Raw genomic sequence first — 57,307 nt, forward strand, 5'->3', positions numbered from 1 at the left:
TCGCCCCCCTGATCCACGCCCACCCGACCCAGAGCGAGGCACTCGGCGAAGCCTTCCTTGCACTGGCCGGCAAGCCCCTGCACGCCCTCTGAGCACCAACCGGTGCCCGAGTCACTAAGCTAGACAAGCGTCATACAACTTCTTGAAGGAGACTCAGTCATGAGCACATCCGTCGTCCTCCCCGCTCTCGGCGAGAGCGTCACAGAGGGTACGGTCACCCGCTGGCTCAAGCAGGTGGGAGACACCGTGCAGGCGGATGAGGGCCTGCTCGAGATCTCGACCGACAAGGTCGATACCGAGATCCCCTCCCCTGTTTCCGGCGTGATCGAGGAGATCCTCGTGGCCGAAGACGAGACCGTCGAGGTCGGTGCGCTTCTCGCGCGAATCGGTGATGGCAGCGAATCGGCCCCTGCGGGAGACGCTCCTGCTGCCGCCGAGGCTGCACCCGCTGAGGCCGCGCCCGCCGAGGCCGCGCCCGCGGAATCCGCACCTGCTGCGGCCACACCTGCCGCGGAGGCCCCCGCACCCGCCGCGGAGGCGCCGGCTGCAGAATCCGCTCCCGCCGGAGACGCGACCGACATCGTGCTGCCCGAGCTCGGCGAGAGCGTCACCGAAGGCACCGTGACCCGTTGGCTCAAGCAGGTCGGCGACACCATCGCCGTCGACGAGGCACTCCTGGAGATCTCGACCGACAAGGTCGACACCGAGATCCCGTCGCCGGTCGCCGGTGTATTGCAGGAGATCGTCGCCGGCGAAGATGAGACCGTGGCTGTCGGCGCTGTCCTCGCTCGTGTCGGTTCCGGCGCTGCGCCGGCCGCTGAGGCACCCGCTGCCGAGGCACCGGCTGCCGAGGCACCGGCACCCGCCGCCGCACCGGCCGCCGCTCCGGCACCTGCCGCCGCTCCGGCACCCGCCGCCGCTCCGGCACCCGCCGCCGCTCCGGCACCTGCCGCTGCTCCTGCTGCGCAGAAGCTCGCGCTGCCCACCGAGAACGACAACCTGTACGTGACGCCCCTGGTGCGTCGCCTTGCCGCACAGCAGGGCGTGGACCTCGCATCCGTCACCGGAACCGGTGTGGGTGGCCGCATCCGAAAGGAAGACGTCCTCAAGGCCGCGGAGACCGCCACGGCACCCGCTGCAGCAGCCGCATCGGCGCCGGCTCCGGCACCGCTCGAGGTGTCTCCGCTGCGCGGCACCACGCAGCCGATGTCGCGCCTGCGCAAGGTTCTGGCCAAGCGCGCGGTCGAGTCCATGCAGCAGACCGCGCAGCTGACCACGGTGGTCGAGGTCGATGTCACGGCGCTGGCCGACTACCGCGACAGTGTGAAGGCCTCGTTCCTCGAGAAGACCGGCGACAAGCTGTCGTTCCTGCCGTTCTTCGCGCTCGCGACCGCCGAGGCACTGCAGGCGTTCCCGATCGTGAACGCGACGGTCGACGGCGAGAACATCGTGTACCCGGCCAGCGAGAACGTGTCGATCGCGGTAGACACCGAGCGCGGTCTGCTCACGCCGGTGCTCCGCGACGCGGCCTCGAAGAACATCGCACAGATCGCGCACGAGATCGCCGATCTGGCCGCCCGCACGCGCGACAACAAGCTGAAGCCTGACGAGCTTGCCGGAGGCACGTTCACGCTGACCAACACCGGTTCGCGAGGCGCGCTGTTCGACACTCCTGTCGTCTTCCTTCCGCAGTCCGCGATCCTCGGCACCGGCACGGTCGTCAAGCGTCCCGGTCTCGTGAAGGTCGGCGGTGCGGATGCGATCGCGATCCGTTCGTACGTGTACCTCGCGCTCTCGTATGACCACCGGATCATCGACGGTGCGGATGCCGCACGGTTCCTGGGTGCGGTGAAGGCCCGCCTCGAGTCGGCGCAGTTCGCCGCTCAGCTCGGCGCCTGAACCGAGAGAGCATCTCATGGCTGGTCCGCGACGTCATAGACGTCGCGGACCAGCCATTTCTCTTGAACACGGATGAGCACGACCATCACGTGCGCCGGTTCTCGCGGCTCGCCCCCTCCCGTCTCCTCCTTCGCATGATCGACCTGGAGCCGCACCACGGCGACGTCCCCGTATTCGTCGACCAGCTCGACGGCGGTCCCCTCCGCCGCCCCGAGCTCATTCACCACACCGTCAGACCCTGGAGCCACGGCCTCGGGACACACGGAGTCGGACCGCGTGCGGCATGCCGTGATCGTGGTGAGCAAAGCAGCCGCTGCAGCCACGGGATCGTCTCCCCCCGACGAGCTGCTCCTGTTCGGATCTTCGGCCGCCCTGGTCTCATCCGCGGCCGCCTTCTCTTCGGACCCCTCGGTTTCCTCGCCCTCGCCGGCATCCTCCGACGCGGGCGACGCCGATGGCCTACCCCCTGAAGCAGCAGAAGTCGGTTCCTCCGCACTCCGCTCTCGAGCATCAGCAGCCTCGCCCGGATCGCCACCCTCCGGCCAGAGCAACCCCGCGGCGAGCACGACGGCGGCCAGGGCTGCCGCCAGGATGAACGGACGTCGCCGCGAGTGCGACCGCGTTCCGGCATCCCCTGCCGCACCCGTGCTTTGCCCTCGTCGCCGCCGGCCCCCCGCCGTAATGCGCGCGAGCGCGATCCTGGAGGACTCCTTCGAGGCGCCGGCGAGCGTCACGACCGTCGTCACTATCCCCCGGCTCGGGCGCCGACGATCCGCCCGCAGTCGCTGACGGTTCCGCGGAAGGATCGACTCAGGAGACGTGACCGCGCGCGCGATCTCCCTCGCCCGTTCCGGAGCATGCGACCCGCGATCGAGAGGTTGAGGAGCTGCGACGTTCAGGAGTTCCTGCTCCCACACGTCGAGGAGTCGGGGCGGGATACGCGGCTGCGCGGAGGCCTTCTCCAGCCCCTTCTCAATCGCGGTGAGCGTCCGCGTGAGTACCTTGTCGGTACTGTCTTCGCTCAATCTCCGGACGATCTGCTCCGCTCCCGCTCGCGCATCGGTCCCTGCTCCTCCCCGCACTTCGAAGACGAACACGGGCCGACCACCGTCGGTCACCCACCATGCACCGGTGCGCGGCCCCTCCGCACCATCGCCGATCTCGTCGAGACCGCGCAGCAGGCTGATCACGAGGGTGCAGCACTCCCCCGGTTTCAGCACTGCCCCCGTGGCCGATCGGCGGATCAGGAACCCCAGCACCTGATCCGTGCACCACGGGAGCAGCACATCATGGCCTCCGCCGCGTCGGATGACGTCGATCGGCGCGGCCACATGCTCCGCTCCCGCACACCGCCATCCGATCCACCCCTCGAGCGCCGAGGCGTCCACTCGCACAGCCACTCCGTCCCCCGAAGTGACCAGCGCACCCTCGAACGGCCCCTCATCGGCGTCGAGAACCCGCACCACCCGATGTGCGGCCGGAACGAGGGCCGTCCCCCGGACGTCACGGGTACCGATGTCTGTCATTCCTCCATCACAGCCGAGCGCACACCCGAATCTGCGCGATCGGGACCATGGTGAACAGGTTCCGGCCGATGGCGAGAATGTGCAGGAAGAGTGCCGTCACATCCGACTCCGCTTCGCGCGAACGGCGACATCACGAGGGCTGCGGACTCGGTAGGCTGGTCTCCATGGCAAAGAGTGCTCCTGAACCCGAAAAGCGTCCTGGGTTCTTCTCCCAGATCAAGTCCCTCTTCCGGTTCACCCGCGAGGCATACGCGTGGCTTCCCTGGGCACAGCTCGCGATCCTCGTCGGCGGCGTCCTCATCGGCCTCCTCGCCGGATACCTGATCCCGCCGTTCCAGATCTGGACGCTCATCCTCTGGGGCATCACCGGCCTCATGCTGGGTGTCCTCGGCGCCCTCTTCCTCATGACGCGCCTGTCGACGTCGGCCATGTACACGAAGATCGACGGCATGCCCGGCGCCACCGGCCACGTGCTCAGCACCAGCCTCGGACGCAGCTGGCAGGCCTCGGAGACCCCCGTCGGCATCAACCCGAAGACGCAGGAGGCGGTGTACCGCACCATCGGTCGCGGGGGGATCGTCGTCGTGGGCGAAGGCGCGCGTGGTCGCCTGACCCGCCTCGTCAACGAGGAGCGCAGCAAGGCCCAGCGTGTCGCGCACGGTGTGCCGGTCACGGTCCTCTACGTCGGACACGGCGAGGACGAGGTCGCGATCGCGGACCTGGCGAAGACGATCAAGAAGCTTCCGAAGGCCATCGACAAGACCACCATGGCAGCGGTCATCCGCCGCGTGGACTCGGTCTCGCAGTCGCTGTCCTCGCTGCCGATCCCCAAGGGGATCGACCCGACGAAGGTGCGCTCACAGCGACCTCGTTGAGTTCAGCACACTGATACGAAGAGCGCGGCCGTCCTCCTCCGGGGGCGGCCGCGCTCTCGTTCATTCGGAGAGCGGCTGCCGGGGCAGGCGACGGACCTTCGCACGCCGACGACGACGCTCGGGAACCATCGACCGCATCTCGTCGAGCTTGCCGAAGCAGAACAGTCGGTCGTCGGCCTCGAGGACAACGTGCTTGCGCGGGTTCGGGATCACGCTCACGCCGCGGTGGAGCGTGAGGACCGTGATGTCTCGTTCCCAGAGGCCCGCCTCGCCCAGCGTCTTGCCGACCAGGTCGACGGCGCCATGCACCATCAGTTCCGCGACGCCGTATCCCGTCGAGACTGTGAGCCGCTGGCGCACATCGATCTCGGGGAACGCGACCTGACCGGCGATGTAGTCGATGATGGCGCCGGCGACGTCGAGCTTCGTCGCCGTCTCGATGCCCTGCAGCCCCGGCGAGGAGTTGACCTCCATGACCAGCGGTCCGTCGTCGCCCTCGAGCATGTCGACGCCAGCGACCCGCAGCCCCATGATCTGCGCGGAACGGACGGCGGCACGCTCGTACACGGGGTCGAGCTCGACGGCCTCGACCGATCCGCCGCGATGCACGTTCGAGCGGAATTCGTCTCCGGCGGCCGAACGCCGCATCGCGGCCACGACCCGGTCGCCGACGACGAGCGCCCGGATGTCGCGCCCACGACTCTCCGAGATGAACTTCTGGATCAGCACGTTCTGCTTGGTGGAGTGCAGCGTCTCGATGATCGCCTCGGCCACCTTGACCTGGGGAGCGAGGATGACGCCGATGCCCTGGGTCCCCTCCAGGAGCTTGATCACGACCGGTGCCCCACCGACGCGCTCGATCGCCGGGCGCACGTCGGCGCGGTTGCGCACGAACGCCGTCGGCGGCATCGCGATGTTGTGCCGTGACAGGATCTGGTTCGCGCGAAGCTTGTCGCGTGCACTGGAGATCCCGTTCGCGGTGTTCGGCGTGTAGACGTCCATCTGCTCGAACTGCCGGACCACGGCCGTGCCGAAGTAGGTGATCGAGTTGCCGATGCGGGGCAGGATCGCGTCGTAGTCGCTGAGCTGACGACCTCGATAGTGGAGGTCGGGTTCATCGGCGGTGAGATCGATCGCGAAGCGCAGCGTGTTGAGCACCTTGACGTTGTGTCCGCGCTGAAGCGCAGCTGCGCGTAGTCGCTGGGTGGAGTACGCCTGCGGCGCACGGGAGAGCACTGCGATCTTCACGGGGGATTTTTCCTGCCAGGATGTATCAGGTGAGTAGGACTACCCCCCATTCAAACACCCTTACGGGGTGGCGAGAATGGGTGAGCCTGCCCGATCTCGGAGTCGACTGGTTGAAAGCCAAGATCGACACGGGTGCGCGCACCTCCTCACTGCACGCGTTCGACATCGTCGAGTTCGAACAGGACGACCAGCCCTGGGTCCGTTTCAAGGTCAAACCCTGGCAAGACAGTCAAGAGGACGCCGTGGTCGTCGAATGCCCGGTCCACGACCGGCGCGCCGTGCGCAGCTCGTCGGGGCACGCGCAGCAGCGCCTCGTGGTGGAGCTGCTGATCCGCCTCGTCGACCGCGAAGTGCTCGCCGAGGTGACGCTGAGCAATCGCGACGAGATGGGCTTCCGGATGCTCATCGGAAGAGAAGCACTGCGGCAGGGATTCTCGGTCGACCCGGCTCGATCGTTCCTCGGAGGGCGAGCGCCCCGCGAGGCACGTCGCCGCAACCGCGGCAAGATCTGAACGCGGCGCTCAGGCGCGGATGAGCACGGTGCCGACGGCCTTGTCGTGGAGGCCGCGCTGATCGGCGTCCCAGATCACCGCCGGTACGACGACGACGAGCAGCAGGGTGCGGACGATCGGCCGCCACAGGCCGACCCAGGCGCCGTCGCGGCGCACGAGCCGCATTCCGAGGATCCGGTGGCCCGGGCTGCCTCCCGCGGTCGGGATGAAGAGGATCTGCAGCACGGCGAACACGAGCATCGGCGCGAACTGCGTGAGCCCGGCTTCGGTGGGAAGCGCGAACTGGTCGTAGCCGAGGAATGCGGTGGCGATGATGGTCGCGGCGAGGTAATCGATGAGCAGGGCCCCGATGCGGCGGCCCGGCCTGGCGATGCTGCCGGGACCCGACTCCGGGAGTCCGAGTCGCTCACCGGGGTACGTGTTCACAGCATCCGTCACTCCCCCAGCCTACCGAGCGCCAAATGCCGCTTTCGTCGCCCGGGCTCCTGTAACACGCCCGAAACAAAGCGGATACCGTAGAGAAATCCCCCGTCCGTACTCTGCAGAGTGGCCGTGAAGCCATCGATCCGCATTACAGGAGTCGTACATGTTCAAAGATTCGTCCGAGGTACTGACCTACATCAAGGAGAACGACGTCAAGTTCCTTGACATCCGTTTCACCGATCTCCCTGGTGTGCAGCAGCACTTCAACATTCCTGCATCGACGGTCGACGAGGCTTTCTTCACCGACGGTCAGCTGTTCGACGGCTCCTCGATCCGCGGTTTCGCGAGCATCCACGAGTCGGACATGCAGCTCATCCCCGACGTCACCACCGCGTACGTCGACCCCTTCCGCGAGGCGAGCACCCTCGTCATGCTGTTCGACATCTACAACCCCCGCACCGGCGAGATCTACTCGAAGGACCCGCGTCAGGTCGCCAAGAAGGCGGAGAAGTACCTCACCTCGACCGGCATCGCCGACACGGCGTTCTTCGCCCCCGAGGCCGAGTTCTACATCTTCGACGACGTCCGCTACAACGTCACTTCGAACTCCAGCTTCTACAGCGTCGACTCCGAAGAGGGCGCCTGGAACACCGGCCGCGAAGAAGAGGGCGGCAACCTCGGTAACAAGACCCCGTACAAGGGCGGCTACTTCCCGGTGAGCCCGGTCGACAAGACCGCTGACCTCCGCGACGACATCACCCTCAAGCTGATCGACGCCGGCTTCATCCTCGAGCGCTCGCACCACGAGGTCGGCACCGGTGGACAGCAGGAGATCAACTACCGCTTCGACACGATGGTCCACGCGGCGGACGACATCCTCAAGTTCAAGTACATCGTCAAGAACACCGCCGAGGAGTGGGGCAAGGTCGCGACCTTCATGCCCAAGCCCCTGTACGGCGACAACGGCTCGGGCATGCACACCCACCAGTCGCTGTGGGCCGACGGCAAGCCGCTCTTCTACGACGAGGCCGGCTACGGCCAGCTCAGCGACATCGCACGCTGGTACATCGGCGGCATCCTGGCACACGCGCCGGCCCTGCTCGCCTTCACCAACCCGACGCTGAACAGCTACCACCGTCTGGTGAAGGGCTTCGAGGCTCCGGTCAACCTGGTCTACTCGGCCGGAAACCGCTCCGCCGCGATCCGCATCCCGATCACGGGCTCCAACCCGAAGGCCAAGCGCATCGAGTTCCGCGCGCCCGACGCCTCCGGCAACCCGTACCTCGCCTTCGCCGCGCAGCTGATGGCGGGCCTCGACGGCATCAAGAACCGCATCGAGCCGCACGAGCCGGTCGACAAGGACCTCTACGAGCTTCCGCCCGAGGAGGCCAAGGACATCCCCCAGGTGCCGAACTCGCTGCTCGACTCGCTCGACGCCCTGGCGGCCGACCACCAGTTCCTCCTCGAGGGCGGCGTGTTCACCAAGGAGCTCATCGAGACCTGGATCTCGTACAAGTACGAGAACGAGATCCTGCCGATGGCCCAGCGCCCGCACCCGTTCGAGTACGAGCTGTACTTCGGCGTCTGACGACCGCAGGAATTTCGAAGAGCCCGCCTCAGCTTCTGCTGGGGCGGGCTCTTCCGCGTACGGGTCACTTCACGCGACGCGGTACCGGGAGTGGATCACGACGTCGCCGAGGAACGGAAGCCCACCTAGCGCGATGAGCGCCTTGTGCTGCTGACCGCTTGCTCCGAGACCGCCCGGTCCCCAGAGAAGTGTGAAGAGCTGCTTGCCGGTGCGGGCTTCGACAGAGACCGGGATGTCGGGGTAAGCCACGAGCAGCTGGTTGTTCTCCAGCGTCTTGACCCCCGGGTACCTCGTGCCGTTCACAGATAGGGGCACGGCCGTCACCACCGGGAGCGTCCAGAGCGGCAGGCGCGACGAGACCTGCGCGTCGTACGGCGCCTCGGTGGTGTTGCCGATGAAGATCGACGTTGTGCCTCCCGGTGACCCATCGCCGCCGGGCGTTACCGCAGCCCAGAGGTGCTGATACGGAGACGTGATCTCCATGCTCCCGGTGTCGGTGATCGTTCCTCGTTCGGGGTCGGTCGCGACGGTGAGGGGCTGTGTTTCCGGGGTCAGCGGGAAGGGGCCGGGCCAGGTGAGGGCCAGTGTGACGGTCTCGCCGACCGGAACCGAGATCGAAGGGACGGTCCACATGTCTTCGTCGGCGCTGCGACTGTGCACAGCACCGCCGAGCAGGAATGGGGCTGCAACGTTCATGCCCGGCATCCGGAAAGTGAGTGGCCCGGTGAAGCCGGCCGGGCCGGAGTTCGAGATGCGCACGGAGCGGGTGCCGTAGGGAGCGTCCGCATCAGAGAACGGACTGACCTCGACGGTGAGTACCGGCTGCTGCGTCGAAGCGGCAGCGAGCGGCGTCGCGACCGCTATGGCTACGACCGGCGCACTCCACGCCGCAGCTCGGATTACGGTTCGCCGGTCGACCCCCGCCCGGCGATTGGTGAGCGGGGCATTCGAGTTCGTCAACTCTGTTCCTTTCGGTTGCGCGCTGCAGGCTCGCTGCGCGTCGTGATCTTCGTGTTTTCATCTGGTTCCTTCGTGGCGACACCCGCACCCGCCAGGAACGAGCGCACCACCGCCGTCCGGCTCACCAACCAGAGCAACGGGAGCGCGACGGCTGCGGCGATCGTGACGCCCCAAGCCGAGGTCGAGGTGGCCGCGATCACAGAGCCGAGTGTGCTCACGCCCCAGACTCCTGCGAGCACCCAGCGCCATTCCGGCGCGAGAGGCAGGCAAACGGCTCGCACCACGCCCAGCGCTGTTGCGGAAACCAACGCGAGAAGCAGACTGACTGCACCGATCGCGACGAGGGTCTGGGCGGCATTCGGCTCCACGACCTCGGACGGGAATGCCGGCAGGATCGAGAACACCGTGACTGTCTCCTGTGTGGGGACGCGCATGAGACGACCTTTCGTTTCGGACCGCCAGCTCATCGGGAGAGGAAGAATGCGTACACGCACAGCAGTGAACTGATCACAAGGAACAGAATCAGGGCGGTTCGCTTCACCCGAGCGACCCAGCGTCTCTCCGACCGATGAGCGCGATACACGCGGCGGAGACGTCGCTTCTGGCGGCGGCGACGACGACGATCCCGGCGCGACCCGACCAGCGCCGGACGCTGGGGCGGCACGTAGGTGCTCCGCTTCAGACCGGTGCCGTCCTTCGCGAGGCGTGCGCCGTTCTTGGTGAAGCGGAAGGCATCGTCGAAGCCGTCTGCACCGTTCACGGATCTCCCCTCCGTCGCTGTCGTACCTTCCGGCACGCGGACCCCCGCGACCGCGAGGACCTCCAGGAACGAGTCCGGCTGGGGGCCGAACATCGTTCCCGAAGGTCCTCGCTGCTCTAGCCGGTCATTCGGGACCGGCGAGCATCACCACGCACAGGCTGGGGCGACCACGTACGGGGTGAAGGTGTCGTTCCCCGAGGCCAGGGACGGAAGGCCCACGGAGGTGACGTTGGAAGCGATAAGTGTGTTCCCGACGTAGACGTCGCCGTTAGGCGCGAGGAACGTTGTGTCCGAGATCGGAGTTGACCCGAGAGGGATCGACGGGAACGTGTAGCTCTGACCGTTGGTCCGACTGTAGATACTCGCAATTCCAGTCGATGATATGTACGGCGTCCAGGAGTTGTTGCTGGTGTCGAGCGAAGGGACGCCGACAGAGGTGACGCCGGAAGCAGCGAGCGAGTTTCCGACGTAGAGGTCACCGTTCGGGGCAAGGAACGTCGCATCCCCGATTGCCGTCGAACCGACAGGTACCGCCGGGAACGTGAATGTCTGGCCGTCATCGCGGCTGTAGACGCCAGCCACACCAGCGGACGACACGTAAGGAGTCCAGGAGTTGTTGCCGGAATCGAGAGAAGGGACGCCTGCCGAAGTAACTCCGGTTGAAACGAGCACGTTCCCCACGTAGAGATCACCGTTGGGTGCCAAGAATGCGGTGTCACCCAACGGCTTCGAGTCTGCAGGGACGGAGAGGAAGGTGTAGGTCTGGCCAGCATCGCGACTGTAGATGCTGGCCACACCCGACGAAGACATGTAGGGAGTCCACGAGTTGTTGCTGTTGTCGAGCGAAGGGGCACCGACGGAACTGACACCGGAGGCGATGAGCACATTTCCGACGTACAAGTCGCCGTCGGAAGCCAAGAACGTCGTGTCGCCGATCGCCGTTGACCCGGCAGGAACCGTCGGGAACGTGTAGGTCTGGCCAGTGCTGCGATCGTAAATGTGCGCCTCGCCCACCTTGGGTGCAGTGCCAGGTGCTGATGCTGTGAGGGCTGCAGACGACGCCAAGAACGTCGTGGCACCTCCTGTCGCCGGCACCCGAACAGCGGGCAACGTGACCTTGCCGCTCGCGTTGGTCGTTCCGGTGTAGGTCGTGGAGCCGTCGGCGAACGTGTAGCCATCGGAGAGGGTGACCGTGACCGGCTTGCCGGCATCCGGTGCGCCGGACGAGTTCGTGAGGGTGGCCTGGACGTTCGTGATCTCCGTGCAGGCGGTGCCGGCATAGGCGCGAAGGGTGAAGCTCAGGGCGCCGTCTCCCGAGGCTGCAGCGAGTGGTGTGGCAACGGCGGCCGCGATCACGGGGATGCTCCACGCGGCACCCTGGACAACGACGCGACGGGAGAGTCCCGCTTTCGTCGTCGCCTGAGTGACGTCGCTCGTGGACTCGGAGGGTGATTCGTTCACAGCGCTGGTTGCCTTTCGTCACGGATTCGGGTGCTGCTCCATCCCGGCTTTCCAACGACAGGTGGTGAAGCAGTGTCAGTTTCTCGACAAGACGTTCCCGGTTGAAGAGCGGGGGCGGCATCTGCGACAAAGAGGTTCGTCGTGACAGAAAATGTTCCGTCGAGGCTTGCCTTCGGGCACGCCGAGCCCGCGAGACAGCGACGAGCGTGGGAGCGGTCAGTTCCCGCGGGGCGCGCGATGTCCCGCCCTCGTGAGCGCACGTCGCATCGTGACGACGGAGGTGAATCCGGACTCGGCGGCGATGTCCGCCATCGAGGGACCGTGCTTCCCGTCGTCGGATGCGAGCCGGCGCAGACCCTCCGCGACGCGATGACGCTCGATCTCTCTCCGCGGGCTCATGCCCATCGGCTGATAGGCGCGATGCAGTGAACTGGCACTCACGGCGAGATCTCGGCACAGCACCTCGACGGTCAGGGCGGGGTCGCGAAACCGCTCGGAGATGAGCGTCTGCGCGGCGAGGAACAGGCCATCTCGGTGAACAGGATCAGTTCGGGACCGGGACGAATGCTCATAGGCCGCAGCGGCGGCCAGATGCTCCATCGCGATCCGAGAGTGGATGGAGGGCTTCACCCCGGCCCGGTTCGCATCGAGCGATGTGTTGGCCACAGAGGTCATGGCGAGGAGGGACTCTCGCGTGATCGACCGCGGCTCTCCCATCAGGCGGCGATACTCCCGCCCCCGCAGGATGCTGTCGCGGAAGAACCAGCCGTAGCGCGCCCACGGTTTCGGCGAGTGGGCGTGGAGTGCGGAGTCGCCGTCGAGCAGGATGATCTGCCCCGCCTCGATCTGCACTTTGCTGCCGTCCACCGTCACCTCGGCGGTTCCCTCCACGATCGCCGCCACATGGACGATCCCCTCGCGGCTCAGGAGCGCAGTACTCATCCCCCCGCTCCACAGCCGCGCGAACCCGAAGTCATCGGTGGCCGTCTCGTCGTACTCGTAGACCTGCGGTCGAGCGTCGTAACTCCACCCGTGCCTGAGGCTCTGCTTCAGCACCTCCACCTCGACCGCCGGTGTCAGCTCGTATAGATCACGTCGACCGCGTGGATCTCACCGGTGAAGGCGAACGGCGCACGGTCGAAGTAGTCGAGCGAGACGGAACCGCCCAGGCAGACGCCGATGTCGAGGCAGTCGTTGGCGGTGAACAGCAGCGGGACGCTGACGGGCACGGTCCCGGTCGCGATCTGCCGTCCGTCGAGCGAGATGTCGATGCGCAGCGGTCCGGCCGGCCGCGCTTCGAGATAGCTCGTCTCCACGACAATCTCGGCGCGCCCCGCAGGCAACCGCTCTACGGACCGGATCTTGGTGCGGTGCACGATGAACGTGTTGTACTCGTAGCAGAGGTAGCCGTCGTCGAGGTAGCACGTGAGGCCTCCCCCGGCGCCTCCCAGCGCGTAGAGCACTCCCTCGGCTTTCTCCGGCAGCGATGCGTCGATCGTCACCCTGTTCGCGCGGTTCCCCAGCGCCGGTGCGATGAACTCCGGCATCCGTCGAAGGCTGCCGGTGAAGTTCCAGCTCCGGTATGGCGTCGATATGCGGAACTCGGGGTGATAGATCGGCACCCAGAGGCCGCCTCCGACGGGATAGACACTGTTCTTCGCCGCCTCGATGGCGAACAGCTCCTTGAGCTGGGCGAGCTTTTCGGGATGCTCGTCGGCGAGGTCGTGCGCCTGCGTCCAGTCCTCGTCGAGGTGATACAGCTCCCACGCATCCTGGTCGGGGCTCCAGTCAGCGATCCCCTCCGGCAGTCCGGGAACCCAGGGGGCACGGGGACCGAAGGCCGACGCCATCCACCCGTCGTGATAGATGGCCCGGCTGCCCAGGATCTCGAAGTACTGGGTGACGTGGGTCTCCTCGGCCTCCGGGTCCGTGAGCGCCGCGGCGAAGCTGGATCCGTCGATCGGATCCTGGTGCACGCCGCGGACCTCGCGAGGCGGAGTGATCCCGATCACGTCGTAGAGGGTGGGAACGACGTCCGTGCAGTGCACGAACTGAGACCGCGGTGTGGGGTCCGGGGCGATCCGCGCCGGCCAGCGCACCGCCAACGGGTTGCGAGTGCCCCCGAGGTGGGAGGCGAGCAGCTTCATCCCCTTGTACGGGGTGCTTCCCGCCCAGGCCCATCCCGCGTGGTACATGTTGTCGGCCTTGGCGGTGCCGAGAGCATCCAGACCGCCCATCTCGTTCATCGCCTGGATGTGCATCTGCACGGTCGACGGGATGCCGTTCTGTGCGAGCAGTTCGCTGATCGTGCCGTTCTGCCCCTCTCCTGACGATCCGTTGTCGCCCCAGATGTACATGATCAGGGTGTTGTCTCCGTATCCGAGCGCCTCGATCTCGTCGATGACTCGACCCGCCTGCACGTCGGCGTGCTCTCCGAAGCCTGCGGCGATCTCCATCAACCGGGTCTGGAACTCCCGTTCGTCCTCGGGGATGTCATCCCACGCGGGCATCCGCGCGTCCCGCTCGGTCAGCTCCGCCGATTCGGGGATCCAGTTCTTCTCCTTGGCACGCGCGAAGACCCGCTCGCGGTATTCGTCCCAGCCACCGTCGAATCGTCCCGAGTACTTGTCCGCCCACTCCTTCATGATGTGATGCGGGCCGTGCATCGCGCCGGAGGCCCAGTAGAGGAAGAACGGCTTGTCCGGAGCCAGCGCCTTGTGGTCGCGGAGCCAGCCGATGGCATCGTCGGCGAGGTCCTCACTGAGGTGGTACCCCTCGGCAGCGGTCTTCGGCGGCAGGACGCTCGTGGTGTTGCGCACCAGGTGAGGCTCATACTGCGAGGCTTCACCCGCGAGGAAGCCGTAGAAGTACTCGAACCCGATGCTGGAGGGCCAGTTGTGGAACGGCCCGGTGGCTCCGGTCTCGATGGCGGGCGTGTTGTGCCATTTACCGAATGCGGCGGTCGAGTACCCGTAGTCCTTCAGCACCTCGGCGCCGAGGGCGCTGGAACGCGGTATCTCGCCCGCGTACCCATCCCAGTCGTTCGCCAGCTCGGCGATCTGTCCGTTCCCGATCCGATGGTGATTGCGACCGGAGAGCAGAGACGCCCGCGTCGGCGAACACATCGCCGTCGTGTGGAACCTGTTGAAGCCGATTCCCTCGTCGATGACGCGGGACAGCGTGTCGGTGCGCACCTCACCACCGAAGGTGTCGGGAAGACCGGGCCCGGCGTCGTCGATCAGGACGATGAGGATGTTCGGAGCGTCATCGGGCAGCCGAGACGGAGCAGCCCGCTGGCCGTACACAGATTCCTGCATCGTGCGGCCCGCAACGCTCGCGGACGGGGTCGGCGGGAACGGGAGGACGTCTTGCGGATTCACCAGGAGCGCCTTTCATCGGTCGACAGCGGCGCGTCGTCGTCATGCAGGATGAGCCGTCGACGCAGCGCGGCGAGATCTGCGAGATCGAGACCGAGCCCCTCCACGGCATACCCCTCGATTCCTCCGAACCTCGTCCGTGCCTCGTCGATGGCCGCATCGAGATACTCGGCGCGCACGCCGAGGACGGGAAGGAGCAGTCTCGTGTCGACACCCCTCCCTGCGGCAGCGGCGAGAAGCGGCTGCAGAGCGGGCAGCAGGTCGGTGTTGGTCTCGAGGTAGTCGGCGCGGACGTCACCCTCGTTCACCCCGAGCAGCAGAAGCAGCGAGGCCGCCGCCCACCCCGTGCGGTCCTTGCCGGTCGTGCAGTGGAACAGCGCCGCACCACGACGAGCCGGATCGATGAGGTCGAGATAGAACGCCCGGTAGGCCGCGAGGGCGGACGGGAGGCTCACGATGTTCCGGTAGGAATCTCGCATCAGCTCGACGCCGCGCCCGTCTCCGAGCGTCGCGGCGAGCCCGGCGGGGTCACTGGCGAGCTGACCGACGCCCGCTGCGACATCCGTGGTGCTGTCGGCCAGCACGTCCAGGCCGACGAGCCGCACCCCGTCGGGCAACTGATCCGGTGACGCGCTGCGCTCGCCGACCGTACGGAGGTCATAGACGGTCGTGATGCCCAGCCCGAGGAAGGCCTCGATGTCATCGCCTTCCAGCCGAGCGAGTGTGGCCGAGCGATAGACGGCACCGGTCCGGACGACTCCCCCGGCCGCGCGCAGCCCGCCGAGGTCACGCAGGTTCGGGGCGCTGCGCAACGGAACGCGGCGGGTGATCGGATTGGTCATCGACTCTTCTCCTTCTGTTCTTCGGCCGTCGTCATCGTGCGTCAGTCGGTACCGGCTCGGGGCGCGGCGGAACCCAGCTCCCGTCGAGGACCGACTGCTGCGGACGATAGAGCCGCAGCGTGTAGTTCCAGCCCGGCATGATCGGCAGCGCGTTCGGGAGGTCGACCGGGTCAGGACCGAAGTGGATGGTCACTCCCCCGTCGTCGTCTGCGACCGCCGTGAGACTGTTGATGCTGTTCACGCCGAGGGTGTTCAGCTCGAAGTAGCCGGCGGCGTTGTAGAGCGACACCGACCAGAAGGCATCGACGGGCACGTCTTCCAGCCGCAACCGGTAGTCGGCCACGGGCAGACCCTCGTCGACGCTGGTGTAGGTGGCCTCATACTCGGGAAGACCGCCCCAGCCGCCGGCGGTGCCGAGCAGATGCATGACCGGGTCGACCTCCGCCCTCGTGCCGAACGCGTGGTCGTAGGCGGCGACGCCGCGTCCCAAGGTGAGGAGCGCGTCGCGCGTCTCTGCGTGGGAAGCTTCGTCGTACGCGGGTATCGGGAATTCCCCCGCGCCCCCGCCTTCCAGGACGATCGCATCCTGGAGGCGGTTCACTTCGTCGACGTCGGCGGCATCGTTCGGATCGACCAGGATGCGTACCAGGATCACCGCGTAGTCGGTCCCGACCGCGTCACGGGTGAGCACGTGGGCACCGGCGTCCCGCAGCAGCAGCGGACCGTAGTGATCCTGGTTCACGACGAAGGCGGAGATGTAGCGTCCCGCGGTGTCCGGCAGCGTGAGAGTCACGTCCTCGCGCACATCGATGACGGCGCTGCTGTAGAGCGTGTCGCGGTTCTGCCGGATGATGGGCTGATCATCGAGAGACTTCAGGCCGCGGCTGTGATTCCACGCGCCGAGTCCGACTCCGGCCGCCAACCGGGAGAACATGAGGTCGGACTCGGCGCGGGCGAAGTCGCGCACGGTCACTTTCGTTGCGGACATGAGATTCCCTGCTGTCGGTGTCGACGGCCTCAGGCGAGAGCCTTGGCCTTGAGCCGGTCGAACTCCTCGGAGCTGATCGCGCCGGCATCGCGGAGTCGGGCCGCGGCCTCGATCTCCTCGGTGGCGGTCTTGCCGGCGACCTGGCGGATGTAGGACTCGGTCGCCTCCGTCGATTCGCGCGCTGCCCTGCTGCTCCGCTCGGCCATGCCCTGGCCGCGAGCGATGAGGTAGACCAGCACCGTCAGGAACGGCAGGAAGATGAGGAAGACGACCCACACGGCCTTCCACCACCCGTTCAGGCCACGGTCACGGAACAGATCCGCGATGATGGCGAAGAGGGCGAACAGGTAGCCGATGAAGACGGTCGCCCACAGCATCCAGCCGAGCGTTTCCCAGAAGAGCATGTCTGTTGATTCCGTTCTCCCGCCGGAGCGCATTCGCGTCCCGCGAGGATGAAGAGCAGTGTCGGGTGCTCGTCCTGCGGTCTGGCCGAAGACACGAGCGTCGCTGAAATTCTGGCCAGTCCCGCACCCTCGGAATGCGCTTCTCATCCTCGCCGGATGAGAGCCGGAGCCATCCGCCGCCCTCGGTCCGCCCTCGCCTGTCTCGGCGCCGATATCGTTGACGCGTGATCGACGCCGTCCGCGAGGACATCTCCCCCACTGATCCGGCGCTCGCCCGTACGGCGCTGCGCCGGAATTGGCTCCGCTTCATCCTCGAGTCCCGGACCCGCGAACTCGAGCAGCTCTGTCTCGCTCAACCAGACCCGCACGACGCGCACGTCCTCCTCATCCGCGCGTGCTGCCGCGACCTGCTCGGCGACTCCCACGGCGCGTCATTCCTTCGAGGTCAGGGGTTGAGCGTCGCCGCAGAGGACTTCGTCGTCTGCTTCACCGAGCTCCTTCTCGCCACGGATGCTTCCGCGAAGGCCGCCGCGGCCGACCGTGCCCGCGAGGCCCTGACCCGATGCGGCCCGGAGGATGACTATCCCTCCGCGCTCTTCCTGCTGGGGTGGACCGAGGTTCGACTCCGGCGGGACCTCGGCGAGGCCATCGCACTGCTCCGCTCCGCGGCGGCCGAGGCGCGCCTGCACGACAGAACGGAAACCTTCCGGCTCGCCCAGTCGAACCTCGCCTTCGCGCTGACCCACGCCGGGCTCTTCGCCGAGGCCGAGCAGACTCTCGACGCGCTCCCGGTCGCGCCGGCGCCGTCCGATTGGGATGTCTTCGAAGGCGGCCTCCCCGAGGTGAATCGCGGAACCATCGCCTACTGGCGTGGCGACTTCGACGAGGCGATCCGCCACCTGGATCCTGCGGTCGCCGATACCGCTCCCGGCCACAACTTCGAGGCCCTCGCCCGCCTCTACTTGGTGATGAGCCTCGTCGCGCTGCGGCGCGATGACCGCTACTACGCGGCATCCGAGCTGATCCGTGGGGTGAGCAGGGCCGACAAGCATGGCATTCCGTGGGACACCCTGCGACGGGTGGTCTCCGCCCTGCTCGCGCATGCGGAGGGGCATGATCAGCGTGCGCGAACCATCGCGGCCCCCGCGCTGACACGACCCGGTGCCGCCGTCGCGCACGCGGTGCTGGCCGAGCTCTACCGGGTCCTCGACGAGCCTGCGCTCGCCGCTCAGGCGCTGCGGTTGGCGTCTGCCGGTGCTCTGCCGCGGTACGCGCGCGTGAGCACGCTGATCACCTCCGCCGCGCTGCGCTCTGCGGCCGGTCGGGGGCCGGAAGCTCACGAGCTCCTGGACCGAGCGCTGGAGGCAGCCGCCTCCGAGCGGATACTTGCCCCGTTCCTGTCGGATGATCCGTTGATCGGCGACCTCCTCAGCGCACACGCGCATCGGGGATCACGTCATGATCCCTTCCTCGCCGTCGTCCTGGAGCGACGAGGAAAGCTGTCGCGACGCCTCGCCGGCGTGCTCACACCGCGTGAGAGCGAGGTACTCGGGTGCCTGCGCACGACGATGACGGCCGACGAGATCGCCACGCACCTCGGCATGGCCTACCCGACCGTGAAGACGCACATCCGCTCGGTCTACCGGAAGCTCGGTGTGACCACCCGACGTGAGGCCGTCCGCTCGCCCATCGGCCGGTGATGCGCACGCGCCGTGGGAGAAGACGCGCACGACGACGAAGCGCCCGCCGGTCATCCCGGCGGGCGCTTCTGCGATCACAACGTCGATACGCGGTGGTTACGGCACCTTCGAGCCGGAGGTCTTCTCGCTGAGGAAGTCCGACGAGAGCGTGGTGGTGACGTACGTGTCGACGAGCGCACCCCCCGCGGAGGGCAGCAGCCAGAGCACCGGCAGCTGGACGAGGTTCTCCGCGCCGTTCAGCACGCCGCTGTAGGTGTAGGTCACGCTCCCAGAGGTGCCGTCAGCCGGCAGCGATCCGACGCGGGTCCATCCGTGGAGGTCCTGCTCCTGGAGGCGGTAGCTGCCCGGGCTGGTCACGCCGTTACCGGCACCCCACGCGACGGTGACGGTGGCGGTCCCCGCCGTGAACTTGCCCGCCGGCTCCATGTTGCCGGTGGTGCCGTCGAAGGCGTTGAAGCCGAGGGTCTGTCCCGTGTTCACCTGGACGCGGTTCGGCTGTGTGGCCGTCCAGGTCTGGACGGAGGTGCCGCCCTGCCAGGACGAGAGGCCTCCGCCGGGGGCCGGCTGCGGCTGGGGGTCGGGCGTGTTCTCGCTCGCGGCGGCGAGCGGGGTGGCGACGGCTGCAGCGATGACCGGTGCAGACCAGGCCGCCGCCTTGATCACGGTGCGGCGGTCGAAGCCGGTACCGCGCTGGTTCTCGTTCTCGTTCATCTCGATGTTCTCCTCGGGGGTCGGCGCTGCCCACACGGAAGCACGGTGGCGCGACGTGGCGACGCGTGGCGCTGACCGCGCGGAACATCGACGACATCGGCACACCCGCTGGAGCCGTGTGGATCGCGCGGCGGGTTCCGCGCTCTTCTTGCGGCGGCCGCGAATGGGAGTTCGGCCGGCCACCGTCATGCTCGCATTGGGAACGACCGGCACCTCCCGTCCAGCAGGCACCTGTCGCTTTCTCAACCAGGGATGTCGCGCTCGGTATGACACGCGCCCACAGGCGGGGTGTCAGCCCTGTCGTCGCTTTCGGACCTCTGACGGGGCACGCCGCCCCTCCTGCGCCATCGCCCGCGCCAGGCTCGACCCGCCGGAGAGGCCCGAGTACCGGCCGATCTCCTCGATGCTCAGGCGGTCGTACGCGGGATCCGTGAGCAGACCGATCGCGTGCTCGACCCGCGATCGGCGGATCTCCCGTTCCACCGTCGTGCCGTGTGCCCGGAAGGCACGCTGCAGCTGACGCAGGGAGAGGCGGAGCTGCTCGGCGATGCCGCGCGGTGACAGCACAGGATCGGACGCCTGTGCGGCGATCAGGTTCAGGGCATCCCGATGGTGATCGGGCGGAAGACCGGCCGCCACCCCACGGGTGGCCTCGACCGCCACTCCCAGCACCATCTCCTGGAGCAGGCGTTCGAGGTAGTAGTTCCCGAAGGCGCTCACCGGATCCGCATCCGCGACTGCTGCTCGTTCGGCGAACGCGACCGCCGGGTCGAGCAACGAAGTCGAGCGTGACACGGGGCGGACCTCGCCAGGCGCCGGCGCCGTGAACCCGGCGAGCACCTCTGCGGGCAGAACGATCGAAAGAAGCCGCAGTCGCTTCGGCGGCGATGTCGGAGGGGCGGCATCGTGGCGGAGCAGAAACGCATCGTCCTCCGCCAGTCGCAGCGTGCCGGACGGGGAGCCGACGTCGATGCTCCCGGAGCGGACACTGTGCAGCCCGATCAGTCCCGGTACACGGTCGAGCCTCGAACGCGCGTCATCGCGCCCCGACACGAACTCGCGGATGCGAACGCTCCCGAACATGGCGAGCGTGCGCGCCCTCATCACGGGCACGGCGCGGCTCCCGATCGCAGTCGATCGACGCCCCGCGCCGCAGAAGGCGTGGGGCGGTTCTCGCGGGCCACCTCAGCGGCGTCGGGAGAGCGTCAGAGCGTGTTCCCCCATCCGCGCGCACGGCGCGTTCGGTTCGAACGTCGACGATCGGTCGACTTCTCTCGATGGACCGCGTCCCCACAGCATCATGAAACCCTCCCCATGCGGTTCCCCACCGCAGTCCGGCCCCCCGGGTACGGGGCCCTCGATCCCACCATATCGGTCCGGCACCGGCGCCGAAGCGACCGACTCCGCGCCGCGCGGGCGCTGTGCTTGACCGCCGGTCACGCGAATGGTCAACTTGTGAGTCTGACCATCGACCGGGGGAACCATGCGCCGTAGAAGAGTGATCGCGAAAGCCGATCGGCACACACCTGTGGAAGCCGCGCCGTCACAGCCGTCGAACGCGGTGGCCGCATACGCACGCACGAACCCCTTCATGTTCGGTCTGCTCGGTGCGCTCGGGGTGCTGGTCGCGTTGGCGGTCGGCAGCATCGTCGGCCAGCTCGCGACGGTACTCGTCTACATCGGCGTGGCGATCTTCCTCGCCCTCGGGCTGGATCCGATCGTCACCTTCATCGAGAAGAAGCTCCCCCGCCCTGCCGCCGTCACCATCGTCGTCGCCGGTGTGGTGCTCGCCTTCGCGGGCATCATCCTCGCCATCGTCCCGATCCTCGTGGAGCAGATCAGCAACCTGATCAAGGACGGCCCGCAGATGGTCGAGGACTTCATGGCCAGCGCCTGGTACAAAGACGTCAGCGGCCAGTTCGGCTCGAGCATCAAGGATGCCGTTCAGGGCATCCTCGACTTCGTCGGCGACCCGGACAACTTCCTCGACATCGGCGGTGGCGTGTTCGCGGTCGGCGCGGGTATCGCCGGCGGATTCACCGGCATCACGATCGTCCTGATCCTGACCCTCTATTTCATGGCCTCGCTGCGGAGCATGAAGCACGTGGCTGCGCGGTTCGTCCCCGCCTACCAGCGGGGTACCTTCAGCGGACTGCTCGAAGACGTCTCAGGCGCGGTCGGCCGCTACGTGATCGGGCAAGCCAGCCTGGCGCTCATCAACGGCATCCTGAGCCTGATCTTCCTCAGCATCATCGGGGCACCGGTCCCCGCGCTGCTCGCGCTCATCGCCTTCATCGGATCCATGATCCCGTTGGTGGGCACGCTGACGGCATCGATCATCAACTCGCTGATCTGCCTCTTCGTCTCGCCGCTGACCGCACTGATCGCGATCATCTACTACCTGATCTACATGCAGATCGAGGCATATGTGCTCTCGCCGCGCATCATGAGCAAGGCCGTCGCCGTTCCCGGGGCGCTCGTGGTCATCGCCGCGGTCGCTGGCGGTGCACTGGGCGGCATCCTCGGCGCTCTCGTCGCGATCCCGGTCGCCGCGAGCATCATCATCATCGTGCAGAAGGTGACGTTCCCCGCTCAGGACCGGAAGATCGTGCCCCCGGTCAACGCCGGCTGACCCGCGCACGCAGGCCGAACACCTCTCAGCGCACCAGCAGCGCGCCGGCTTCCACGCGCACGTCGAATGCGGAGATCTCGCCCATCTCCTCGCCGTCGATCTCGAACATGAGGGGCGTCTTCAACTGCACCGAGATGTTCTCCACGGGCAGGTGGCGCGCAGACTCGGTGCTCACGGCCTCATCCGTCGCTCCGAAGATCCGTCGGATGCCGTTGTCCCAGACGAAGGAGCGCAGGGTGTCCAGCCACTGCAGCGCGCCGTCGGCGCTGATCATGAGCACATCGAGCTTGCCGTCATCGAGAACCGCATCGGGAAGCAGACGGATGCCGCCCTGCACCATTCCGCAGTTGCCGATGAGCATGGTGTGGCCGCGCACGGCGACAGCTTTCTCGCCGTCGATGGCGAGCGTGATGTCGGTCATCTCGGTACCGGCCAGGGCGCGGCCCATCGCCTCGACGTACGCCAGCCATCCGGCCTTCGACTTGAGGTCGTCGTCGGTCTCGACCAGCATCTGCGCGTCGATCCCGAATCCGACCATGACAGCGAAGGCGTGCTCGGTTCCGTCGTACGACACCCAGCCGAGATCGATGCGACGCGGTTCCGCATCCCGAACCCTCTGGAGCGCCGCGGCGACGTTGTTCAGCGGCACCTCGAGATTGCGGGCGAGGAGGTTGCCGGTGCCCTGCGGGACGATCCCGAGAGCGATATCCGAACCCGCCAGAGACTCCGCGACCGCGCGAACCGTACCGTCGCCGCCGACGGCGATCACGATGCCGCGGTCGTCTTCGCGGGCCTCCCGTGCCATCCCGCGACCCGGGTCCTCCGGCGTCGTCTCCCACCAACGGATGTCATACTGGTCGTCGAACACATCGTTCACCGCGTCCTGCAGGGCCTCCTGCGCGACCTTCGAGGGATTCCAGACGATGCCGATGCGCGTAAGGGTCATATCGTCAGCTTGGGACACGCCACCCGATACTGCAAACTCACCCGTTTCGGCTAGCCGTAGAACAGGTCCTCGAAGGTCTTGCGCGCGCGTCGGGTGACGCCGAGGTAGTCCTCCTCGAGCTCGGTCGCCGAACGGTCGGGGTATCCCAGCAGGCTGCCGATCGCATCCAACTGTCGCCGATCCGCAGGAAGCAGGTCACTCGTCTGCCCGGTGAGCAGAGTGATCGCCGAGCGCAGTCTGCTCGACAGGCGCCACGCCTCCCGCAACCGCTCGGCGTCGTCCTCCTCCACGAGATCGGCGGCGACCGCGGCATCCAGCGCACCGAGTGTCGCCGTGGTCCGCAGCCCGGCGATCTCGTGCGCGTGCTGCAGCTGCAGCAGCTGCACCAGCCACTCGACATCGCTGAGCGTGCCGGGACCGAGTTTCAGGTGTCGCCGCGGATCTGCGCCCTGCGGCAGCCGCTCCCCCTCGACCCGGGCCTTGATGCGCTTGATCTCGCGCGTGCCCTGAAGGTCGACGGATTCCGGGTATCGGATCGAGTCTGCGAGGGCCGTGAACCGCTCGATGAGCTTCGCGCTCCCCGCCACCCCCCGCGCACGAAGCAGGGCCTGCGCCTCCCAGGAGAGGGACCAGCGCCGGTAGTACTCGGCATACGCCGCGATCGATCGCACGACCGGTCCGTTGCGCCCCTCGGGCCGGAGATCGGCGTCGAGATCGAGCGGGACCCGGTGGTCGGTCAGGTGCTCGCGGAGCCCTGCCACGATCTGCGTGGCGAGCTTCTGCGCCCGCTGCGAGTCGACTCCGTTCGCGTCGTACACGTAGAGGATGTCGGCGTCGGACCCGAAGCCGAGTTCGGCGCCGCCGAAGCGCCCCATGGCGATGACGGCGAAGTCGAGCCCTGCCGCGTCTTCGGGAACCACCTCGCGGATGACGGCGCGCAGGGCCGCCTGGATGGTCGCCTCGGTGATCTCGGTGAGCGCAACGGCCACCTCCTCGATCGTCAGCACGCCGAGCACGGCGCCCATCGCTGTGCGCAGCAACTCCCGACGGCGCAGAGCTCGCACTGCTCGAAGGGCATCGCCGATGGTCTCGTGACGTGTCTGGATGGCCCGCGCCTCTTCGTCGAGCGCGTGCGCTCCGCGTGGACGCAGTCGGTCGGTGCTGTCGAGCCAGGCGACGGACTCGGGAATCCACTCCAGGAGCTCCCCGACGTAGCGCGAAGAGGACAGCAGCCGCGTGAGACTCTCGGCAGCACCCGATGAGTCTCGCAGCATCCGAAGGAACCACGGGGTGTCGCCGAGGCGTTCGCTGATCCGACGGAACGCGAGAAGCGCGTAGTCGGGGTCGCTTCCGTCGGCGAACCACCGCACCATGATCGGCATCAGCGCCCGCTGGATCGTCACCTTGCGGCTGAGCCCGGTCGTGAGCGCACCGATGTGCCGCAGGGCCCCCGCGGGATCGCGGAACCCGATGGCCGCCAGGCGGTCGCGCGCCTGCGCTGTGGAGAGCGTGCGCTCCTCCTCGGGGAGACTGGCCACGGCGCTGAGAAGCGGACGGTAGAAAAGCCGAGTGTGGATCTCGCGCACTTCGCGGCGCACAGCCTCCCACCGCGTCCAGACACCGTCGCCGCTTTCGGCCAACCCGGTGCCGCGCGCGAGGACCCGGAGCCCGGCCGGAGTTCTGGGCATGAGATGCGTGCGGCTGAGCTCGCGTAGCTGCAGGCGATGCTCCATCAGGCGCAGCAGGCGGTAGTCGTCGGCGAAAGCGGCGGCATCCACGCGGCCGATATAGCCGCCCTCCACGAGTGCATCGAGGCTCTCGAGGGTTCCTCTCGTGCGGAGTGACTCATCGGTCAGACCGTGGACGAGCTGCAGGAGCTGCACCGTGAACTCGATGTCGCGAAGACCGCCCGCGCCGAGCTTCAGCTGGTATGGCGCATCCTCCGGATCGATGTGCTCCATCACGCGCTCGCGCATTCGCTGGACACTCTCTACGAAGTCCTGTCTCGCGGCGCTGGACCAGATCTTCGGCTGCACGGCCGCGATGTACTCGGCGCCGAGCGCCGGATCCCCGGCGAGCGGACGCGCCTTGAGCAACGCCTGGAACTCCCAGCTCTTGGCCCACCGGTCGTAGTATGCCAGGTGCGAGGCGAGCGAGCGCACGAGTGCTCCCTGTTTGCCTTCAGGCCGCAGGTTGGCGTCGACCTCCCACAGCGGCGGCTCGATCTCGATGCTGTCGAGACCCCGCATCGTCTCGCGGGCCAGCCGCGTCGCGATGTCGATCGCGCGGGCCTCCGTCACGATCTCCTCGTCGCTGGTGCCGCCCACGAAGATCACGTCCACGTCACTGACGTAGTTCAGCTCCCGCGCACCGGCCTTGCCCATGCCGATGATGGCGAGGCGCGTCGCCGCGACCTGCTCGCGTCCCATCGACTGTTCCAGGCGCGCCCTGGCCACCGCGAGCGAAGCTTCGAGCGCGGCGCCGGCGATGTCGGCGAGGGCGGCCGACACCGCCGCGACGACCGTCTCCGGGTGCGCGTGGGAGAGGTCGTAGGCGGCGATGGCGGCGAGGTTGCGTCGATACGCGACCCGGATCGCCACGATCGAATCGTCGTCCCCGCTCTGCGCGAAGCCTTCACGCGCCCCGACCGAGGCCAGCAGGCTCTCTTGCAGTTCCTCCGCCGAGGGCAGTCCGACGATCGGCCCGTCGAGGATCGAGAGCTGGTCGGGGTGCCGGAGGAAGAAATCCGCCAACCCCTCGGATGCGCCGAAGACCCGCCAGACTCGTCGCCTCGTCGCCTCGTCGTCGAGCAGCCGACGAAGCGGCGCCTCGTCCCGGCGTGCGACGCGGAGCAGACCACGCACGGCCGCGTCGGGATCCGGCGCATCCGCTGCTTCGAGCAGCACCGAGCGCGGCTGATCGAGGATCGTTGCCAGCTCCGAAAGGGAAGCCGCGGCTTCACTGAGGTCGGCGAAGCCGAGCCTGGCCAGGGCGGAGAGGGAGACGGAGTCGTCCGGTCGGGCCATCGGCGCGGGTCAGAGAAGCTCGAGGTTGCTCTTCAGCTCAAACGGGGTGACCTGGCCGCGGTAGGCCTCCCATTCCTTGCGCTTGTTGAGCAGAACGTAGTTGAAGACCTGCTCCCCCAGCGTCTCGGCGACGAGTTCGGACGCCTCCATGTACTCCAGAGCGTGATCGAGGCTCGCGGGCAGCGCCTCGTAGCCCAGTGCGCGCCGCTCGGCGTCACTCAGCGACCACACGTTGTTCTCCGCCTCGGGCGGCAGCTCGTAGCCCTCTTCGATGCCCTTGAGTCCTGCCGCGAGCAGCAGCGCGTAAGCGAGGTACGGGTTCGAGGCGGAGTCGATGCCGCGGTATTCCACGCGCGACGACTGGCTCTTGTTCGGCTTGTACATCGGGACGCGGATGAGGGCCGAACGGTTCGCGTGCCCCCAGGTGACGAAACTCGGCGCCTCGTCGCCTCCCCAGAGCCGCTTGTAGGAGTTCACGAACTGGTTCGTGACGGCCGAGATCTCGTTCGCGTGTCGCAGGAGACCCGCGATGAAGTGCCGACCGGTCTTCGAGAGCTGATACTTCGCGCCCTCCTCGTAGAAGGCGTTCTGGTCGCCCTCGAACAGCGACATGTGGGTGTGCATGCCGCTGCCCGGCTGATCGCTGAGCGGCTTCGGCATGAACGTCGCGTAGACGCCCTGCTCGATCGCCACCTCCTTGATCACCGTGCGGAAGGTCATGATGTTGTCGGCCGTCGTGAGCGCATCCGCATAACGAAGGTCGATCTCGTTCTGGCCGGGCCCACCCTCGTGGTGGCTGAACTCGACGGAGATGCCGAGGTCTTCGAGCATCCGCACCGAACGGCGGCGGAAGTCGTGCGCCGTGCCGCCGGGAACATTGTCGAAATAGCCGGCTGAGTCCACGGGCACGGGACCGTCGGGGCCGAACGACGACGACTTGAGCAGGTAGAACTCGATCTCGGGGTGCGTGTAGAACGTGAAGCCGGCATCCGCGGCCTTCGCGAGCGTGCGCTTGAGCACGTGACGCGGGTCGGCGACGGCCGGCTGTCCGTCGGGTGTCGTCAGGTCGCAGAACATGCGCGCCGTCGGATCGATCTCGCCGCGCCACGGCAGCGTCTGGAACGTCGTCGGATCGGGCTGGGCGAGCAGGTCCGACTCGTAGGTGCGCGTCAGCCCCTCGATCGCCGAACCGTCGAAACCGATGCCTTCCGCGAACGCGCCCTCGACCTCGGCCGGAGCGATCGCCACGGACTTGAGCGTGCCGATGACGTCGGTGAACCACAGCCTCACGAACTTGACGCCGCGCTCCTCGATCGTCCGAAGGACGAAATCCCTCTGCTTGTCCATGGCTACTCTGCGCCCTGGCCCTTTGCGTCGCCCTTGACGTCCCAGCCCTGTTCGACGGCCTCTTCCTCCGCCCAGGCGCGCGAACGCTCCTCGACGACCTTGGGAGCACGGCGGGCCTCGGCCTCCGTGTCGAACGGACCGATGCGGTCGATGGAGGGCGAGATCATGCCGAACTCGACCTCGCCGGTCTCGGAGTTGTACCAGTACTTGTGGTCACCGTCAGACATGCCTGTCCCTTCTTCACGTGATGTCATCGATCCTACTGGCGTGCACCGTGGTCGCTAAGCTATCGCCCATGGCAAAAGCGATCGGCGTCGACATCGGCGGCACGGGAATCAAAGCAGGAATCGTCGACCTCGAGCACGGAATCATGGCATCCGACCGGGTGCGGGTCCCCACTCCTGAAGGCGCATCGCCTCAGGATGTCCTGAACGCCGTGCAGACCGTTCTGAAGACCCTCGACGTGCACGACTCGACCCTCCCGCTCGGCGTCGCCTTCCCGGCGATCGTCAAGCGCGGCAAGACTCTCTCCGCAGCGAATGTGTCGAAGGAATGGATCGACTTCGATGCGGAGCGCTTCTTCCGCGACGGTCTGGGCCGCAACATCGTGTTCGTGAACGACGCGGATGCCGCCGGCGTCGCCGAGGCCCGCCACGGAGCGGCCAGGGACGTGCGCGGTTTCACCCTGCTGACGACCCTGGGCACCGGCATCGGCTCGGCCTTCCTCTACGACGGCGTGCTGCTGCCGAACACCGAGCTCGGTCACCTCAACTTCGGCGAGTACGAGTCGGTCGAGACATATGCCGCGACCTCGGCGCGCGAGCGCGAGGGCCTCAGCTGGGCCGCGTGGGCGGAGCGCCTGCAGGCGTTCTACTCGCACATCGAGTTCCTGTTCAGCCCCGACCTGTTCGTCGTCGGCGGCGGCGTGTCGAAGAACGCCGGGGACTTCCTCCCCCTGCTCGACCTCAAGACCCCGATCGTCCCGGCGATCCACCGCAACAACTCGGGCATCATCGGCGCGGCATCCCTGGCCGGCGACTGACCCGTTCCTGAACACGGAAGGCCCCGACGGTTCTGCAGCCATCGGGGCCTTCCTTCGTGTGCGGCCGGGCCTCAGGCGCTCGACGTCAATCCATGAAGCATCTTCTGGATCTGCTGCTGCACCTGAGCATCCTCGACATCGAACATCGCGTAGCTGATGCCGGCGGACTGGAGAGGACGGTTCGGATACTTCTGATAGCTCGGGAGCACGCTCAGCAGGCGGGCCGCCATTTGCGGCGCCTGCCACGTCTTCTCCGCGAAGCTGGTCATGAAGATGTCATAGCGCTCCTGCGGATCCTGCCAGAGGTCGAACAGCTCAGGGACGATCGCGGTGTACGACGACGGCCCTCGCCACTGGTCGCGGACGTTCCAGATGGCCTTCCATTTACCGACCCGCACGGCGCCCGGGATCATCTCCGTCTCGGTCATGTAGAGCCAGTGGTCCCTGGTCGATCCGTTCTCCCCCTTCAGAAGCCCCGACTGGTCGAAGCTGTCGAAGATCGTCGGCTCGCCCTCCCGGTCTTCGGTGGGAAGTTCGACGTCAGCCAGGCTCGCGAAGGTCGCCATGAGATCGAGCGATCCGACGATCTCGGAGTTGCGGCGACCTGCTTCGATCGTTCCCGGCCACCACGCGATGGCGGGAACCCGACTTCCCCCCTCGTAGTCCGTGCCCTTGGTACCGCGATACGGCGTGTACCCGCAGTCGGGATAGACGTCCTGCCAAGCACCGTTGTCCGTCGTCCACACGACGAGGGTGTCCTCGGCGATTCCGAGTTCACGGACCTTGTCGATGACCGTCCCCACGCGATGGTCGAGTTCGACGAGCGAGTCGAGGAATTTCGACTTTCCCATCGATGCCCCCTCGAAGTCCGGGTGCGGGAGGTTCGGCTGATGCAGCTTGGCCGTGTTGAGATACAGGAAGAAGGGTTCCTCGTCATTCGCGTGCGACTCGATGTAGTCGATCGCGTGATTTGTGGACTTTTCGTCGATGAACGGGATGTTCGCCGAATCCAGCTTCTCCACCTCTGTGGGCTTTTCGCCCGCCTTTCCGTCGAGAGCTCCGATCACGTTGCCCCACATCTTCATGGTCGCCTCGTCGTCGAACGGGAAGTCCGGATTGAACGCCTTGTCCGTGTACGTGTACGCGTTCAGGTGGTACAACGTGGTGTTGTACATCTCGTCGAAACCGTGGGCGGTCGGCATCGCGGAGTCCGCCTCCCCGAGATGCCACTTTCCTATGTGGCACGTGTTGTAGAACGCTTTCTTCAGCACACTGGCCAGGGTCCACTCGGGCGCGGGAAGGCCCCCGCCATCGCCGGGGAAGGCCACGGTCGTCATACCGCTGCGGATCGGCAGACGCCCGGTCAGCGCGGCAGCTCGTCCCGGTGTGCAGCTGGGCTGCCCATAGAACGACATGAACTGCAGGCCTTCAGCAGCGAGCCTGTCCAGGTTCGGCGTCGGGGCTCCCCGATTCTCACCGCCTCCGTAGCACCCGAGATCGCCCCACCCGACATCGTCGGACATGAACAGGATGATGTTCGGCTTCTTGGCCATGAGATCTCCTCCGTCGGACCGGTGATCGATGACGGCGACGGTAGCAAGCGGATCTCCATCACGCAGACCCTGCTCACCCGTTCCGGACGAGTAGATCGGGATCAGCCGGAGGCCGTGGCCGCAGCAGTCAACGGTGCGCCCGCCGGGGGTCTGGGGTCCCTCAGAACGGCGGACGCACCTTCATGCGATTCGAACGTGTGAAAGGGCTCTCGCTCGGCCAGCATCGTGAGAGCAGCGGACAAGAGCCCCCCACGTAGAGCGACACCCGCGGTCCCCCAGAGCCGGGGCCGCGCTCTAGTCCGCACGCTACGCCGCATCCGGCGAAAGCATCACCCCATCTTCGGCGGGGGTAACACAGCGAGGCTCGCGGATATCGACCGAACCCGACCACTGGATCCGTCGTCGGCACGGCGTCCTCAGGCCGATTTATGCGAATGGGCCGACCTGTACGCCGGGTTCTGTTCCGGGGTTCTTCGCCCCTTCGACGGCCATCTCTCTCGGCGACACGTTGCCGTGGCACTCTAGCGGTCTACCCGAGGACTCGGCGAGCCGCGTCAACATCCTCTGTCTGACCTTGCTCCGGACGAGGTTTACCTGGCGGGCCATGTCACCATGGCCCCCGGTGGTCTCTTACACCACCCTTTCACCCTTACCCCTTGCGGGGCGGTCTACTCTCTGTGGCACTTTCTCGCGGATTGCTCCGGGTGGGCGTTACCCACCGTCCTGCCCTGAGGAGCCCGGACGTTCCTCGGTGCGGTCACCCGCCACGCGGCCGTCCAGTCGACCCATTCGCACTCCCAGTCTACTTCTCGGGAGGCCATTCCTACTTCTCGGCGGACTCTGCGATCCGGAGGTCCAGGGGTACGTCGATCGGGAAGGAACCGAAGAGCCGGGTCGTCGCGACCGCGGCCGCTTCACGCACGGCCTCGGCCGCCGCTTCTGCGTGCTCCTGCGGAACGTGCAAGATGACCTCGTCGTGCAAGAAGAAGGCCAGGTGCGGTGCCTGCGCGAACGGTCCGGACGCGGCGGCCGTGGTGAACCCCTCCGGGATCTGCTGCAGACGGTGCCGGATCTCGGCCAGCCAGATCAGCGACCACTCGGCGGCCGTGCCCTGCACCACGAAGTTCCGCGTGAATCGCCCCCAGTCACGCGCCCGGCGCCGAGCGAGCGCCACGACCGCAGGATCGGCATCCGCCCCGGTGGCATCAGCCTGCAGACGCATCCACTCCACCGAAGGTCGGGGCGACGATCGGCCGAGCCAGGTGGACACGATGCCGCCGTCCTCGCCCGTGCGCGCCGCCGCGTCGACGAGCGCCATGGCGCGCGGGTACACCTTTCTCAGACGCGGAACGAGCCGGCCGCTGTCACCGGTCGTGGCGCCGTACATCGCACCGAGGACCGCGTACTTCGCCTCCTCACGCGTGGCGACCGCGCCGGATGCGACGACGCCGGCGTAGAGATCGCTCCCCCGCGCGGCCCGTGCCATCGCCTCGTCGGAGGCCATTGCCGCGAGCATCCGCGGCTCCAGCTGCGCGACATCCGCCACGACCAGAGTCCATCCGGGATCGGCGCGTACCGCGGGGCGCAGACTCCGCGGGAGCTGAAGCGCGCCCCCGCCGGCGGAGGCCCAGCGCCCGGTGACCACGCCACCGGGGATGTACACGGGACGGAACCGCCCTTCGTGCACCCATTCGGCGAGCCAGGCCCAGCCGTTGGCGCTGAGCAGGCGGGAGAGCTTCTTGTACGCGAGCAGCGGTTCGACGACCGGGTGGTCGTGCTCGGCGAGCTCCCAGCGGCTGGTGGACTCCACCTGCACTCCCACGCGATGCAGCGCCCTGAGCAGCTTCTGCTGGCTGTCGAGGTGGAGAGATGGATCGCCGAGGAGCTCCCGCACCCGATCACCGAGCTCGACCATGCGGCTCGGCGTTCCGCCGGCCACCGGACGAGTGCCCAGGGTGTCGGTCAGGATCGCATCGTGCACGCCCTCATCCCACGGCAACCCCGCGGCCCGCATCTCTTCCGCGATGAGTCCGCCCGCTGACTCCGCCGCGCACAGCAGCGTGAGGCGACCGTCCGGAGCTGCCGCGATCACCTCGCGCTGCGCCCGGTACTGGTCGAGCGCCGTGACGATCGCGTCATCGCCGCTCGCATCGTCGAACACGTCGAAAAGAGACGGCGCCGCCACGGTCGGCTCACGCCGCTCCCACTCGTGTGACGCCGGGAGCGGGCTCGGCACCGCGGAGGTATCGCGCAGGATCGCGTGACACAGCACCAGATCATGGCTGCGCGAGATCCGCACTCCGTCGTCGAGGAGGAGGGCGTAGGTCTCTGCGGCGGTGCGCATGATCCACCGCGGAGCATCGGATTCCTCGGCGGAGCGGACCCATCCCGAGAGCTCGTCGGTGCGCAGAGCCGTGCGGTTCTGCTCCTGGTCGTCGGCACCGAGTTCGATCGCGACGTACTCCTGCGGGCCGACAGAGATGAGCGCGATGCGGCGTTCGATCCCCGACGCCGGCGCTGTCATCGGCGGCGGGCGCGGGCACCGCTCATGCGAGCCCGGACTCCTCGGTGCGCACGAGGATGCAGCCACACTCGGGGCAGGAGACCACGAGGTCGTCCGCCGCGCGGCGGATGTCGTTCAGATCGGTGCTGGGAAGCAGGATGCGGCAGCCCTCACAGGTGCCGCGGGTGAGAAGAGCGGCGCCGGCACTGTTCGTGGCGCGACGGGAGTACTCGGCCAGGAGTTCCGGCGAGACGCCTTCGGCCACGGCCGCTCGATCGCGGGCGAGCTGCGCACCCAGATCCGTCGCCGCGGCGACATCGGCCTTGGCCTGCGCGGTGAGCGCCGATCCCTCGGCCGTGGTCGTCTCGAGGAGCGCCTGCTGTGCGGCGACTGCGGCCTCTGCTTCTTCCAGCCGCCCCATCACGTCGAGCTCGGCATCTTCGAGGTCGCTCTGCCGTCGGGCGAGGCTGGCGAGCTCGTGCTCGAGCGCCTGCGCGTCTTTCGAGTTCGTCGATGCCGCGAGCCGCTCGGCGTCACGGTTCCGGCGTGCCTCGACCACGGCCACATCGGACTCCAGTCGCTTCAGCTCGGTGCGAACGTCGTCGCGGGTACCGGTGAGCGTCGTGAGCTCGCGGAGCTGCTCCTGACGGATGGCGACGAGCTCGGTGATCCGCTCCGCCTGGCTCGGCTTGGTACGGGCGCGCTCGGCCTGCGCGATGCGCCGGTCGAGGTCGGCGATGTCGAGCAGGGTGCGCTGGTTCTCGGGGCTGGCGTTCACGCTCTCAAATCTAGTCGCTGCGGCGACGTCCGCCCATCAGCTCACGTCGCCGTCCACGTAGTACCACTGCCGGTCCTCGCGGACGAAGCGACTGCGCTCGTGCAGGGAGCCTCGCTCCGTGCCCTGCCGCCAGATCGCCTCGAACTCCACGATGCCCTCGTCATCGAACGGGCCGCCGGCCACGCGATCGAGGATGAGCAGCCGCCGCCACTCGAGCTCCGGCTCGAAGTCGATCGTCCGCGGTCTCGATGTCGGATGCCACGTCCGCAGCAGGTGATCCGCGTCGTGCAGACCGAATGCCGTGTACCGCGACCGCATCAGGCGCTCCGCCGTCGGAGCGGGGGCGCCGCGCAGCAGCGGACCGCAGCACCCTCCGAACACGTCGCCGGACGAGCACGGGCATCGCATGGAGCCCTCGATCACGACGTCATCCGACGCCATGTCCGTCTCTGCTGTCATCCCCTCAGCGTACGCTCGGAGGAAACGCACCGGAGGAGTCACGATGACCACTGTCCCCACCTTCACCGCCCACAACGGCTTCGCCCTCCCGGCGATCGGGCTCGGCACGTATGCGCTCAACGGCGATGCCGGAGCGGATGCCGTCGCCGGGGGCATCGGAGCGGGCTACCGACTCATCGATACAGCCTTCAACTACGAGAACGAGGGATCCGTCGGCCGAGGCGTCGCCGCGTCCGACGTCGATCGCTCGGAGATCATCGTCACCACGAAGCTGCCCGGACGCCACCACGCGTCTGCGAAGGCGCGCACCAGCATCGAGGAGAGCCGCTCGCGCCTCGGGCTCGACGCGACGGACCTGCACCTCATCCACTGGCCCAACCCGAGCCAGGACGAATACGTCCAGGCATGGGCAGCGCTGGTCGACGCGCAGGCGCGCGGAATCGTCCGACAGATCGGCGTCTCGAACTTCCTCCCGGAGCACCTGGAGCGCATCGAGCGCGAGACCGGTGTGCGTCCCGTCGTCAACCAGATCGAGGTTCACCCGTACTTTCCGCAGGAGGAGCAGCTCGCTTACCACCGCGAGCACGGCATCCTCACCGAGGCCTGGAGCCCTCTGGGGCGCGCCAAGGAGCTGCTCGACGAAGCGGTGATCCATGAGGTCGCGACCGCGCACGGCGCGACCCCGGCGCAGACCGTCCTCGCGTGGCACGTCGCCCGCGGCACGGTATCGATCCCGAAGGCGTCGTCCCGGGAGCACCAGGAGGCGAACCTCGCGGCGGCCGAGATCGTGCTCGACGATGCCGAGGTCTCTGCGATCACCGCACTCGGACGCCCCGACGGCCGGCTGTTCGACGGCGACCCGAGGACCCACGAGGAGTCCTGACTAGCGTCTGATCAGACGTTCTGCGTCCCCAACACCCGCAGGAACTCGAGCTTGCTCGCCGCTTCGCTGCCTGGCGCGGCCGTGAGCACGATCAACGCCTGCGACTCGTCTTCGGTGAAGAGCGCCTGACAGTCGACCTCGATCTCGCCGAGCTCGGGGTGCACCATGACCTTGTGCTGCTCGAACCTGCGGCTCACCTCGTGCGCATCCCACAGCTCGACGAATTCCGGGCTCCGAGCAGTGAGTTCTGCGACGATCTCGCCCGCCCGTGAACGCGCCCCCATCACACCGTGGGCCGCACGAAGGGACCCGACGAGTGCACGAGCCTGTCGCGGGTGGTCGGCCTCGCGATACCGACGCCGCTCGTCGTCGGGATAAGCGAACCACCGGTAGATGCCGCTGCGGTCGAGACCGGTGAGTGAACTCGCGTCGCCCACGAGCGCGCGGGAGGCGTCGTTCTGCACGAGCACCTCGTCGAAGAGCGAGACGACGAAGGCGGGGGTGTCGTGCAACCGGTCGAGCACGCGGAGGATGCCGGGGCGCACGTAGTCGGTCACGTGCGCACGGTCGGGAGCGCTGTGTCCGCAGAGGCGGAACAGGTAGTCGCGTTCGTCCTCGGTGAGCCGCAGCGCACGGGCGAGCGAGGCGAGGATCTGCACGCTGGGTTGCGGACCCCGCCGCTGTTCGAGGCGCGTGTAGTAGTCCGTCGACATGGTCGCCAGCTGGGCCACCTCCTCGCGGCGCAGCCCTGTCGTACGCCGACGGGCGCCCGCCGAGAGCCCCACATCCGCAGGGGTCAGGGACTCCCTTCGACGGAGCAGGAACTCGGCCAATGCATCACGATCCACTCCTGAAGTATCCACCGGCGTCGCCGCACATTCCAGGGACCGCTGATCCCTGGATGACCGCTCTCTGGAGCACCAGCCGTGCGGCGCCGAGGCTGGGAACATGAACATCAGCGGAAACACCATCTTCATCCCCGGCGCGACCAGCGGCATCGGCCTCGCTCTCGCTCTGCGCCTGCACGAACGCGGCAATACTGTCATCGTGGGCGGGCGCCGGCAGGACCGTCTCACCTCAATCGCCGAGGAGCACCCCGGCATCCACACGGTTCGGATCGACACGACGGATGCGGCAAGCATCGACGACGCGTCGCGCACGGTGATCACCGAGCACCCCGAGTTGAACGTCCTCATCACGATGGCCGGGGTCATGCGCACCGAGGACTGGACGACGCCTTCGGGCTTCCTCACCACGGCGGAAGAGACCGTCACCACGAACATCCTCGGGCCGATCCGCCTCATCGCCGCATTCATCGACCATCTGCGTGCGCAGTCGGACGCGACGATCATGACGGTCTCTTCCGGGCTCGCCTTCGCGCCCCTCCGAGTGACGCCCACCTACAACGCGAGCAAGGCCGCGATCCACATGCTCAGCGAATCGCTGCGCCTGCAGCTGGCGGGGACGAGCGTCTCGGTTCTCGAGTTGGAGCCGCCGGCGGTCCGTACGCCGCTCATGCCGGGTCACGAGGACAACGAGGCAGCGATGCCGCTCGACGAGTTCATCGACGAGGTGACGGCACTGATCGAGTCCCGGCCGGATGCCACGGAGATCCAGGTCGAGCGCGTGAAGTTCCTCCGCTACGGCGAAGCGCGTGGAGATTACAACCAGGTCGTCGCCACGCTGAACCGCACGGACCCGCACGGGCGGTGATCCGACGCGGGGTGTCGGATCCGCTCCGGCTCCCCGCTCAGGGACGCAGCGACGCCGCCGCGGCCGTGAGCGCCTCAGCCGACTGACGCAGCAGCGCGAGCTCCTCGCTCGAGAACGAGGTGTTCCGGATGGGGACGGCGCCCTTCGCGCTCACGATCGACGGGACCGACAGGGCGACTCCGTCGAGGCCATGGAAGTCGCGCAGCACGGTGCTGACGGGCATCACGGCGTGCTCGTCGCTCAGGATCGCCTCGACGATCCGCGCGCTGGACAGACCGATCGCGTAGTTGGTCGCGCCCTTGCCCAGGATGACCTTGTACGCGGCGTCGCGTACGTCGACCGCGATCTCCTGCAGCTCGTCGAGGGTGAATCGCGGGTGCCCCGGCGTCTCCCACTCCAGGATCGGCACCGTGCCGATCGTCGCCCGCGACCACAGCGGGAACTCCGTATCGCCGTGCTCGCCGACGATGTATGCGTGCACACTGGCGGTCGAGACTCCGGCGCGCTCCCCTAGCTTCCAGCGCAGCCGGGACGTGTCGAGCACGGTTCCGGAGGCGAAGATACGCTCCGGCGGAAGCCCCGTCTCCTCTTGCGCGATCACGGTGAGCACATCGCACGGATTGGTCACGATCACGTAGACAGCGTTCGGGGCGACCTCGAGCAGATCCGGCATCATGCGGCGGATGATGCCGGCGTTCACCTCGGCGAGTTCGATGCGGGTCTGACCCGGCTTCTGCTTCGCTCCGGCGGTGATCACCACGACATGCGACCCCGCGGCCACCGAGATGTCGCTGCCGCCGACGATGTCGCTCGAACCGGTGAACTGTGTCCCGTGGGCGAGGTCGAGCACCTCGGCCTCCACCTTCTCGGTCGCGATGTCGTACAGCGCGACATGTCGGGCCGACCCGCGGATCAGCGCCGCGTAGGCGACGCTCGATCCCACGCTTCCCGCACCGACGACCGTGAGCTTCGAGTTCTCGATGATCTCCATGCGCTCAGTCTTGCAGTGCCGGGTGCCGATCCGGGAGGGGTGACGCCGGGAGATCTCAGAGCGCGGCATCCACGGCGGCGGCCGCGGTGGCGTGTGTGAACCGGAACCCCGTGCGCTCCAGCACCTGCGGGCGCACGTCCGCATCCGGGAGCAGCAGAGACTCCGCCGCATCTCCGAGTGCGAACCGGAGTGCCCAGGTCGGCACCGGCAGCCAGAACGGACGGTGCATCCGGGCCGCGAGGGCACGGCCGATGTCGTTCGAGGAGGCAGGAGTGGGCCCCGTCAGATTGACGGGACCGGCGATCTTCTGGTCCAACACGTGACGGATCGCCGCCACCTCGTCATCGAGCGAGATCCACGGCCAGATCTGCGTGCCGCGACCGAGCGGGCCGGAGACGCCGAACCGGGTCAGCTGGATGAGCGGCTTGAGCACTCCGCGCCGGTGGATGACGGGCGCCGTGCGCAGCAGCGCGACCCTGGTGTGGTCCTCGGCCTGGCGCGCCTCGGCCTCCCAGCGCACGGTGAGGTCGGCCAGGAATGTCTGTCCGGCCGTGGAATCCTCCGTGAGCACCTCGCCGGGAACGGACCCGTAGTAGCCGACAGCGGACGCCGAGACGAGGGCGGGCGCCTCGGAGCGCAGAGAACGCAGAGCGGTCGTGATCGTCCGCGTCGCCTGCAGACGAGAGTCGGTCAGCTCGCGACGGTACCTCTTCGTCCATGGCAGTCGCCCGACGCTGGCGCCGCCCAGCGCGACGATGGCATCGGCTCCGGCGAGAACATCCGGATCGAGCGCGCGCTCCCCCGGCTCCCACTGCGCCTCGTCGTCTGACCGCGGAGGCCGGCGGACGAGAGCGGTCACCTCGACGCCGTCGGCGCGGAGTGATGACGCGAGGGCTGAACCGATCAGCCCCGATGCCCCGCTGATGACGATGCGTCGCGCCATGTGTGAGAACTCCCCGTCCCTCGATCATCGAGTCTTGCTGTGGATCCGAGGGTACGCGCTCAAGGCTCGAGGAGCTGCGGGCCTTGCGCCGATGGCTCGCGAAGGGTAGGTCCGGTCATCGATTCCTTCCCCGCCTGTCGCCGTCAATCGGCGCGTCGGTAGTGCGTCCAGATAGCTCCGTTCCGGAGCGGCGTCGCCGAGATCAGCTCGAGCCGTCGCGTGCTCGGCAGCCCGCTCCGATAGAGGGTCGGTCCGTGACCGGCGATGCGGGGCTGGACGAGGAACCAGTACTCGTCGATGAGGTCGAGCCGGTCGAGTTCCGCGGCCAGAGAGATGCTGCCGAGCAGCACCCCCGCCGGTGTCTCGTCCTTGAGCTTCTGCACGCCCTCGCGCAGGTCTCCGGCGATGCGGTGGCTGTTCGCCCAGGGGAAGTCCTCGCGGGTGGACGACACCACGTACTTCGGCTTGGCGTCGAGCTTGACCGCCCATTCCCGCATCGTGGAGTCCGCCTCCACTTCTCCGCGGGCGACCGCCGGCCACGCGCTCTCCATCATTTCGTAGGTCGTGCGCCCCCAGAGCATCGCGCCGGCATCATCCATGAGCTGAGTGAAGAGGGGATGGGTCTCGTCATCGGCGATGCCCTCCCGATGGTCGACGCAGCCGTCGAGGGTGACATTGATGCTGAAGGTCAGGAGTCCCATGCGGGGAGCATAGGACTGCGACGCGGCGACCGCCAGGGTTCGAGGTGGTGTGGGCCCTGCCGGGATCGAACCGACGACATCCACGGTGTAAACGTGGCGCTCTACCAGCTGAGCTAAAGGCCCTGGTGCACCCAGTGTATCGGCCACCCGATGCGCACCCGTGTCGTAGAAGAGGGATAGGCTGATTGCGGCGCGCGTTGTGCACAGCTGACAAGGCTGCCCGTGTCGCTTCCCGTTTCCTTGGCATGACCTGCCAGCTTGACGAAAGGTTCGCCCCGTGACCGTGCACGACCAGGATCCTTATTCCCAGGGCCCACTCGACAGCGATCCGGAGGAGACCGGCGAGTGGCAGCAGTCCCTCGACGAGCTGGTCGATGCCAAGGGCCACGGCCGAGGCCGCGAGATCATGCTCAGCCTGCTCAAGCGCTCGAAGGAGCTGCACCTGGGCGTGCCGATGGTCCCGACGACGGACTACATCAACACGATCGCCTCCGAGAACGAGCCCGAGTTCCCCGGTGACGAGGAGATCGAGCGCCGCTACCGCGCCTGGATCCGGTGGAACGCCGCGATCACGGTGCACCGCGCACAGCGCCCCGGCATCGGTGTCGGCGGTCACATCTCGACCTACGCCTCGTCGGCGGCTCTCTACGAAGTCGGCTTCAACCACTTCTTCAAGGGTGCCGACAACCCGGGCGGCGCCGACCAGATCTTCATCCAGGGTCACGCCTCCCCCGGCACTTACGCCCGCTCCTTCCTCGAAGGACGCCTGAGCGAGGACCAGCTCGACGGCTTCCGCCAGGAGAAGTCGCACGCGCCGCACGGCATCCCCTCCTACCCGCACCCGCGCCTGATGCCGGAGTACTGGCAGTTCCCGACCGTGTCGATGGGTCTCGGCCCGATCAACGCGATCTACCAGGCGATGTCGAACAAGTACCTCGAGAACCGTGGCATCAAGGACACGTCCCAGTCGCACGTCTGGGCGTTCCTCGGCGACGGCGAGATGGACGAGGTCGAGAGCCGCGGCCAGCTGCAGGTCGCCGCCAACGAGGGCCTCGACAACCTGACCTTCATCGTCAACTGCAACCTGCAGCGCCTCGACGGCCCTGTGCGCGGCAACGGCAAGATCGTCCAGGAGCTGGAGTCGTTCTTCCGCGGCGCCGGCTGGAACGTCATCAAGGTCGTCTGGGGTCGTGAGTGGGACGACCTGCTCGCCCGCGACACCGAGGGCGCTCTGCTCAACCTGATGAACGTCACCCCCGACGGTGACTACCAGACGTACAAGGCCGAGTCCGGCGCGTACATCCGCGAGCACTTCTTCGGCCGCGACGAGCGCGCCGCCGCCCTCGTCAAGGACTACTCCGACGACGACATCTGGAACCTCAAGCGCGGTGGCCACGACTACCGCAAGGTCTACGCCGCGTTCAAGGCAGCGACCGAGCATAAGGGCAAGCCCACCGTCATCCTCGCGAAGACCGTCAAGGGCTACGGCCTCGGTCCGCACTTCGAGGGCCGCAACGCGACCCACCAGATGAAGAAGATGACGCTGGACAACCTCAAGACGTTCCGCGACGCGATGCACATCCCGATCACGGACGCGCAGCTCGAAGAGAACCCGTACCTGCCCCCGTACTACAACCCGGGACCCCAGGACGAGACGATCCAGTACATGCTCGAGCGCCGCAATGCGCTCGGTGGCTTCCTTCCGGAGCGCCGCTCGACGCACGTCGGGCTGTCGCTGCCGGACGACACTGCGTACGCGCTTCCCAAGAAGGGTTCCGGCACGCAGGAGATCGCCACCACCATGGCTTTCGTCCGTCTGCTCAAGGACCTGCTGCGTTCGAAGGACTTCGGCCACCGCATCGTGCCGATCATCCCGGACGAGGCGCGCACGTTCGGCATGGACGCGTACTTCCCCTCGGCGAAGATCTACAACCCGAACGGCCAGCACTACACGTCGGTGGACCGTGAGCTGCTCCTCGCCTACAAGGAGAGCCCGCAGGGCCAGATCGTGCACGTCGGCATCAACGAGGCCGGCGCACTCGCGGCCTTCACCGCCGCCGGAACCTCCTACGCCACGCACGGCGAGCCACTCATCCCGGTCTACATCTTCTACTCGATGTTCGGCTTCCAGCGCACGGGCGACGCCCAGTGGGCTGCCGGAGACCAGATGGCCCGCGGCTTCATCATGGGCGCCACCGCCGGTCGCACCACCCTCACAGGTGAAGGCCTCCAGCACGCCGATGGCCACTCGCATCTGCTCGCCGCCACCAACCCGGCGACGATCTCGTACGACCCGGCCTACGGCTACGAGATCGCGCACATCGTGCGCTCCGGTCTCGAGCGCATGTACGGCGGCAACCACGAGGACCCGAACGTGATGTACTACATCACGCTCTACAACGAGCCGATCGTGATGCCCGCCGAGCCGGAGAACGTGGACGTGGACGGCATCGTCCGCGGCATCCACCGCATCTCCGTCGGCGAGGGCGACGGCCCCCGTGCGCAGCTGTTCGCATCGGGTGTCGGACTCCCCTGGGCTCTCGAGGCCCAGGAGCTGCTGAAGAACGACTGGGGCGTGATCGCCGACGTCTGGTCGGTCACCTCCTGGACCGAGCTGCGCCGCGACGGCCTCGCCGCTGACGAGCACAACTTCCTGCACCCCGAGGCGGAGCCCCGCACCGCGTATCTCACCGAGAAGCTGCAGGGCTCCGAAGGACCTGTCGTCGCGGTCAGCGACTTCATGCACGCTGTGCAGGACCAGATCCGTCCGTGGGTGCCGAACCGCTTCGCCACGCTCGGCGCCGACGGCTTCGGCTTCTCGGACACCCGTGCAGCCGCTCGTCGCTTCTTCAAGATCGACGGCCCGTCGATCGTCGTCCGCACGCTGCAGTCGCTCGCTGAAGACGGCAAGGTCGACCGCTCGCTCGCGGCGCAGGCGATCGAGAAGTACCGTCTGCACGACGTGAACGCCGGCACCAGCGGCAACGCGGGTGGCGAAAGCTGAGCCCTCGGTGACAGGTTCTTCTCCTTCCGGCATGGACAAGGCCGCGACGCTCACCTGGCTGCGCCGGATCTCCGGTGACATCGCCTCGGTGACGATCAAGCGCCTGGAGGACACCCTCCCGTGGTACGCCGACATGCCACCAGCCCGCCGCTCCGCGGTCGGGCTGGTGGCCCAGGCGGGAATCACGTCGTTCATCCAGTGGTACGAAGACCCCAACTCCACGCCGTGGATAGCGGCGGACATCTTCGCCGCGGCACCGCGTGAGCTGCTGCGCAGCGTCAGCCTCCAGCAGACCCTGCAGCTCATCCGTGTGACCGTCGAGGTCACCGAGGAACGCGTCGCCGGCCGGGGGAACGATCTCCGCGAGGCGATCCTGTTGTATTCGCGCGACGTCGCCTTCGCGGCGGCGGATGTGTACGCCAGAGCTGCGGAGGCCCGCGGCCTCTGGGATGCGCGCCTCGAAGCCCTCGTCGTCGACTCGATCCTCACCGGCGAAGCCGACGAAGAGCTTCCGAGCCGGATCGCGGCACTCGGCTGGCACGGCCACGGCGAGGTCGCCGTCCTGGTCGGCACCACCCCTCCCCAGTTCGACGTGGACCTGGTCCGCCGAACGGCCAGGAAGCTCGCCGTCGACGTGCTCATCGGCGTTCAGGGCTCTCGTCTCGTCCTCGTGCTCGGGCGCGCACGCGCCGAGGGAGCGGAAGGCGAAGAAGAGGAACTGGGGTTCCAGGAGATCGCGACCCGACTCGAGCCGTCGTTCGGACCGGGTTATGTCGTGCTCGGGCCCGCTGTCGCGGCGCTCGTCGACGCGAGCCAGAGCGCCCGGGCAGCCCTCGCCGGCTTTGCCGTCGCCCGCGCCTGGCGCAGCGCTCCCCGTCCGGTCGAAGCCGACGACCTGCTCCCGGAACGAGCCCTCGCCGGAGACCCGCTCGCGAAGCAGACGCTGATCGAGCGCATTTTCCGTCCCCTGCAGGCGCACTCCACCGACCTGGTCACGACGCTCTGGAGCTACCTCGACAACGGGCGCTCCCTCGAGGCGACGGCCCGCGAGCTCTTCGTGCACCCGAACACCGTGCGCTACCGGCTCAAGCGCGTAAGCGAGGTCATCGGGTGGGATGCCACCGGTCCCCGTGAGGCGCTCATCCTGCAGACCGCGCTGATCCTCGGCTCCATCGGCACGGCCGAGCAGGTGCGGCGACGAGCCCCGCTTCGGCGACAGCAGCGCTGATACCTGGCCGATCTGTACGCCACACACAAGGGTTTCTCGCAATCTTGTGATGGATCATCCACCGCTCTGCCGCAATCGTTGGCAGACTGGGTGGGTGATTGTCGTCGTATGCCCAGGTCAGGGCTCGCAGACCCCCGGTTTCCTCGCTCCTTGGCTCGAGCTCGACGGAGTGGCCGAGCGCCTCGCCGCGTACTCGGATGCCGCACAGGTCGATCTCCGCGAACACGGCACGACGTCGGATGCCGACACGATCCGCGACACGCGTATCGCGCAGCCGCTGATCGTCGCGGCCTCCCTGATCGCCGGCGACGCGCTGGTGCAGAAGGCGGGCCGCCGCGCCGACGGAATCGCGGGTCACTCGGTGGGTGAGATCGCCGCGCTCGTCGGCAGCGATGTGATCGACGCCGAGACCGGTATGCGCCTCGTCGGCATCCGCGGTCGCGCGATGGCCGATGCCGCAGCGCAGGAGCAGACCGGCATGAGCGCGGTTCTCGGTGGCGATGAAGAAGCCCTCCTCGCCAGACTCGCCGAACTCGACCTCGCCCCCGCGAACTACAACGGCGGCGGACAGATCGTGGTCGCCGGCGCGCTTCCTGCCCTCGCAGTTCTCGCCGAGGAGCCCCTCAAAGGCACGCGCGTGATCCCCCTCCAGGTCGCCGGTGCGTTCCACACCCGCTACATGGCCTCGGCCGTCTCGGCCCTCCGCGATGCGGTCGCCGATGTCACGCCCGCGAACCCCGACATCACGCTGTGGACCAATCGTGACGGCTCTGCCGTCGCTGACGGCGCTCAGGCGCTCAACTACCTCGTCGACCAGGTCTCCTCCCCCGTGCGCTGGGACCTGTGCATGCAGTCGTTCTCGGACGCCGGCGTCACCGGTGTGATCGAACTCGCTCCTGCTAGCGCCCTGGTCGGTCTCGCCAAGCGCGGCCTCCGTGGCGTGCCGACCGTTGCTGTGAAGACCCCCGAAGACCTCGATGCAGCCGTCGCGCTGCTGAACGGAGAAGCCGCATGAGCGTCACCCTCGCCCAGGTCACCGGCCCCGCCTACACCCGCATCTACTCGTACGGTGCCGCCCGCGGTGAGAACGCCGTACCGAACGAAGACCTGATCGGGCCGATCGACTCCAGCGACGAGTGGATCCGCCAGCGCACCGGCATCATCACCCGTGCCCGTGCCGACAAGAGCACCGACGCCATCGACCTCGCCACCACGGCCGCAGCCGAGGCCATCGAGAAGTCGGGCGTGCCTGCCGATCAGGTCGACCTGGTGATCGTCGCGACCATCAGCAACCCGAAGCAGACCCCCTCGGTCTCGGCCATCGTCGCCGACCGCGTCGGTGCGAATCCGGCCGCCGCATATGACATCAACGCGGCCTGCGCCGGTTACGCCTATGCGATCGCCCAGGCCGACGCGCTGATCAAGGCGGGGGCAGCCCGCTATGCCCTGGTCATCGGCACCGAGAAACTGTCCGACGTCGTCGACCCGACCGACCGCAGCATCTCCTTCCTCCTCGGCGACGGCGCGGGTGCCGCACTGATCGGCCCGAGCGACACGCCGGGCATCGCCCCCGCTGTCTGGGGCTCCGACGGCTCGAAGGCCGAAGCGGTGGGCATGAACGGCACGCTGACCGACTTCCGCGACGGCGTGGTGCCGTGGCCGACCCTGCGCCAGGAGGGCCAGACGGTCTTCCGCTGGGCCGTGTGGGAGATGGCCAAGGTCGCGCGCGAGGCGCTCGACCGGGCCGGCGTCGAACCCGCCGACATCGCCGCATTCATCCCGCACCAGGCGAACATGCGCATCATCGATGAGTTCGCGAAGCAGCTGAAGCTGCCGGAGACCACGGTGATCGCCCGCGACATCGAGACCACGGGCAACACCTCGGCGGCGTCGATCCCCCTGGCGAGCCACCGTCTGATGGCCGAGCACCCCGAGCTCTCGGGCGGTCTCGCCCTGCAGATCGGCTTCGGCGCTGGACTCGTGTTCGCCGCACAGGTCGTCGTCCTTCCCTGAGAATGCGCTGACCTTCTCTAGACTGTTCCACGGTTCCGAATACAACCCGTAAGAAAGAGGAAGACCACATGGCTTTCACCAACGATGAGGTCCTCGCAGGCCTCGCAGAGCTCATCACCGACGAGACCGGCATCAACGCCTCCGAGGTCGCCCTCGAGAAGTCGTTCACCGATGACCTCGACATCGACTCCATCTCGATGATGACGATCGTCGTCAACGCCGAGGAGAAGTTCGGCGTCACCATCCCCGACGACGAGGTCAAGAACCTGAAGACCGTCGGCGACGCCGTCAGCTTCATCGTCGCGGGCCAGGAGTAATCCCGGCAGGATGCCACCCCCGCATCTCGCGGGGAGTGGCATCCTCCGCCCTGCCCTCTCACCCCCTTCGACGTTCGACAAGGAACCACACCCCATGACCAAGCGCATCGTCGTCACCGGCATCGGCGCCACGTCCGCCATCGGCGGCACGGCCCCGGAGAACTGGACGAACCTGCTGGCCGGAATGTCCGGCACCCGCACGCTCGAACACGACTGGGTTCAGCAGTACGAGCTGCCCGTCACGTTCGCCGCCGAGGCGATCGTGCGCCCGGAAGAGGTGCTCCCCCGCCACGAGGCCAAGCGCCTCGATCCGTCGTCGCAGTTCGCCCTCATCGCCGCCCGCGAGGCGTGGGCCGACGCCGGCTCCCCCGAGGTCGCGCCCGAGCGGCTCGGCATCGACTTCGCCACCGGCATCGGTGGCCTCTGGACCCTCCTGGACGCCTGGGACACGCTCCGCGAGAAGGGCCCACGACGCGTCATGCCGCTCACGGTTCCGATGCTCATGCCGAACGCCGCGGCGGGCAACCTCTCGCTCCAGTTCGGCGCCCGTGCCTACGCACAGACCGTCGTCAGCGCATGTGCCTCCAGCACGGAGTCGATCATCCACGCTTTCCACCACCTGCAGGACGGCCTTGCAGACGTCGTCATCGCCGGTGGCACCGAGTCTGCGATCCACCCGATCACGATGGCCTCGTTCGCGTCGGCGCAGGCGCTGTCGCGTCGGAACGACGATCCTGCCCACGCCTCCCGCCCCGGGGCCATCGACCGTGACGGGTTCGTCATGGGCGAGGGCGCTGCCGCACTGATCCTCGAGACCGAGGAGCACGCCAAGGCACGCGGCGCCAAGATCTACGGCTACGTGCTCGGCGGCGGAGTCACGGCCGATGCTTACCACATCACGGGAAACGACCCCGAGGGCAACGGCGCGGCGCGGGCCGTCACGCAGGCGCTCGAGGAGGCCGGCGTGACCGCCGACCAGGTCACGCACATCAACGCGCACGCGACATCGACCCCGGTCGGCGACCCCAACGAGTACGTCGCGCTCAAGAAGGTCTTCGGTGACCGGATCGACGAGATCCCCGTGTCGGCGACGAAGGCCTCCACCGGACACCTGCTCGGTGGTACGGGGGCACTCGAGGCGATCTTCTCGCTTCTCGCGCTGCGTGATCGCGTCGCTCCGCCGACCATCAACATGACCGAGCCCGACCCGGCGGTTCCGTTCCGCCTTTCCGGCGAGGCCACGCCGCTCGGCGACGGCCCGCAGATCGCCATCAGCAACTCGTTCGGGTTCGGCGGACACAACGCCGTGCTGGTCGTCGCCAGCGCCGACTGACGCTGCAGAACACGAAGAGAGGCCCCCGGGATTCCGAGGGCCTCTCTTCGCGCAACAGGACCGGAGTCCGGAGCCGGTCAGGCGGCGCGCAGCGCCCCGAGCTGACGCGAACGGGCTTCACGGATGCGCGTGATGCGGGGCAGGAACCACCCGATCAGCGGACCGACTCCGAAGGCGAAGAGCACCGTTCCGACGCCCACAGGGCCGCCGAGAAGGAAGCCGACGAGCAGCACACTTCCCTCAATCAGGGTGCGGACGAGCCACACCGCCCATCCGGTGCGGCGGACCAAGCCCGTCATCAGGCCATCGCGCGGCCCAGGCCCGAAGTCGGCAGCGATGTAGAGGCCCGTCGCGAAGGCGAGGAGCAGGAGTCCGAAGACGAACATGGGGGCACCGATCCACACCGAAGCGGGCTGCGGGATCAGGAAGAGCGCCAGATCGGCGCTCGGCCCGACCAGGAGCGCGTTCAGCACCGTGCCGAGCCCCACCCGCTGACGCAGCGGGATCCACAGCAGCAGCACGACGATCGAGACGAGCACGGTCATGGCCCCGTATCCGACGCCTGTCTGCCCCGCCAGGCCCAACGCCAGAACATCCCACGGCGCCACACCGATGCCGCCTCGCACCATGAAGCCGAGCGCCACACCGTAGAGGAACAGGCCGACGAGAAGCTGCACGAGCCGCTCGACGAGGTCACGCCGGCTGGTGGCGGCTATGGGGAGGAACAGAGAACGGAGGAACATCCTCCTACTCTGGCCCGTGGACCACGGTCCGATGCGAAGCCACTCGCCGCAAAGTGGCCTGCACATATCAGACCACTTTGCGCCATGCTGGAGGCATGGGATCACGGCTCGTCGAACAGCTCGGAGCGGATAACGTCGCAGGCACCGCGGCGACGGCGCTCGCCGACCGCATCAGGGCGCTGATCCTCGACGGCCGCCTCACGGTCGGCGAGCGTCTGCCGAGTGAGCGGGCGCTCGCGCTCGAACTGCGCCGATCACGCTCGACGATCACCCGCACCTACGGCCTGCTGGAGGCCGACGGCTACGTCTCCCGCCTGCACGGAGGAAGCACCCGGGTCACGCTGCCGCACGGTCGCACCGCTGCGGGCGCGGACGCCGACGACGACGCCATCGACCTCTCGATCGCCTCGATGGATTCGACACCCGGCCTGTACGACGCGACAGTCCGCTCCCTTCCCCGCCTCGCGGCTTTGCGCGGCACCAGCGGGTATTCGCTCCGCGGGCTCCCTGAGCTCCGTGAAGCCGTCGCCCAGCGGTTCCGCGATCGCGGAGCGCCGACCTCCGCCGACGAGATCATCATCACGTCGGGGGCGCTCAACGCCGTGAACCTGATCCTCACGGCCATCGGACGTCGCGGCGAGAAGGCACTGGTCGAGCAGCCGACGTTCCCCCACGCGCTCGAAGCGCTGCACCGGCACGGATACCGACTGGTGCCCACGCCCGTCGACGTCGACGGCTGGGACACCCGGCATCTGAACGAGACGCTTCTCGGGACGCGCCCGCACGTCGCCTACCTCATCCCCGACTTCCACAACCCGACCGGCGCGACGCTGCCCGATGACGAGCGCTCGCGGATCGTCACGACGGCTCGGAACGTCGGCACCCACCTCATCGTCGACGAGACGACCGCAGAACTCGACATCGATCGCGGATGGGCCCCTGCGCCGATGGCTGCGAGCGGACCGAATGTCATCACGGTCGGATCGATGTCGAAGATCGCCTGGGGCGGTATGCGGATCGGCTGGATCCGCGCGGAGCGCTCGGTGATCGCGCGACTGCTCGCCGTGCGCCCCTCCTTCGAGTTGGGCACCGCACTGCTGGAGCAGTGCATCGCCGTGGAGCTGTTGGACGACATGCCGGCGTTGACATCTCACGTCCGCCGCAGGTTGCGCGCCGGGCGCGACGCGGTCGAGCGCGGCGTCTCAGGGATCGCCGGGTTCCGGATGCCGTCTACGCCCGGCGGCCTCTCGGCCTGGATCGATATCGGGGCGCCGCTCTCCACCTCCCTCTCCCTGGCTGCGCGAGAGCAAGGTCTCGTCTTGCCGCCGGGCCCCCGCTTCACGACCGGCGGCGTGCTCGAACGTCGACTGCGCATCCCCATCACCCTCCCGCCGGAGCGGACGACCGAGGCCATGCAACGACTGGCTCTCGCCTGGGAAGACGTGCGCGGCGGCGCGCACTCGCGCACCCACGAGCTGCAGCACACCGCCGTCATCTGACCGGCGGGCCACCTCTGCACGACGAGGACCCCGCCTCGTTTCCGGGGCGGGGTCCTCGTCGTGCGGAGCGGGGATACGTCTTCTCAGCGTCCGGGATGACTCACCGGCATCCGATACTCACGCCTCCCCCGCTCCCGGTCTGTGGTGTCGGCTAACCGACCTTGTGGAGCCAGACGACCCTGGCGTCGTCGCTGGCATGACGGAACGGCTCCAGTTCCTCGTCCCAGGCAGATCCGAGCGCGATGTCCAACTCGCGCTGCAACTCGATCGCACTGCCCGCGGCGATCTCCATCGCGTAGCGGATCCGGTCCTCGCCGATGACGATGTTGCCGGCGGCATCCGTCTGGGCGTAATGGATGCCCAAGTCGGGAGTGTGCAGCCAGCGTCCGCCGTCGCTGCGCGGAGTGGGGTCCTCGGTCACCTCGAACCGCAGATGCTCCCACCCGCGGATGGACGTCGCGAGAGCAGCACCGGTGCCGACAGGGCCGTCCCAGTAGAACTCGGCCCGCCGGGCGCCCTCGAGGACGGGCTGCGCGGTCCAGTCGAAATTCACCGCGCGCCCGATAGCGCGACCCACCGCCCATTCGAGGTGCGGGCAGAGCGCGCGAGGCGCAGAGTGGATGAACACCACTCCGCGTGAGTAAGCCGTCGCCATGATCTCTCCGTTTCATCAGGTGCGTCTTCCCCAACGACCTGAACCACGAAGTGGCGAGAATATGCGGTTGTGGGCCCATTCTCGCCGAGATCTCCTGAAATCACAAGCATGTGATTCGACGACGAAGGCCCCGGTCACAGGGACCGGGGCCTTCGCAGTGCTCAGAAGAGGATCACGCCTCGCTCATGGCCTGCTTGACCTGTTGGCCCTTCGCGGCGTAGTACGCGGCACGAGCAGCGTCCTTGCGCGCCTGCTCGGCGTAGCCGAACTCCAGCGTCTCCTGGTCGACCTCGTAGTTGGGGACATCGTCAGTGCCGTTGTACTTCTCGATGTAGGCGTCGAGCTCGGGGCCCGAGGTCCACGACGTGATGAGGCAGTAGCGCGGCTCGGTGCCGTTGTGCGTGGCGGCGTGCCACAGACGCTGGGTGTCGACGATGAGCTGCGCGCCGGCCGGAAGGGCGATGCGGTACTCGATGCTCGGGTCGGTGCGGTTCTCACGCAGGACGAAGTAGCTGTCCTTGTCGTCCGTCAGGTTGAAGAAGCCGCGGACCACCCAGCCGGTGCCGTCGGGGTTCAGACGGTTGTTGTCGTCCTGGTGGAGGTTGTAGAGGCACTCGCCGTACGGGGTCGGCTGCAGCTCGATCACGCGGCAGCGGCCGACGTTGGCGCCGGGCTCCTGCGCACGACGCGTCAGGTTCGGAGCCTTCTCGGTCTGCGAATCGATCCAGACGCCGTCCTTGTCGGTGCGCGGCGGCTTGTGGTTCCAGAAGCCGTTGCACTCGATGTCGCCGAAGGCACTGGCGAGCGGCGCGAAGCGTGTGTCACCCGACGACTTCCAGTCGTTGTACTCGATGTCGAGCCATTCCTTGGGGTCGAGCTCCTGGTTGTAGCTGTCGAGGACGACGAATCCCTTTTCCTCGAGGGCAGCGGACTTGATGTAACCCATGATCGAGTCATGTTCCTTTCATCGGGGGCCAGCACGTTTTAACAGGCCCTGATAAGGCAAGCCTAACAGCGAAGCCCGCGAGCCCTTCGGAGGTCGGCCGTGGATAACCGAATAGACTGATCGGGGCGCCCGGCGAGTCCTCGGCACCCGTCGCTACGGGAGGACGAGACACCAGTATGAGCACCGCGACCAACGTCGAGGCGACAGCAGTCAACACGATCGAGTGGCTCGCGGCGGGCACCACCACCATCGTGGTCCCCGTGTATCAGCGGCAGTACCGCTGGGACATCGGCGGGTGCGAGCGCCTCCTCTCCGACATCCGCGCCGTCGCTCGCGAAGACGACGCCCACCGCCACTTCATCGGCTCGATCCTCTCCGCCGAAGACGGCACCTCGGCGGATTCCGACCTGATCCTCATCGACGGTCAGCAGCGCATCACCACGCTGATGCTGCTGGTCGCCGCGCTGCACCATGCGATCCGCGACACCGACCCCACTCTGGCCGCTTCGCTGGAACGCGTGCTCGTGCGCTCGGATGCCCCCGGCCGCACCAAGCTGCGCCCGCACGATGCCTGGGCCGACCTGTACGAGTCCGTCGTGCTCGACCGTCGCGACGATGCGGACCGCGAGTCCCGCTTCGACGATAACTACGCCTTCTTCCGCAGTCAGATCCTTGTGGACGAGGTCCCGCTCATCTGGCGTGGGCTGCAGAAGCTCGAGCACGTGTCGATCACCCTCGGAGCCCAGGCGAACGCGCAGCAGATCTTCGAGAGCCTGAACTCGACGGGCGAGCCGCTGCGCGACCATGAGCTCATCCACAACTACATCCTGATGGGGCTCAGCCACGCGGAGCAGGTCGATGTCGAAGCCCGGTTCTGGGTGCCGATCGAGAATCACACCGGAGAGGCGATCGGCGCGTTCTGGCGGCACTACCTGGTGCTCGTCACCGGACGAGAGGTGGCGGCGAACGGCGAGCACGGCGTGTACAGCGCGTTCCGGCAGTCGTTCCCCCGCGTCGACGTCGCCCACCTGCAGGCGGACGCGGAGGAGTGGCGGCACTTCGCTGAGATCTACGGCACCCTCCTCGACCCGTCACGGGAGCAGGACCCCGAGATCGCGCAGCAGCTCCGCCATGTCAACACCTTCGGGCGTTCGTCGTATCCCCTCGTGATGAGTGTGTACAGCGACCACGCACGGGGGCTCATCGATCGCGTCGAACTCATCGAGACGCTGGAGTGGATCCAGGCCCTGTACCTCCGTCGGGCGCTGGTCAACCTTCCGGCCGAGAGGCTCATCGCCAGGCTCTGCCGAGCCCGCCGGGATGGCCGCGATTCACTCGCGCGCGCCTTCGCACGGATCACCCCGTCCGACGAGCGTGTGAGCGCCGTGCTGAAGTACAGCGAACTCCCCCACCCCACGTATGTGCTCGGGCGGCTGGAGGGAGTCGACGACGTCGATGCGTTCGACGTGGAGCACATCGTGCCGACCGTCCCCGGCGACGCCTGGTCGGGAGACGGGGAGCGGCCCTGGAACGAGTACTCCGAGGACGAGCAGAACAGCCATCGCGCGCTCGCCCCGACTCTCGGCAACCTGACGCTGCTCGAGCAGCCGCTGACCGAGCGCGTGTTCGGCGCCGCCTTCCCGGTCAAGCGCACCGAGGCGTATGCCCGCAGCGCAGTGCCGGCGACCCGCGAGCTGGCCGAGGTCGCGACATGGAACACCGCGGCGATCACCCAGCGCACGGTCGCTCTCACTGCCGACCTGATCCGCATCTGGGCGCGACCCGCACTGCCGGAGATCGATGACGACGGCCTGACCCCGATCTTGGATGCCGTGCGCCGTCGCGGCTGGCCCACCGGCTGGGAGCGCGAGTTCGACTACGTCGAGTACCGCGGTGAACGCTGGGAGGTGCCCGACGTCAAGTACCTGTTCAACCGGGTGTTCCGACGCGCATGGACCGACACGAGGGCCGCTGCCCTTGCATACTGCGCCGCCCACGGCGGACCGATCTACCAGGACATGGCGTGGAAGGGGCAATGGGACGAGCTCGACGAGTCCCACTTCCTCTACATGGGCTGGGACTCCAATTACATGATGACCGCTGTGCAGGGGGTGCTCGAGGAGTCGGGCATCGCCTCGGAGGTCTTCGTCAAGTACTCCTACATCGGGAATGTGATGTGACCATGACCACCGTCGTCCGCCAGCTGCTGGATCTCACCGTCGAAGAGCACACGCTCACCGTCCCGCTCGTCTGGGGCGATCCTGCCGACTCCCGCACCATCGACGTCTTCGCGCGCGTGGTCTCCCGCGAAGGCGGTGAGACCCTCCCCTATCTGGTCTTCCTGCAGGGAGGACCGGGACACGAGGCTCCCCGTCCGTTCCACTCTTCGACCTCGCCGGCTTGGCTCGACGAGGCACTCGCCCACTACCGACTGGTGCTCCTCGACCAGCGCGGCACGGGTCGCTCGACCCCGGTCGGCGACGAGGATCTCGCGCGGGGCGCTGAGGCCGTGGCCGAGCACCTCACCCATCTGCGGGCCGACGCGATCGTGCGCGACTGCGAGGCGTTGCGCGAACACCTGGGTGCTGCCACCTGGAGCGTGCTCGGGCAGTCCTTCGGCGGCTTCACGACCCTGGCCTACCTGTCGACGGACGCCTCCTCCCTGGAAGACGTCTTCATCACGGGTGGGCTCAGTGCCATCGGCCGCCACCCCGATGATGTGTACGCGCTCTGCTACGACAAGATGCGCACGACCTCCGAGCGGTACTACCGTCGGTTCCCGGAGCACCGCGACGCCATGCGGAGACTCGTCGATATGGCGGATGCCGGTGACATCGTGCTCCCCGACGGCGAGATCGTGTCCCGATCACGGTTGCGGTCGATGGGCTCTGCTCTCGGCACGAACGACGGCTGGCAGACCGTCTGGTCGTTGCTCGAGCGCGATCCGTCGTCCAACGCGTTCCGATACGACCTGATGCACGCGATGCCCTTCGACGGCCGCAACCCGCTCTACTTCGCGTTCCACGAGTCCAGTTATGCCGACGGCCATGCCACCCGCTGGTCGGCCGAACGGACAGAGCCCTCCGACTTCCGTGACGACCCCACGCTCTTCACGGGCGAGCACATCCGACGCGACTGGACCGAGACGGTCCCCGCCTTCCGCCCCTGGCGTGACGTGACCCTCGCACTGGCTGAGCACGAGTGGCCGAGCATCTACGACGCCGAGGCGATCGCCGCGTCCGGCGCGACGGGTGCTGCCGCGGTCTACGTCGATGACGTCTACGTGCCCATGGACTTCTCGCTCGAGACAGCACGCCTGCTGCCCGGGGTGAAGCTGTGGGTGACCAGCGAACACGAGCACAACGGGCTGCGTTCGGGTCCCGTGCTCTCCCGCCTCATCGACCTGGCACAGGGCGGCCGCCTGCGCTGAGGATCTCCGCCTCGAGGAGGATGCCGCTCTTCTCCGTCACGCCTATCCTGAAGTCATGAAGGACTTGATGGCGTGGGCGACCGTGGTCATCGTGCTGGGCATGGGCCCCGCCCTGCTGATCTTCGGGATGATGCACACCTTCTCGCGGAAGCCGGTCGAGGAGAAGTACGAGCACGTCGCCAACGGCGGCCTCGTCGGCGTCTTCGACAGCGTCTGGTCGCCCACCGCTCATGAGGCGAGCCAGGAACGCGACCGGCAGACGCAGCGGACTGCGCCGGCGCCGTCGCCCGGCGACCCGCCGAGCCGCATCGACGCCGGCCGCATCGTCATCGACGTCTGAGACCGTCGCAGAGCTCTCGAGGAACGAAGAAGGCCCCACACTCCGAGGAGCATGGGGCCTTCATCGTGGCAGTCGTTACTTGGACGATCCGCCGAAGCCCTTGAAGCGCTGGTTGAACTTCTCGACGCGGCCGGCCGAGTCCATGATGCGCTGCTTGCCCGTGTAGAACGGGTGCGACGCGGCCGAGATCTCGACATCGATGACGGGGTACTCCACGCCGTCCAGCTCGATGGTCTTGTCGCCGGTCACGGTCGAACGGGTGAGGAACGTCTCGCCCGAGCCGAGGTCGCGGAACACGACAGCCTTGTACTCGGGGTGAATGTCAGTCTTCATGGGATTCCTTAGTTGCTGCCCTGGATTGTGCCAGGGACGAGGGAAGTCTGCGGTGCGGAGAGCACCAAGGATCGATTCTATCAGACCTGGATCAGGATGCTGCGCGGGCGGCGTAGCGGCCGTCTTCACTGCTGAGCACGATGGGCATGCCGAACGTGTCGGTGAGCGCCTCGGCCGTGAGAGTCTCGGCGATCGGTCCGGCCGCGACGATCGCGCCGTCGCGAATCAGCATCACATGCGTGAAGCCCACGGGGATCTCCTCGACGTGGTGCGTCACCATCAGCATCGCCGGCGTCGTCGGCGAGGACGCATACCCGCTGAGCAGCGCCAGCAGCTCTTCACGCGAACCGAGATCGAGCGAGGCGGTCGGCTCATCGAGCAGCAGGAGCTCCGGATCGGTCATCACGGCGCGCGCGATCTGCACGCGCTTCTGCTCGCCGTCGCTCAACGTGCCGAACGTGCGTTCCGCCAGATGGTCTAGGCGCCAGTCGGCGAGGACGCGGAGCGCGCGGCGCTCATCGATGTCCTCGTAGTTCTCGTTCCAGCGACCGAGCACCGAGTATGCGGCGGTGAGTACGGTGTTGAGGACCGTCTCGTCGCGGGGAACGCGCTTGGCCATCGCGGACGACGCGAAGCCGATGCGCGGGCGCACCTCGAAGACGTCGGTACGCCCCAGGGTCTCCCCCAACACCGTCACGGTGCCCGCGGTCGGGTGCATGAGCGTGTCGGCCAGCTGCAGAAGGGTGGTCTTGCCCGCACCGTTCGGTCCGAGGATCACCCATCGCTGATCGTCGTCGACCTCCCAGGTCACGTGATCGATGATGTTGCGTCCTTCACGGCGCACGACGACGTCGGTGAATTCCAGAGCGCTCGGCATGGTTCCAGCCTATCGGCTCAGGCGGTGAGCTCCGCGTAGAGCGCGCGCGTCGTCTCGGCGATCGCGGCCCAGCTGAAGTCATCCCGTGCGCGTTCGCGTCCGGCCTCTCCGTAGGCCCGCGCCCGCTCCGGATCCATGGCGACCTCGGTGAGCACCGCGGCCAGATCCGCCACGTAGCGCTCCGGATCCACCGGCGTGCCGGTCCCGTCCTGCAGCTGTTCGATCGGCACGAGCCGGCCCGTGACACCGTCGGCCACGACCTCGGGGATGCCCCCGGTCGCGGTGCCGACGACAGCGGCACCGCAGGCCATCGCCTCGAGGTTCACGATCCCGAGCGGCTCGTACACGGAGGGACACACGAAGGTCGTCGCCGCGGTCAGGATCGCCGACAGCTCGTCGCGGGGCAGCATCCTCTCCACCCAGATGACGCCGCCACGCGTCTCCTGCAGAAGGCGCACGCCCTCCTGCACCTCGGCCATGATCTCGGGAGTGTCCGGGGCACCGGCGCACAGGACGAGCTGCACCTCGGGCGGAAGGAGTCGGGCGGCCTGCAGCAGGTACGGCAGACCCTTCTGCCGCGTGATCCGACCGACGAACACCACGGACGGGCGGGCGGGGTCCATTCCGATCGAACGGAGGAATTCCGCGTCTTGCACCGGGCGCCAGCGTTCGACGTCGATGCCGTTGTGGATCACGCGAACCTTTGCCGGATCCACCTGCTGGTAGCTGCGGAGGATGTCGGCGCGCATGCCGGCGCTCACCGCGATGACCGCGGCGGCGTTCTCGTAGGCGAGTCGCTCGATGCCGCTGGAGATCGCGTACCCGCCGCCCAGCTGCTCGGCCTTCCAGGGGCGGAGGGGCTCCAGGCTGTGCGCGGTGAGCACATGCGGGATGCCGTGCAGCTGCGAGGCGAGGTGACCGGCGAAGTTCGCGTACCAGGTGTGACTGTGCACGAGGTCGGCCTCGGCGATCGCGGAGACGATCTCGAGATCCGTCCCCAGCGTCTGCAATGCGGGGTTCGCACCGGCGAGCTCCGCGGGCGTGCGATACGCGAAGGTGCCGGGCTCGTCGCGGGTCGCGCCGAAAGCGCGCACCCGCACGTCGACGTGCTCTCGAAGCGCAGCGACGAGTTCCGCCACGTGTACTCCGGCACCGCCGTAGACCTCGGGCGGGTACTCCTTCGTGATCATTTCGACTCGCATGTCTGAACGCTAGTACAGCGGCCGGGAACGCATCTATGGTGGAGCCATGTCCGCTCCAAAGAAGGTCTTCGGGATCATCCTCGCCGGCGGCGAGGGCAAGCGCCTCATGCCGCTCACGGCGGATCGCGCGAAACCCGCCGTGCCGTTCGGCGGACAGTATCGCCTGATCGATTTCGCCATCTCGAACCTCATCAACTCCGGCCTGCGGCAGATCGTCGTGCTGACGCAGTACAAGTCGCACAGCCTCGACCGGCACATCTCGCAGACCTGGCGGATGTCGGCGCTCCTCGACTCGTACGTGACGTCGGTTCCCGCGCAGCAGCGACTCGGCAAGCGATGGTTCTCGGGATCCGCCGACGCGATCCTCCAGAGCATGAACCTGATCAACGACGAGAAGCCCGACATCGTCGTGGTCATCGGCGCCGACCACGTGTACCGGATGGACTTCCGGCAGATGCTCGAGGCCCACATCGAATCCGGCGCGAAGGCGACAGTCGCCGGCATCCGTCAGCCCCTCGCCCTGGCTTCGCAGTTCGGGGTGATCGATGCCGATGCCGAATCCGGCCGGATCAAGCAGTTCCTGGAGAAGCCGACCG

At 67.6% G+C, this 57,307-nt stretch carries 52 protein-coding genes, 1 tRNA gene and 1 other RNA gene (1 of these 54 cut by a window edge); 20 read left to right on the forward strand and 34 right to left on the reverse strand.

Features of this window, described 5'->3' with window-relative positions; all coding sequences use genetic code 11:
• Positions 1-159: 159 nt before the first annotated feature.
• Positions 160-1,899 (forward strand): 2-oxoglutarate dehydrogenase, E2 component, dihydrolipoamide succinyltransferase, encoded by a 1,740-nt coding sequence (gene sucB / locus HCX50_RS13315; RefSeq protein WP_167634729.1) that lies wholly within the window; start codon positions 160-162, stop codon positions 1,897-1,899.
• 14 nt (positions 1,900-1,913) lie between these two features.
• Here sucB and HCX50_RS13320 read toward each other — a convergent pair whose 3' ends face one another.
• On the reverse strand, positions 1,914-3,425 hold the full coding sequence (locus tag HCX50_RS13320) for a hypothetical protein (protein WP_167634730.1): 1,512 nt from the start codon (positions 3,423-3,425) through the stop codon (positions 1,914-1,916).
• Between the two features lie 164 nt (positions 3,426-3,589).
• Here HCX50_RS13320 and HCX50_RS13325 point away from each other — a divergent pair, with 164 nt between their 5' ends.
• Positions 3,590-4,300 carry a DUF4191 domain-containing protein gene (locus HCX50_RS13325; RefSeq protein WP_091036703.1) on the forward strand — a complete coding sequence of 237 codons (711 nt, stop codon included), beginning with the start codon at positions 3,590-3,592 and terminating at the stop codon, positions 4,298-4,300.
• A gap of 60 nt (positions 4,301-4,360) precedes the next feature.
• On the opposite strand, the gene HCX50_RS13330 is transcribed toward HCX50_RS13325, so the two are convergent.
• Positions 4,361-5,548 carry a RimK family alpha-L-glutamate ligase gene (locus HCX50_RS13330; RefSeq protein WP_029262827.1) on the reverse strand — a complete coding sequence of 396 codons (1,188 nt, stop codon included), beginning with the start codon at positions 5,546-5,548 and terminating at the stop codon, positions 4,361-4,363.
• A gap of 20 nt (positions 5,549-5,568) precedes the next feature.
• On the opposite strand from HCX50_RS13330, the gene HCX50_RS13335 reads away from it, so the two are divergent.
• Entirely contained in the window at positions 5,569-6,060 is a 492-nt protein-coding gene (locus tag HCX50_RS13335; RefSeq protein ID WP_205820314.1) for an ATP-dependent zinc protease family protein, read from the forward strand.
• A 9-nt stretch (positions 6,061-6,069) separates the two neighbouring features.
• On the opposite strand, the gene HCX50_RS13340 is transcribed toward HCX50_RS13335, so the two are convergent.
• The gene (locus HCX50_RS13340; RefSeq protein WP_029262829.1) at positions 6,070-6,498 is read right to left on the reverse strand and encodes an RDD family protein; all 429 of its coding nucleotides are present in this window, start codon (positions 6,496-6,498) and stop codon (positions 6,070-6,072) included.
• A gap of 148 nt (positions 6,499-6,646) precedes the next feature.
• Here HCX50_RS13340 and glnA (HCX50_RS13345) point away from each other — a divergent pair, with 148 nt between their 5' ends.
• Positions 6,647-8,071, forward strand: coding sequence for a type I glutamate--ammonia ligase (glnA, locus tag HCX50_RS13345; protein ID WP_091036709.1), 1,425 nt, complete (start codon positions 6,647-6,649; stop codon positions 8,069-8,071).
• Between the two features lie 69 nt (positions 8,072-8,140).
• Here glnA (HCX50_RS13345) and HCX50_RS13350 read toward each other — a convergent pair whose 3' ends face one another.
• The 9 genes from HCX50_RS13350 to HCX50_RS13390 all read right to left on the reverse strand — a co-directional run bounded on the left by HCX50_RS13350 (position 8,141) and on the right by HCX50_RS13390 (position 16,863).
• Positions 8,141-9,031, reverse strand: a complete 891-nt coding sequence (locus HCX50_RS13350) for a hypothetical protein (RefSeq protein WP_091036712.1) — start codon at positions 9,029-9,031, stop codon at positions 8,141-8,143.
• Complete coding sequence (locus tag HCX50_RS13355; protein ID WP_091036715.1) at positions 9,028-9,465, reverse strand: hypothetical protein; 438 nt, start codon at positions 9,463-9,465, stop codon at positions 9,028-9,030. Before HCX50_RS13355 ends, HCX50_RS13350 begins: the two co-directional genes overlap by 4 nt.
• A 29-nt stretch (positions 9,466-9,494) precedes the next feature.
• Complete coding sequence (locus tag HCX50_RS13360) at positions 9,495-9,791, reverse strand: hypothetical protein (RefSeq protein WP_140403378.1); 297 nt, start codon at positions 9,789-9,791, stop codon at positions 9,495-9,497.
• Positions 9,792-9,935: 144 nt separating this feature from the next.
• Entirely contained in the window at positions 9,936-11,147 is a 1,212-nt protein-coding gene (locus HCX50_RS13365) for a hypothetical protein (protein ID WP_140403379.1), read from the reverse strand.
• Between the two features lie 321 nt (positions 11,148-11,468).
• A complete protein-coding gene (locus HCX50_RS13370; protein WP_167634731.1) occupies positions 11,469-12,308 on the reverse strand; it encodes a helix-turn-helix domain-containing protein in 840 nt (279 codons plus the stop codon).
• Between the two features lie 20 nt (positions 12,309-12,328).
• Positions 12,329-14,632 (reverse strand): arylsulfatase, encoded by a 2,304-nt coding sequence (locus HCX50_RS13375; RefSeq protein ID WP_337749676.1) that lies wholly within the window; start codon positions 14,630-14,632, stop codon positions 12,329-12,331.
• Positions 14,629-15,471, reverse strand: coding sequence for a tyrosine-protein phosphatase (locus HCX50_RS13380; RefSeq protein ID WP_167634732.1), 843 nt, complete (start codon positions 15,469-15,471; stop codon positions 14,629-14,631). The genes HCX50_RS13375 and HCX50_RS13380 overlap by 4 nt, the downstream gene beginning before the upstream one ends.
• A gap of 31 nt (positions 15,472-15,502) precedes the next feature.
• Complete coding sequence (locus HCX50_RS13385) at positions 15,503-16,459, reverse strand: DUF1214 domain-containing protein (protein WP_167634733.1); 957 nt, start codon at positions 16,457-16,459, stop codon at positions 15,503-15,505.
• A 29-nt stretch (positions 16,460-16,488) separates the two neighbouring features.
• Positions 16,489-16,863, reverse strand: a complete 375-nt coding sequence (locus HCX50_RS13390; protein WP_091036735.1) for an SHOCT domain-containing protein — start codon at positions 16,861-16,863, stop codon at positions 16,489-16,491.
• 224 nt (positions 16,864-17,087) lie between these two features.
• Between HCX50_RS13390 and HCX50_RS19930 the strand changes: the two genes are divergently transcribed.
• Complete coding sequence (locus HCX50_RS19930) at positions 17,088-18,563, forward strand: LuxR C-terminal-related transcriptional regulator (RefSeq protein ID WP_167634734.1); 1,476 nt, start codon at positions 17,088-17,090, stop codon at positions 18,561-18,563.
• Between the two features lie 96 nt (positions 18,564-18,659).
• Here HCX50_RS19930 and HCX50_RS13400 read toward each other — a convergent pair whose 3' ends face one another.
• Both HCX50_RS13400 and HCX50_RS13405 read right to left on the reverse strand, forming a co-directional pair.
• Positions 18,660-19,274, reverse strand: a complete 615-nt coding sequence (locus HCX50_RS13400) for a hypothetical protein (RefSeq protein ID WP_167634728.1) — start codon at positions 19,272-19,274, stop codon at positions 18,660-18,662.
• 291 nt (positions 19,275-19,565) lie between these two features.
• The gene (locus HCX50_RS13405; protein WP_237682510.1) at positions 19,566-20,378 is read right to left on the reverse strand and encodes an AraC family transcriptional regulator; all 813 of its coding nucleotides are present in this window, start codon (positions 20,376-20,378) and stop codon (positions 19,566-19,568) included.
• Between the two features lie 379 nt (positions 20,379-20,757).
• Here HCX50_RS13405 and HCX50_RS13410 point away from each other — a divergent pair, with 379 nt between their 5' ends.
• Positions 20,758-21,906 (forward strand): AI-2E family transporter, encoded by a 1,149-nt coding sequence (locus HCX50_RS13410; protein WP_091036746.1) that lies wholly within the window; start codon positions 20,758-20,760, stop codon positions 21,904-21,906.
• A gap of 25 nt (positions 21,907-21,931) precedes the next feature.
• Here the strand turns inward: HCX50_RS13410 and HCX50_RS13415 are convergent, their stop codons facing one another.
• The 4 genes from HCX50_RS13415 to HCX50_RS13430 are packed head-to-tail and all read right to left on the reverse strand — an operon-like array spanning position 21,932 to position 27,452.
• Positions 21,932-22,852, reverse strand: coding sequence for a diacylglycerol/lipid kinase family protein (locus HCX50_RS13415; RefSeq protein WP_167634736.1), 921 nt, complete (start codon positions 22,850-22,852; stop codon positions 21,932-21,934).
• 50 nt (positions 22,853-22,902) lie between these two features.
• On the reverse strand, positions 22,903-25,878 hold the full coding sequence (locus tag HCX50_RS13420) for a bifunctional [glutamine synthetase] adenylyltransferase/[glutamine synthetase]-adenylyl-L-tyrosine phosphorylase (protein ID WP_167634737.1): 2,976 nt from the start codon (positions 25,876-25,878) through the stop codon (positions 22,903-22,905).
• 9 nt (positions 25,879-25,887) lie between these two features.
• Entirely contained in the window at positions 25,888-27,225 is a 1,338-nt protein-coding gene (glnA, locus tag HCX50_RS13425; protein ID WP_029261804.1) for a type I glutamate--ammonia ligase, read from the reverse strand.
• A gap of 2 nt (positions 27,226-27,227) precedes the next feature.
• Positions 27,228-27,452, reverse strand: a complete 225-nt coding sequence (locus HCX50_RS13430) for a hypothetical protein (protein WP_105725469.1) — start codon at positions 27,450-27,452, stop codon at positions 27,228-27,230.
• Positions 27,453-27,520: 68 nt separating this feature from the next.
• Between HCX50_RS13430 and ppgK the strand changes: the two genes are divergently transcribed.
• A complete protein-coding gene (gene ppgK / locus HCX50_RS13435; protein ID WP_029261802.1) occupies positions 27,521-28,267 on the forward strand; it encodes a polyphosphate--glucose phosphotransferase in 747 nt (248 codons plus the stop codon).
• A gap of 71 nt (positions 28,268-28,338) precedes the next feature.
• Here ppgK and HCX50_RS13440 read toward each other — a convergent pair whose 3' ends face one another.
• The 5 genes from HCX50_RS13440 to HCX50_RS13460 form a co-directional block, all read right to left on the reverse strand.
• A complete protein-coding gene (locus HCX50_RS13440; RefSeq protein WP_167634738.1) occupies positions 28,339-29,820 on the reverse strand; it encodes an arylsulfatase in 1,482 nt (493 codons plus the stop codon).
• A 431-nt stretch (positions 29,821-30,251) separates the two neighbouring features.
• An RNA gene (gene rnpB / locus HCX50_RS13445) (RNase P RNA component class A) lies at positions 30,252-30,608 on the reverse strand.
• 35 nt (positions 30,609-30,643) lie between these two features.
• On the reverse strand, positions 30,644-32,344 hold the full coding sequence (locus tag HCX50_RS13450; RefSeq protein ID WP_167634739.1) for a bifunctional 3'-5' exonuclease/DNA polymerase: 1,701 nt from the start codon (positions 32,342-32,344) through the stop codon (positions 30,644-30,646).
• Between the two features lie 22 nt (positions 32,345-32,366).
• Positions 32,367-33,101 carry a CT398-like coiled coil hairpin domain-containing protein gene (locus HCX50_RS13455; protein WP_167634740.1) on the reverse strand — a complete coding sequence of 245 codons (735 nt, stop codon included), beginning with the start codon at positions 33,099-33,101 and terminating at the stop codon, positions 32,367-32,369.
• A gap of 36 nt (positions 33,102-33,137) precedes the next feature.
• On the reverse strand, positions 33,138-33,560 hold the full coding sequence (locus tag HCX50_RS13460) for a YchJ family protein (RefSeq protein ID WP_167634741.1): 423 nt from the start codon (positions 33,558-33,560) through the stop codon (positions 33,138-33,140).
• 43 nt (positions 33,561-33,603) lie between these two features.
• Between HCX50_RS13460 and HCX50_RS13465 the strand changes: the two genes are divergently transcribed.
• Positions 33,604-34,443, forward strand: a complete 840-nt coding sequence (locus HCX50_RS13465) for an aldo/keto reductase (RefSeq protein ID WP_091036764.1) — start codon at positions 33,604-33,606, stop codon at positions 34,441-34,443.
• A gap of 11 nt (positions 34,444-34,454) precedes the next feature.
• On the opposite strand, the gene HCX50_RS13470 is transcribed toward HCX50_RS13465, so the two are convergent.
• Complete coding sequence (locus tag HCX50_RS13470) at positions 34,455-35,291, reverse strand: helix-turn-helix transcriptional regulator (RefSeq protein ID WP_091036768.1); 837 nt, start codon at positions 35,289-35,291, stop codon at positions 34,455-34,457.
• A 100-nt stretch (positions 35,292-35,391) separates the two neighbouring features.
• On the opposite strand from HCX50_RS13470, the gene HCX50_RS13475 reads away from it, so the two are divergent.
• Entirely contained in the window at positions 35,392-36,156 is a 765-nt protein-coding gene (locus HCX50_RS13475; protein ID WP_091036770.1) for an SDR family oxidoreductase, read from the forward strand.
• A gap of 37 nt (positions 36,157-36,193) precedes the next feature.
• Here the strand turns inward: HCX50_RS13475 and HCX50_RS13480 are convergent, their stop codons facing one another.
• The 4 genes from HCX50_RS13480 to HCX50_RS13495 all read right to left on the reverse strand — a co-directional run bounded on the left by HCX50_RS13480 (position 36,194) and on the right by HCX50_RS13495 (position 38,914).
• A complete protein-coding gene (locus HCX50_RS13480; protein WP_091036774.1) occupies positions 36,194-37,147 on the reverse strand; it encodes an L-lactate dehydrogenase in 954 nt (317 codons plus the stop codon).
• Between the two features lie 55 nt (positions 37,148-37,202).
• Positions 37,203-38,090: a TIGR01777 family oxidoreductase gene (locus tag HCX50_RS13485; RefSeq protein WP_167634742.1), complete on the reverse strand. Its 888-nt coding sequence runs from the start codon at positions 38,088-38,090 to the stop codon at positions 37,203-37,205.
• A 143-nt stretch (positions 38,091-38,233) separates the two neighbouring features.
• Positions 38,234-38,791, reverse strand: coding sequence for a dihydrofolate reductase family protein (locus HCX50_RS13490; protein WP_091036779.1), 558 nt, complete (start codon positions 38,789-38,791; stop codon positions 38,234-38,236).
• 50 nt (positions 38,792-38,841) lie between these two features.
• A tRNA-Val gene (locus HCX50_RS13495) sits at positions 38,842-38,914 on the reverse strand.
• Between the two features lie 154 nt (positions 38,915-39,068).
• Between HCX50_RS13495 and aceE the strand changes: the two genes are divergently transcribed.
• From aceE to HCX50_RS13525, 6 genes are all read left to right on the forward strand, one after another.
• Entirely contained in the window at positions 39,069-41,795 is a 2,727-nt protein-coding gene (gene aceE / locus HCX50_RS13500; protein ID WP_091036781.1) for a pyruvate dehydrogenase (acetyl-transferring), homodimeric type, read from the forward strand.
• Between the two features lie 31 nt (positions 41,796-41,826).
• Positions 41,827-43,023 carry a PucR family transcriptional regulator gene (locus tag HCX50_RS13505; protein ID WP_029261788.1) on the forward strand — a complete coding sequence of 399 codons (1,197 nt, stop codon included), beginning with the start codon at positions 41,827-41,829 and terminating at the stop codon, positions 43,021-43,023.
• 94 nt (positions 43,024-43,117) lie between these two features.
• A complete protein-coding gene (locus HCX50_RS13510; protein WP_167634743.1) occupies positions 43,118-44,038 on the forward strand; it encodes an acyltransferase domain-containing protein in 921 nt (306 codons plus the stop codon).
• A complete protein-coding gene (locus HCX50_RS13515) occupies positions 44,035-45,036 on the forward strand; it encodes a beta-ketoacyl-ACP synthase III (RefSeq protein WP_091036787.1) in 1,002 nt (333 codons plus the stop codon). The genes HCX50_RS13510 and HCX50_RS13515 overlap by 4 nt, the downstream gene beginning before the upstream one ends.
• A 68-nt stretch (positions 45,037-45,104) precedes the next feature.
• Positions 45,105-45,353 carry an acyl carrier protein gene (locus HCX50_RS13520; RefSeq protein ID WP_017830435.1) on the forward strand — a complete coding sequence of 83 codons (249 nt, stop codon included), beginning with the start codon at positions 45,105-45,107 and terminating at the stop codon, positions 45,351-45,353.
• Between the two features lie 94 nt (positions 45,354-45,447).
• Entirely contained in the window at positions 45,448-46,686 is a 1,239-nt protein-coding gene (locus tag HCX50_RS13525) for a beta-ketoacyl-[acyl-carrier-protein] synthase family protein (RefSeq protein ID WP_167634744.1), read from the forward strand.
• A 77-nt stretch (positions 46,687-46,763) separates the two neighbouring features.
• Here HCX50_RS13525 and yczE read toward each other — a convergent pair whose 3' ends face one another.
• The gene (gene yczE / locus HCX50_RS13530) at positions 46,764-47,429 is read right to left on the reverse strand and encodes a membrane protein YczE (RefSeq protein ID WP_167634745.1); all 666 of its coding nucleotides are present in this window, start codon (positions 47,427-47,429) and stop codon (positions 46,764-46,766) included.
• 95 nt (positions 47,430-47,524) lie between these two features.
• Here yczE and yczR point away from each other — a divergent pair, with 95 nt between their 5' ends.
• Positions 47,525-48,928, forward strand: a complete 1,404-nt coding sequence (gene yczR / locus HCX50_RS13535; protein WP_167634746.1) for a MocR-like transcription factor YczR — start codon at positions 47,525-47,527, stop codon at positions 48,926-48,928.
• A gap of 151 nt (positions 48,929-49,079) precedes the next feature.
• Here the strand turns inward: yczR and HCX50_RS13540 are convergent, their stop codons facing one another.
• Positions 49,080-49,583: a DUF3145 domain-containing protein gene (locus HCX50_RS13540; RefSeq protein WP_029261782.1), complete on the reverse strand. Its 504-nt coding sequence runs from the start codon at positions 49,581-49,583 to the stop codon at positions 49,080-49,082.
• Positions 49,584-49,755: 172 nt separating this feature from the next.
• Positions 49,756-50,529, reverse strand: a complete 774-nt coding sequence (locus HCX50_RS13545; protein ID WP_029261781.1) for a hypothetical protein — start codon at positions 50,527-50,529, stop codon at positions 49,756-49,758.
• A gap of 176 nt (positions 50,530-50,705) precedes the next feature.
• On the opposite strand from HCX50_RS13545, the gene HCX50_RS13550 reads away from it, so the two are divergent.
• From HCX50_RS13550 to HCX50_RS13560, 3 genes are read left to right on the forward strand one after another with little or no spacing between them, the layout of a single operon-like run.
• Positions 50,706-52,709, forward strand: a complete 2,004-nt coding sequence (locus HCX50_RS13550) for a DUF262 domain-containing protein (RefSeq protein ID WP_167634747.1) — start codon at positions 50,706-50,708, stop codon at positions 52,707-52,709.
• Positions 52,706-53,959, forward strand: a complete 1,254-nt coding sequence (locus HCX50_RS13555) for an alpha/beta fold hydrolase (protein WP_091036804.1) — start codon at positions 52,706-52,708, stop codon at positions 53,957-53,959. The genes HCX50_RS13550 and HCX50_RS13555 overlap by 4 nt, the downstream gene beginning before the upstream one ends.
• A 55-nt stretch (positions 53,960-54,014) precedes the next feature.
• Positions 54,015-54,299 carry a hypothetical protein gene (locus HCX50_RS13560; protein WP_091036807.1) on the forward strand — a complete coding sequence of 95 codons (285 nt, stop codon included), beginning with the start codon at positions 54,015-54,017 and terminating at the stop codon, positions 54,297-54,299.
• 75 nt (positions 54,300-54,374) lie between these two features.
• Here the strand turns inward: HCX50_RS13560 and HCX50_RS13565 are convergent, their stop codons facing one another.
• The 3 genes from HCX50_RS13565 to glgA form a co-directional block, all read right to left on the reverse strand.
• Positions 54,375-54,632, reverse strand: a complete 258-nt coding sequence (locus HCX50_RS13565) for a type B 50S ribosomal protein L31 (RefSeq protein WP_091036810.1) — start codon at positions 54,630-54,632, stop codon at positions 54,375-54,377.
• A gap of 91 nt (positions 54,633-54,723) precedes the next feature.
• Positions 54,724-55,509: an ABC transporter ATP-binding protein gene (locus HCX50_RS13570; RefSeq protein ID WP_091036812.1), complete on the reverse strand. Its 786-nt coding sequence runs from the start codon at positions 55,507-55,509 to the stop codon at positions 54,724-54,726.
• 17 nt (positions 55,510-55,526) lie between these two features.
• Complete coding sequence (gene glgA, locus HCX50_RS13575) at positions 55,527-56,711, reverse strand: glycogen synthase (protein ID WP_167634748.1); 1,185 nt, start codon at positions 56,709-56,711, stop codon at positions 55,527-55,529.
• A 46-nt stretch (positions 56,712-56,757) separates the two neighbouring features.
• Between glgA and glgC the strand changes: the two genes are divergently transcribed.
• Positions 56,758-57,307 carry the 5' end (the start) of a glucose-1-phosphate adenylyltransferase gene (glgC, locus tag HCX50_RS13580; RefSeq protein WP_091036818.1) on the forward strand. The gene runs 692 nt beyond the window's last position, so the window shows 550 of its 1,242 coding nt (coding positions 1-550); it begins with the start codon at positions 56,758-56,760; its stop codon lies off the right edge, out of view.

It is taken from the genome of Microbacterium sp. B19(2022), from assembly GCF_012030385.1.
Lineage (GTDB): Bacteria > Actinomycetota > Actinomycetes > Actinomycetales > Microbacteriaceae > Microbacterium > Microbacterium oxydans_B.

Coding starts and splice junctions, on each gene's coding strand:
- HCX50_RS13520 (WP_017830435.1), top strand. CDS start 45,105: ATGGCTTTCACCAACGATGAGGTCCTCGCAGGCCTCGCAGAGCTCATC.
- glnA (WP_091036709.1), top strand. CDS start 6,647: ATGTTCAAAGATTCGTCCGAGGTACTGACCTACATCAAGGAGAACGAC.
- HCX50_RS13390 (WP_091036735.1), bottom strand. CDS start 16,863: ATGCTCTTCTGGGAAACGCTCGGCTGGATGCTGTGGGCGACCGTCTTC.
- HCX50_RS13320 (WP_167634730.1), bottom strand. CDS start 3,425: ATGACAGACATCGGTACCCGTGACGTCCGGGGGACGGCCCTCGTTCCG.
- HCX50_RS13480 (WP_091036774.1), bottom strand. CDS start 37,147: ATGGAGATCATCGAGAACTCGAAGCTCACGGTCGTCGGTGCGGGAAGC.
- HCX50_RS13475 (WP_091036770.1), top strand. CDS start 35,392: ATGAACATCAGCGGAAACACCATCTTCATCCCCGGCGCGACCAGCGGC.
- HCX50_RS13450 (WP_167634739.1), bottom strand. CDS start 32,344: ATGACAGCGCCGGCGTCGGGGATCGAACGCCGCATCGCGCTCATCTCT.
- HCX50_RS13410 (WP_091036746.1), top strand. CDS start 20,758: ATGCGCCGTAGAAGAGTGATCGCGAAAGCCGATCGGCACACACCTGTG.
- yczR (WP_167634746.1), top strand. CDS start 47,525: ATGGGATCACGGCTCGTCGAACAGCTCGGAGCGGATAACGTCGCAGGC.
- HCX50_RS13565 (WP_091036810.1), bottom strand. CDS start 54,632: ATGAAGACTGACATTCACCCCGAGTACAAGGCTGTCGTGTTCCGCGAC.
- ppgK (WP_029261802.1), top strand. CDS start 27,521: ATGGCAAAAGCGATCGGCGTCGACATCGGCGGCACGGGAATCAAAGCA.
- HCX50_RS13325 (WP_091036703.1), top strand. CDS start 3,590: ATGGCAAAGAGTGCTCCTGAACCCGAAAAGCGTCCTGGGTTCTTCTCC.
- glnA (WP_029261804.1), bottom strand. CDS start 27,225: ATGGACAAGCAGAGGGATTTCGTCCTTCGGACGATCGAGGAGCGCGGC.
- sucB (WP_167634729.1), top strand. CDS start 160: ATGAGCACATCCGTCGTCCTCCCCGCTCTCGGCGAGAGCGTCACAGAG.
- HCX50_RS13505 (WP_029261788.1), top strand. CDS start 41,827: ATGGACAAGGCCGCGACGCTCACCTGGCTGCGCCGGATCTCCGGTGAC.
- HCX50_RS13545 (WP_029261781.1), bottom strand. CDS start 50,529: ATGGGTTACATCAAGTCCGCTGCCCTCGAGGAAAAGGGATTCGTCGTC.
- glgA (WP_167634748.1), bottom strand. CDS start 56,711: ATGCGAGTCGAAATGATCACGAAGGAGTACCCGCCCGAGGTCTACGGC.
- HCX50_RS13355 (WP_091036715.1), bottom strand. CDS start 9,465: ATGCGCGTCCCCACACAGGAGACAGTCACGGTGTTCTCGATCCTGCCG.
- HCX50_RS13380 (WP_167634732.1), bottom strand. CDS start 15,471: ATGACCAATCCGATCACCCGCCGCGTTCCGTTGCGCAGCGCCCCGAAC.
- yczE (WP_167634745.1), bottom strand. CDS start 47,429: ATGTTCCTCCGTTCTCTGTTCCTCCCCATAGCCGCCACCAGCCGGCGT.
- HCX50_RS13440 (WP_167634738.1), bottom strand. CDS start 29,820: ATGGCCAAGAAGCCGAACATCATCCTGTTCATGTCCGACGATGTCGGG.
- HCX50_RS13430 (WP_105725469.1), bottom strand. CDS start 27,452: ATGTCTGACGGTGACCACAAGTACTGGTACAACTCCGAGACCGGCGAG.
- HCX50_RS13460 (WP_167634741.1), bottom strand. CDS start 33,560: ATGACAGCAGAGACGGACATGGCGTCGGATGACGTCGTGATCGAGGGC.
- HCX50_RS13525 (WP_167634744.1), top strand. CDS start 45,448: ATGACCAAGCGCATCGTCGTCACCGGCATCGGCGCCACGTCCGCCATC.
- HCX50_RS13490 (WP_091036779.1), bottom strand. CDS start 38,791: ATGGGACTCCTGACCTTCAGCATCAATGTCACCCTCGACGGCTGCGTC.
- HCX50_RS13485 (WP_167634742.1), bottom strand. CDS start 38,090: ATGGCGCGACGCATCGTCATCAGCGGGGCATCGGGGCTGATCGGTTCA.
- HCX50_RS13560 (WP_091036807.1), top strand. CDS start 54,015: ATGAAGGACTTGATGGCGTGGGCGACCGTGGTCATCGTGCTGGGCATG.
- HCX50_RS13540 (WP_029261782.1), bottom strand. CDS start 49,583: ATGGCGACGGCTTACTCACGCGGAGTGGTGTTCATCCACTCTGCGCCT.
- HCX50_RS13385 (WP_167634733.1), bottom strand. CDS start 16,459: ATGTCCGCAACGAAAGTGACCGTGCGCGACTTCGCCCGCGCCGAGTCC.
- HCX50_RS13420 (WP_167634737.1), bottom strand. CDS start 25,878: ATGGCCCGACCGGACGACTCCGTCTCCCTCTCCGCCCTGGCCAGGCTC.
- HCX50_RS13550 (WP_167634747.1), top strand. CDS start 50,706: ATGAGCACCGCGACCAACGTCGAGGCGACAGCAGTCAACACGATCGAG.
- HCX50_RS13570 (WP_091036812.1), bottom strand. CDS start 55,509: ATGCCGAGCGCTCTGGAATTCACCGACGTCGTCGTGCGCCGTGAAGGA.
- HCX50_RS13415 (WP_167634736.1), bottom strand. CDS start 22,852: ATGACCCTTACGCGCATCGGCATCGTCTGGAATCCCTCGAAGGTCGCG.
- HCX50_RS13335 (WP_205820314.1), top strand. CDS start 5,569: ATGTATCAGGTGAGTAGGACTACCCCCCATTCAAACACCCTTACGGGG.
- HCX50_RS13515 (WP_091036787.1), top strand. CDS start 44,035: ATGAGCGTCACCCTCGCCCAGGTCACCGGCCCCGCCTACACCCGCATC.
- HCX50_RS13465 (WP_091036764.1), top strand. CDS start 33,604: ATGACCACTGTCCCCACCTTCACCGCCCACAACGGCTTCGCCCTCCCG.
- HCX50_RS13400 (WP_167634728.1), bottom strand. CDS start 19,274: ATGAACGAGAACGAGAACCAGCGCGGTACCGGCTTCGACCGCCGCACC.
- HCX50_RS13405 (WP_237682510.1), bottom strand. CDS start 20,378: ATGAGGGCGCGCACGCTCGCCATGTTCGGGAGCGTTCGCATCCGCGAG.